Consider the following 41,139-nt stretch of genomic DNA (forward strand, 5'->3'; position numbering starts at 1 on the left):
GCCGAAAGCCAGGTAGGCCAGCAGGGGCAGCGCGGCGATGACCGTGGTCGCCAGCACGAACGGCCACGCGGCCAGCGCGGGCGACCCGGTGCGGGCGAGGTCGGTGCCGACGGTGAGCAGGACCACCGCGTCGGACGGGAAGAGGGTGATCAGCAGGGCCGCGGTGAGGAACGCCCTGGCCGCGCCCGCCGCCATCATCCCGGTCAGCCACCGCGGCGGCTCGACGCTGTCGCGCTGCACCAGGTTCCACAGCGCCATGCCCACCAGGACCGCCACCAGCGTGATCTCGATGCCCAGCCCCATCGGCTCGACGTCGACCAGGACGAGCCCCGCCAGCCACGACGTCACCACGACGCCCGCGCTCGCCCCCACCGCCACACCGCCGATGAACGCCAGCGACAGGGCGACCGGCCGCCGCGCGGTGACGAACACGAGCGCCGACAGGATCTGCGGCCCCGCCATCATGGTGATCGCCAGCGGCAGGACCGCCGTGCTACCGGACACGCCCACCTCCCGCCACCAGGGAGCGGGGACCGGTCGACAGGTCCCCGCCCCGGTGCCCGCGCGCGGCGCGGGCCGTCGTGGTCATCACGCGAACGCGGTCCGCAGCGCGGTCTCCTGGTCCTCGCTCAGGTTCGTGTGCACCAACTCGGCCTGGTCACCGGGGAACGCGGCGCGGACCCGGTCCACGACGACGTCCTCGGTGAGCAGGAACAGCGCGGACGTGCCCGGGGTGACGGTGGCCCGCACCTGCCCGATGAACGCGTCGTCGATGCCGATGTCGGTGAACTTGCCGCCCAGCGCGCCCGCCGCGGCGCCGACCGCGATGCCCAGGATCGGCATGAAGAACAGGATCCCGAACAGCAGCCCCCAGAACGAGCCGGTCAGCGCGCCCGACCCGGCGAGGCCGTGCAGCTGCTTGGTCTTCGGCTTGTTCGCGCCCTCCGGCCAGGTCACCACCGCCGCGTCGACGAGGGTCACCGTGCCCTCCCGTTGCAGTTCCGCCAAGGTCTCCTGCGCCCGCGCCGCTCCTTCGGCCGTGCCGAACTTCCATACCGTCAAGGTCGCTGACATGCGGTGTTCCCTCCTGGTCGGCCCTGCGTCGTCGACACCCAGCCTCGCCGCGCCACCGGGGCGGGCGCATCGCATCCGGCAGGTGAGGTCCGCGGCGCAACGCCGAAGATCACTTCGGCGTCGTACGGGTGCGCGGCGAGCAGCGCCGCCCGAGCTTGGGGGAGATCTCTTATGCCACAACGACCTCGACGGCACCGGACCGGGGTGGTCGCCGCCGCCCTGGTGGCGGCGGCCACGATCGCGGTGGGGCCGGTCGGCGACGCCAGGGCCCAACCCGCCCCGAAGGCGGGATCGTCCACCGGTCACCAGGGCCAGGTGACCCTGGTGACCGGCGACCGCGTCACGGTCGTCGGCGAGCGCGCCATCGTCCGCCCCGGTCCCGGGCGCGAGCACGTGCGGTTCGTGCAGCGCCTCGACGAGCGCGGCGACCTGCACGTGCTCCCGTCCGACGTGCTCGCCGACCTCGGCGCGGGCAGGCTCGACCAGCGGCTGTTCGACGTCACCGCGCTGATCCGGGACGGGTTCGACGACCGGTCGACCCCGACCACCCCGCTGATCGCCACCTACCCCGCGAACGCCCCGGCGCCGGGGATCGCCGCCGCCGAGCAGCGCGCGCTGCCCAGCATCGGTGGCGCGTCCTTCGCCCTGCCCAAGGGAACCCCGCTGGTGAGCACCCGGGCCGCCGGGTTCACGAAGGTGTGGCTCGACGGCCGGGTCACCGCGTCGCTGGACCGCAGCGTGCCGCAGATCGGCGCGCCGGAGGCGTGGAAGGCCGGGCTGACCGGCAAGGGCGTCACCGTCGCCGTGCTCGACACCGGCGTCGACGAGACCCACCCGGACCTGGCGGGCGCTGTCACGCGCTCGCGCAACTTCAGCGACTCGCCCGACACCGACGACCGGGTCGGCCACGGCACGCACGTCGCGGCCACCGTCACGGGATCCGGTCGCTACCAGGGCGTCGCGCCGGACAGCACCCTGCTCAACGGCAAGGTCCTGGGCGACGAGGGCGGCGGCTACGAGTCCGACGTCATCGCGGGCATGGAGTGGGCGGCGGCCGAGGGCGCCGACGTGGTCAACCTCAGCCTGGGCAGTTCCAGCCCGTCCGCCGGTGACGACCCGGCCTCGCTGGCGGTCAACCGGCTCACCGCCGAGACCGGCACGCTGTTCGTCGTCGCCGCGGGCAACTCTGCCGGCCAGGTCGGCTCACCCGCGGCCGCCGACGCCGCGCTGACCGTCGGCGCCGTCGCCCGCGACGAGTCGCTCGCGCCGTTCTCCTCCCGGGGCCCGCGGGCGGGCGACGGGGCGATCAAGCCCGACATCACCGCGCCCGGCGTCGGCATCGTCGCCGCCCGCGCCGCCCACGGCCAGATCGGCGACCCGGTGGGGGACAGGCACGTCGCGCTGTCCGGCACCTCCATGGCCACCCCGCACGTCGCGGGTGCCGCGGCCCTGCTGGCCGGGCAGCACCCGGACTGGAAGGCCGACCGGCTCAAGGCCACCCTCGTCGGCACCGCCAAGCCCAACCCGGCGCTGACCCCGTTCGAGCAGGGCGGCGGCCGTGTGGACGTGGTGCGCGCGACCACCCAGCAGCTCACCGCGGAGGCCGCGTCGCTGAGCCTCGGCATCGCCCGCTGGCCGCACAATGACGACCCGGTCGTCACCCGGACTCTTACCTACCGCAACGCGGGTACGAACCCGGCCACTCTCGCTGTCACCACGGACATCCGCGGTCCTGGAGCCGCTCCTGATTTGCTGACCGTGTCGCCGTCCCAGGTTGTCGTACCCGCTGGAGGTACGGCATCGGTGACGGTCACCGCCGACACCCGGGTCGCTGGTCCTGACGGCGTCTACTCGGGCGCTGTTGTCGCCACCAGCGGCTCTAGCGTCGTCCGCACGCCGTTCGCGGTGGACAAGGAGGTCGAGAGCTACGACGTCACCGTCGAGTTCAAGAACCGGTCCACCGACCCGGCGGGCTACTTCTACCGGTTCGTCAACCTCGACCAGCCGCGGGGGTACGGCAGCTTCGACAGCCCGGCCAAGTCCGTCGTCCGGCTGCCCAAGGGTGTCTACTTCTTCGACGGCGACTCGTTCGGGCCGAACGACGTGGTGGTCGCGTACGAGCCCAGGGTCGAGATCACCAAGGACACACACCTGGTGGTCGATGGCGAGAAGGGCACCGAACTCGCGGTCACCACCGACCGCCAGGACGCGCGGATCGGCAGCGCTCAGACGCTCTTCGAGGTGGACACCGCGTACTCGACAACCGGCAGCGGCATCATCACCTCGACCTTCGACTCGTTCTCCTTCATCCCCTCGACCACGGTGGCGAAGAAGGGGGCCGCGCGGTTCACCGTGCAGGCCAGGCTCGCGAAGCCGGACGCCGAGGGAGGGTTCGCCGGAAGCCCTTACCAGTACTCCGTCGGTACGACCTACCCCGACCGTGTCCCCAACAACCTCAAGCGGCACTACCGCGACCGCGACCTGGTCAGCGTGCGCGGCGAGGCGGCGGCCCAGGGCAAGGGCGGCTTCGGCACGTTCAACGGTGTTGCGCGGCTTCCGCTGCCCGCCAAGCTCGACCAGCTCTACAGCCCGGGTATCGAGTGGTACGAGTCGTTCTCCCAAGGGCCTTCCGATTGGGAGGCGCAGGCAGTCCAGGCAGTCGACCAGCCGGTGGTCTACCAGGCAGGCAGGCCCACCGTCCAGAAGTGGAACTCGGGCGTGTTCGGCGCGGCGCTACCCGACTCCGATTACACCGGTGTCTTCCGCGAGGGCGATGAGATCGGTGTCCGCATCCCGCTCTACTCCGACCAAGACCCCACCCACTCCGGCTACTCCACCACGGCGGCGTCGAAGACCGAGCTGTTCCGCGGCACCGAACTGGTGGCCAGGTCCGACTACGGCGGCGACCTCCGGGCCGTCCTGCCGCCGGAGCGGGCCGCGTACCGCCTGCGCGCCGAGGGCACCCGCGAAGCCCCGTTCGACCTGACCACCAAGCAGACCGCCGAGTGGACGTTCACCACCGAACACGCCCCCGGCGACTCGGCGGCCCGCGTCAAGCTCCCCGTGGTCCGCTTCGCCCCGTCGCTGGACGACCACAACCAGGCCAAGGCAGGCCGCGTCTTCGTCCTCCCCATCTACACCCAGCGCTCCGGTGACACCGGCGTCTCCACCCCGACCCTGAAGATCTCCTACGACGACGGCGCCACCTGGCACCCGGCCCCCGTCATCGCCAACGGGGCCAACCCGTTCGCGATCCTCTACCACCCGGCATCGGCCAAGTACGTCTCCCTCAAGACCACCGCCAAGGCGGCGGATGGCGCCACGGTCGACCAGACCATCATCCGCGCCTACGGGCTGAAGTAGCTCTCTAGCACAGCCCTTATTGCTGAGCGGCGGTGAGCACCGCGCGGTCGGTGGGCCTGCGGGTGGTACCGACGGCGGGCAGGGTGAAGGTGAAGCGGGAGCCGCCCGCCGGGTTGTCGGTGGCGGTGATGGTGCCACCGTGTCGTTCGACGATGCGCTTGCAGATGGCCAGGCCCAGGCCGGTACCCGTGTAGTCGGCGGTGTGGTGGGCGCGGTGGAAGTTGTCGAAGATGGCGTCGTGCTGGCCCGTGGGGATGCCGATTCCGTTGTCGGTCAAGGTCACCCGCACTGTGTCACCTCGGCGCGTTGCGGCTAGGTGCAGCCGAGGGGTGATCCCGGGAGCGGTGTACTTGATCGCGTTCCCGATGAGGTTGTCCAGGAGTTGGCGCACCAGTACCAAGTCGGCGTGCACCGGCTCCAGCGGCTCTACATAGAACTCCGGCACTGCGGCGCCAGTCGCTAGTGCGGTGTCGATACGTGTGGCGGTGATGTCGTCCACCAGGGCAGTCAGGTCTACCGCCACCGGTGCCACCACGGCGTCCCGCGCGGTCGTGTACGCCAAAAGGTCGCTGATCAATCCACGCATCAGGGTCGCCGCGCGCGTGACGCGGCCGAGTCCGGCCTGTGCGCGATCCAGCGCAGGGTGAGCAGGCACGGCATCCAGTGACTGACTGGCGGCGTCAGTCCAACACTGGACCACTGTCAGCGGGCTCAAGAGGTCGTGCGCCACCACTCCGGCGAAGGTGGCCAACTCATCGCGGTGACGACGTTCGGCGGTGACGTCGTGGAACAGCACGACGGCGCTACCGTGCCCGTGGCCGTCAGGGAGCGTGGTGGCGTTAACGCTGATGATCCGTCCACCTGGCACACCGTCGTTGCGCACCAAGATGTCCATCTCGTGCACGTCGTGGCCAGCCAGAACGCGCGCGTAAGGCATGTCCTCGGCGGCTATAGGCGTCCCGTCGAGGTGGAACAGTCCATAGTGCTCACTGTCCCGCACGGTGTCGTCTGGGCTGATGCGCCCGCCGATCAGGCGTGTCGCCGCCGGGTTGCGCAGGGTGACCCGCCCATCGGCGTCCACCACGGTGAGCCCGTCGCCCATGGAGTCGATGATCGCGGCCATCAGCTCGGCCCGGCTGGTCGCCTCCTGCTGGCTGGCCGCCAGCTCCCGCAGCAGCGCGACCCGCTCGTCGCGGCCGAGGGCCAGGGCGAGCCCGACCACGGCCACCAGGGTGATGAACAGCTGGACGATCAGCGCCTTGGCCGCGTGCGAGCCGACCGAGGCGAACGGCCCCTCGCCCTGGAGCGTGGAGACCACCGCGATCGTGCCGACCGCGAAGTTGTGCACGACCACGAACGTCGTCGGCAGCCGGTTGGCCGCCCACACCGTCAGCGTGATGAGCGAGAACGCCAGCGGCAGCGTGTGGTTGACCGCGAACACCACCAGGTAGGCGGCCAGCGACCCGGCCGCGACCGCGAGGTACTCGCCGACCCGCCACGGCGACGTCCGCGCGAACCGGGCCCTGGCCGCGGCCACCCAGCCCGGCGCGCTGACCGCCCGGCCGACGAACAGCCCCAGGGCGCCGACGAGCAGGATCCCCGCGGTGTTGCGGGCGAGCCACACCGCGGCGGCCATCCACGAGTAGTGCCCGGTGACGAACCACAGCGCGGTCGGGCCCACGGCCACGCCGCTGAGGGTGGCCAGCGCGGCGGCGCCGAGCAGCCCCCACAGGTCACGCGGGCCGACGGTCGAGCGCGGTGACCACAGGTCCGGGTTCCAGCGGGCGAGGACCGCGACGAACACCCCGGCCTGGATGAGGTTGGCGGCGACGGCCACCACGGCGAGCCCGAGACTGGCGCCGGTGGACATGTTGACCGCGATCGTGACGGCGGCGAGCACGGAGGCGTCCACCCACAGGGTCGTGACGTCGCGCTGCACGCAGAACCAGACCACCGCGACCCCGGCGGCGGGCCAGACCATGCTCAGGTTGGTGCTGTCCATCACCGTCAGCCGCCCCGCGACGGACGCCACGAGGTACAGCACGGCGAACAGCGCCGTGCGCGCCAGCGAGGTGCCCACCTTCATGCGCGGGTCATCGGCGACCACCGCCGCCGGTTGAGCGCTTTCCCCGCACGGGTGATGGCCGAAATACTCGATCACGCTCGGTTGACACGCTCGGTAAGGTCAGGAAAACCCTTTTCCGGCCGGGGTGGGAAAGGGGTCTCAGTACCCTATCCGGACGGCATCACCGCAGGTGAGGCGGGTGGAAATGGATCAACGCGGCTCTTTCGGCCGAACCGGGACGACGGTGGCGGAATTCAGCGCCCCCTTTCTGGAACACGCCTGGTGCGACTCCGCGCCGACCGCCATCACCACGCTGGGTGACACCGTTCTGACCCTGGAGCGCTGCGGCACCGTCCGCCGCGACGGCGTCCCGGTCTCGACGCTGGACCGCCCTTCGGGCTTCTTGCACCAGGTAGGGCCAACGGTCGTCGCAGGCGGACGCAGCGGGACCCTGTTCGACGCCCTCTCCGGCCGTCCGCTCTACCGACACCGGTCAGCCCTCACGAGCGCGGCCACGTTCGCGGACCACATCGCGATCGGCACCAGCACCGGCGAGGCAGTGGTACTCACCGCCAGTAGCTTCCAGCCCGTCACGACGGTCACCCCACCTGGAAGCCCGCTCATAGACCTGGCTGTGGCCAACGGTGTGGTTCTCACGCTAACGGCGGACGGCAGTGTCACCTGGTGGGACATGACCACCGGCGAACGGTTGGGCCATAAGCATGATGTGCACGCCAACGCCTGCATTGCCCTACCGGACAACCGTTTCGCGACCGTAGGCGCCGAACTACGGCTCTGGTCCGAGTCGGAGGCGACGACAGTCCAGAGCCCCCATGTCCTCGCCACGCTCGCGGTGACGACCGATGGCATGTTCATCGCCACCGGTTCCCCCACCGGTCCGCTGGCCCTGTACGACCTACCCACCCGCGATTGGCTCACCACACCCATCACAGGTGTCGCGGCCTTACACAGATCCGGCAACCACTTCATCGCCTGCACCACGGACGGCCGGTTACACGAGATCTCGCCCCACGCCCTGCTCGACGGGGTTGTGCCGCGCTCGGCACCGGGCTAGACACGTCCCATGACAGCAGGTGAACACCCCCTCCCGCAGGTCACGGACCGGCAGGCCTGGCAGGCGAGGATCGACGAACTGCGGGTCAGGGAGAAGGCCCACACCAGGGCCGGGGACGCGCTGGCCGCCGAACGCCGTCGACTGCCGATGGTCGAGGTCGACCCGACCACCCCGCTGACCGGTGCCCACGGCCCGGTGCCGCTGATCGATGTCTTCGACGGCCGGTCCAAGCTGGTCGCGTACTTCCACATGTGGCACACGGGCAAGCCCGCGGCGGACCAGTGCGAGGGGTGCACCTTCTCCACCACCCACATCACCGAGCTGTCGTACCTGCACTCGCGCGACGTCAGCTACGCGACCTTCTGCCAGGGGCCGTACGAGGAGAGTTCGCGCTACCGCGACTTCATGGGCTGGACCGTCCCCTGGTACTCCGTGCCGCCCGAGTCCGCGGACCGGCTGGTCGCGGACCGGCACTTCGGCATCCTGGTCAGCTACCTGCGCGACGACAACAAGGTCTACGAGACCTACTGGACCACCGGCCGCGGCAACGAACCGATGGCCCCGTCGTACGGCCTGCTGGACCTGACCGTCCACGGCAGGCAGGAGCTGTGGGAGGACTCGCCCGAGGGCTGGCCGCAGCTGTGGGGCTCGCGGGGCGGCCAGTTCCAGCAGGACGGGCGTCCGACTGCCCAGTGGTCCCGGATCAAGGCAGGCCGCGACGACGACCTGGGCACGTGAACGCCGAAGGGGGTGACCCGCTGCCGGATCACCCCCTGTCGACTAGTGCGCCAACGCCTCTTGCTCGTAAGGGGTCTTCTCGCCCGCCTCTACCGGGAACGGCAGCCGGTTGCCCTCTGGCGGCAACGGGCACGTGGCGTAGGCCGTGAACGCGCACGGCAGGTTCACCGCGCGGTTGAAGTCCAACACCACCGCGCCATCGGCGTCGGCGTCACCCACCTCCAGCGACCGGTTGGCCGCGTAGGTGGTCACGCCGCTGGTGGCGTCGGTGAACAGGACGCTGAAGCCGCCCTTCTTGCCGTTGAACGCCGTCAGCGTGTGCTCGACCCCGCCGACCGTGAACCGGATGACCCCCGGCGCGGTGTAGACGTGCGTCAGGCCCGCCACCACCGCGCCCACCGTCGTCGGCCGGGGCTCGTCGAAGGGCTCGAACACCCCGCGCACCACCCAGCGCTCGTCCGGCTCGTAGGCGGGCACGCCGCGGAAGCCCGCCAGCACCTCCGCCGCCGGGTCGTGCACCCGGATCAGGTACCCGCCGCGCCGGGCGACCTCCACCTCGACGTCCCCGGCCCGCACCCGGGTGCCCGGGCCGCTGAGCACCAGGTCGAACCGGGTGACCTCGGTGAGCGCCCTGCCGTCGTGGCTCAGGTCGCCGCCCGCCGGGTCGACGTAGGCCGCGTCGTCGTCCTGCCACCACAGGCCGGGCAGGCCCTGGTAGGCCGTCGGCTGCTCGGTGAGCCAGTCCAGCGACACCAGCGCCAGCCACCCGACCGGGTCGGCGAGGGTCCGCTCCCGCTCGGCCTTCCACGCCTGCCACTGCCCGGCGAACTCGTCGGTGCTCATCCCGCCCGTCCCTTCCCTGGCTGGTAGATCCACGTCACCAGCCAATAGCCCCGGCGGGCGACCCGCTATTCCGGCTCCCACATGGCGGGAGGTCAGAACCGGGGCACGGCCACGGCGGTGTAGGTGGTCGTGGGCGTCGGCGGCGTCGAGAAGCGCGCGTTGACCGCGTAGAGGCGATCTCCGTAGGCCGCGACGGTGGTGGCGACGTCGAACCGGTAGTCGGTCAGCCGCCGCTCGAGGACCCCCGCCGACCCGTCCGGCCGCAGCCCGACCTTGGCGATCCGGTTGCTGCCGTTCTCGACCACGTACAGGTCCCGCCCGACCCGCAGCAGCCCGTCGTTGCCGACCACGCTCTCCCCACCGAGGTCGACCGCCTTGGCCACCCCGGTCGCCGGGTCCACCCGGAACAGCTTCCCGGACGAGGTGTGCCCCACGATCAGCGCCCGCCCGTCCGGCGTGCTCGCGATCCCGTTGGCGTTGAACGAGTTCGGCGTGTTCACCCACTCACCACCCAACGGCACGGTCACCGCCGCGGCGGGCAGGCTCCCGTCGCGCCCCAGCGGGACCTTGTAGAGCTGCCCCAGGAACGAGTCCGTCACCCACACCGCGTCCTTCGTGACCACGACGTCGTTGAGGAACCCGCCGGCCACCTTGTACCTGGCCAGCGACGCCCCGTCCCGGGTGTCCACCACCCGGATCTCACCGCTACTCCCACCCGCCACGAACAACCGGTGCCGCCCCGACTCCACCTTCAACCCCACCGCCGACCCCCCGACCGGCGCGCTCAACTGCCGCCCCACCCCGGTCCGCAGATCGACCTGCTGCACCCGCCCATCCCCCAACGACCCGAAATACCCCACCGGCCACTCCCCGATGGCGACCCCCTCCGGCCGAAACCCGTCCGGCAACCGCAACACCTCCGGCCACCCCCGATCCCCACTCCCACTGGCCGGAACAACCCCACCCCCCACCCCGAAAGCCACCAGGACTCCCACCACAACCCACATCCGCCGCATCATCCCCAGGAGTCTGCCCCGCTCCCACCCCGACCCCAGACCACCACCCGGGTGACGCCATCCCCAGAACACAGCCGGATACCTCGGCCACCACGACACTCGACCCGAGTCACCACCGCCTGCTCACCTCGGCCGTCATCGTCCGACTGCTTCGCCCATGAAAGCTCCATTGTGGACTGACTGGTGCCGGTGCGGACGTGCTTCACCCGCTGGGAACCGTTGCGGCCGCGCGGTATTCGGGTTGACCAGCGTGCGGGGTCTGGGAGCATCCTGATCATGACTGACGCCTTCGCGGCCAAGGCCACCTACGGGCAGGTCCTCGCCGTCCCCCGGTTCCGGGTGCTGTTCCTCGGGCGGGTGCTCGGCATCTCGGCGGACACGCTGCGGTCGGTCGCGCTGGCGGTGGTGGTGTACCGGCGGACGGACTCGCCGTTGTTGGCGGCGGTGGCGTTCACGGTCGGGTTCTTGCCGCAGGTCGTCGGCGGGCTGTTCCTGGGGGCGATGGCGGACCGGTTCTCGCCGCGCACGCTCATCGCCGCGGGCTACGCGCTGCAGTGCGTGGTCGGGCTGGTGCTCGCGTTCGGCAGCCCCTCGGTCGCGGGGAGCCTGGTGCTGGTCGCCGCCGTGGCCTGCCTGGCGCCGGTCACGTCCGGGGCGTTCGGCCGGGTGCTGGCGGAGATCCTCACCGGTGACGCCTACGTGCTCGGCCGGTCCATGTCCTACCTGGTCGCGGTCGCGGCGCAGCTGATCGGGCTCGCCGCCGGTGGGGGACTGATCGCGTGGCTGGGGGTGGAGCGGACGATGCTCGTCACCGCGGGGATGCACCTGCTCGCGTCGGTGATCAGCCGCTTGCTCTTGCCGCGCACGGAGATGGCCCGGTCCAACGGGTCGATCGTGCGTAAGAGCTGGCAAGGCAACGCCGCGCTCGTAGCCGCTCCCGGAGTCGTCCCGCTGATCCTGGCGCAGTGCCTACCCGCTGCCTACATGGCCGGAGCGGAAAGCCTGCTCATCCCTTACTCCGTGCAGCGCGCGTTCAGCCCTGGGGAGACCGGAGTCCTCTTAGCCTGTCTACCGGTGGGCATGCTCATCGGCGACATAGTGATCGGTCGAGCGTTCGCACCAGCCACACGTGAACGCCTGGTCTTACCGCTACTGCTGGTCCTAGGCGCGCCACCAGTCGCGTTGGCTCTAGTGCTGCCGCACGCGGGTGTCGTTGCCGTGTTCGCGGTCGCGGGCTTCGGGTCGGCCTACCTGCTGGGCCTGCAACGACGCTTCCTGGCGGCGGTGCCATCCGACCTCCAGGGGCAGGGCTTCGCGTTGCTCTCCACCGCGACCATGACCGTCCAGGGCGTCGGCCCCCTGGTGTTCGGCGCGGCCGCCGAGTTCCTGCCGATCGGCGTGGCGATGGCGCTGACCGGGGTGAGCAGCCTCGTCACCACGGTCCTGCTGCGCCGCGTTCACCGGGGGTAGAGCCTGATCACCTTGCCCTCGATGGTGGCCAGCAGGTACCCGCCGCCGTACTCGTCGCTGACGTACAGCTTCAGCGCCGGGACGTGGTCGATGAGGCCGGTGTCGACGATGATGTAGCGCATCGAGGGCTTTTCGACGCCCAGTTCCTTGTTGGCCCGCTCCCACAGGGCGGGCAGCGCGTCCCAGTTGACCTTGTTCAGGTCGACCACGGCGCGGTCGGCGTCCACCCCGTCCGGTCCCTTGCGGACCGCGGTGCCGTTGCGGTACTCGAAGTCGTCGAACCCGTTCTTCACCGCCGCGGTCGGCGCGGTCGCCATCGCGTACTTGCCGTAGATGTAGAGGGAGGACACCTTGCTGCCGCCCATGACCCCGCTGAACGCGCTGACCACCTTGCGCGCGCCCGCCGTGGTGAGCAGCTCCTCGGGGCCCGCCGCGGCAGCGGTTGTGGTGGTCGTCGCCGTGGTGGTCTTCGCGGCCTGACTGGTGCGCTCGGTGACCTTCTGCCCAGCGGTGGTGGTGATGGCCTGCGAGGACGTCTCCTCCGGCGCCGCGCCGTTGTTCGCGGGAGTGTCGTCGCTGTTCAGGACCTTGATGAGCACCAGCGTGACGGTGAGCACGAGCGCGGCCGCCACCACACCGACGATGGCGCGGGTGCGCGCGGTCTTGCGGATCGGCTGCGACACCTTGTCGGGCAGCCGGTACGCGGGGTGCTGGTGCTGCCACGGACCTGTGGACGGTGCGGACAGGACCGGCCGGGCGGGCGTGGGCGGCCCGTGCGGCCCGGTGGGGATGGGTCGCGGGGGCGTGTGGGGTCCCGGGAGGACGGGTCGGGCCGGGGTGGGCGGCCCGAGCGGCGCCCCCTGCTCGGCCGCGGCGAGCATCCGGTCGAGGACCTCGGCGGCGGGTCGGGCGTTCGGGTCGGGGACGAGGACCGCGCTGAGCACCGGCCCGAGCGCACCCGCGCGCCGCGGCGGCGGGACCGGCTCGGTCATCACCGCGGCCAGGGTCGCCATCGTCGTCGCGCGCCGCATCGGGTGGTAGCCCTCGACGGCCACGTACAGCAGCATCGCCAACGACCACAGGTCCGACGCGGTCCTCGTCTCGTCGCCGAGCAGCCGCTCCGGGGCGATGTACTCCGGCGACCCGATCACCTCGCCGGTCGCGGTGAGCTGCCCGGAGTCGTTGAGCGCGGCGATCCCGAAGTCGGTGAGCACGGCACTGCCGTCCAGGCGCAACAGGACGTTGCCCGGCTTCACGTCCCGGTGCAGCACCCCCGCCGCGTGCGCCGCGCGCAACGCCCCGAGCACCCCGCGTCCGATGCGGGCGGCCTCGGCGGGCCCGAGCGTGCCCTCCAGCAGGCGCGCGTCCAGGGAGGTGCCCCGGACCAGCTCCATGACGATCCACGGGTACGGCGAGTCGTCCGACTCGATGATCTGGTAGATCGAGACCACGTTCGGGTGCTGCAACCGGGCCAGCGCCCGCGACTCCCGCAGCACCCGCTCCCGCTGCTGCGCCGCCAGGGCGGGGTTGTGGTCGAACAACGCGGCGTCGGCGGGTCGCATCTCCTTGATCGCGACCTCGCGCTCCAACCCCACGTCCCTGGCGCGCCAGACCGTGCCCATACCGCCACTGCCCAGCCGCCCCAACAACTCGAACCGGCCACCCACCACGCGCCCGGTCTGCCCTCGCTCCGACACCGCGCACACGCTAGCAACCCCACCCCGCCACCCCACCGACGCTGGCCACATTCACACAGGTGAACGCCCCGATCGCCCCGGAAAAGGTGTGCCCACCCAACCACCCAGCGTCACCCCTGTCCGCCCCCGCTGGGCAACCGGGCCGGGTGGCGACAGGTCGGTCTCCGCCGGTCCTGAGGTGGACTCGATGGTGGCCGCGTCCCCGTCAGACGGCTTGGGCGCGGAATGCCGGGGCGTGTTCGTGGAGGAAGGCGTCCAGGGTGCGTGGGGGGCGGCCCAGGAGGTGGGTGATCGTGTTGTTGGGGTGTTCCGGGTGGGTGGTGGCCAGGTGCTGGATCTCCAGGACGTGGTCGACGAGCCAGGGTGGGGCGCCGGTGAGGTCGGCGCGGAGTTCGGTCGGGGTGAGGGTGACGCAGCGGGTTGGGGTGCCCGCGGCGGTGAGGCGGGCGGCGATGTCGGGGTAAGAGACGGCTTCGGGGCCGGTGAGCACGTGGGTGCCGGTGGTCTTGGTCATCAGGGCGGCGACGGCGACGTCGGCCACGTCCCGGGCGTCGACCATGTTCAGCGGGGTGTCGCCGGTGGTGGTCGGGAACCAGCCGGTGGCGCGGATGCGGGCGGCGTGGAACAGCAGGTTCTGGAAGAACGCGTACGGCCGCAGGAACGTGTGCCCGACCCCGGACGCGCGGACCGCCGCCTCCACCCGGTGGTGCATGCGGGCGATGGCGACCGGCGAGTCGGCCGGGCCGGGTGCGGACAGCTTGACCAGGTGGTCGACGCCCGCGCGGGCGGCCTCGGCGACCACGCCGAGTTCGATCTCCTCCTGGCGCGGGCCGTTGCCCATGGCCAGGAACACGCCGGACGCGCCTGCCAACGCGGCCCGGAGCGCACCGGGGTCGGCCGCGTCCCCGACGACCTGCTCGACGCCCGGCGGGACGGTGCCCGCGGTGCGGACGAGTGCCCGGGTCGGCACCGCGCGGGTGTGGAGGGCGTGCAGGACGGCGCGTCCGGTGGTGCCGGTGCCGCCGATGACGAGGATCATGAGTCCTTCTTCCGGTAGGAGGTGCGTGCGGCCGTGATCGCCCCGCCGAGCGCGGCAGACGGCACGGCGTCGAGGAACAGCGTCGACTCGGCGAGTCCGAAGTGGACCAGTGCGAGACTCGCCACGAACGCCAAGGCCGCGCACAAGGCTGCGGCGACAGGCACTCGGACCCAACGGCGTCCACCGCGCGGTCCAAAAGTGACGGCCAGCGCGGCGAGCGCGGAGGGGATGGCGATCGTGGTGACCGAGGCGGCCGCCAGCCGGTGGTCCGCCAGGGCCAGGGCGCTCGCGTAGCTCATGGCGGCGGGCATGACGTACGCCGGGATGACGTTCGCCGCGACCGTCGCGAGGGTTGTACGGGGCACTGTCGCGCTCCTGGAGGTTGTTGCCACGCCGTCAACGCTAGGTTCGTTGTCCCAGGTGCACTAGTGGGTGAGATTCGAACGGACTGTTCCACCCATGAGACAATGGCCGCATGGAGGAACTGGGTGACGTCGCGATCTTCGTCCAGGTCGTGGCCGCGGGGAGCTTCTCCGCCGCCGCGCGGGCGCTGTGGATGCCGAAGTCGTCGGTGAGCCGCCGAGTGGCCCGGCTGGAGAACCGGCTCGGGGTGCGGCTCCTGCACCGCACCACCCGGTCACTCGCCCTCACCGACGCCGGACGCGCCTACCACGCACGGGTGTCGGTGGCACTGTCCGAACTGGACTCGGCAGCGGGCGCCGCCGCGGACTCCGGGGAGGCGCCGCGCGGCGTGGTGCGGTTGGCCGCCCGACCGGACGTCGGCGCGGAGGTGTTGCCGGAGTTGGTGGCCGCGTTCCTGGCCCGCTATCCGGAGGTGCAGGTGGACATCACCCTGTCGCCGTCCGTGGACTTGATCGAGGGCGGATTCGACCTGGCGCTGAGAGCGGGCCCGGAAAGCCGCGGATCGACCCGCCTCCAGGACACCCGTTTCCGGCTCTTCGCGTCACCGGTCTACTTGGCACGCAAGGGAATCCCGCAGCGCCCGGCCGACCTGGAAGGTCACCTCTGCCTCCGCTTCGGCGACGCGGACCAATGGCACCTGCGCGGCCCGCGCGGAGAGATCTCCGTGGCGGTAAAGGGCCCTCTGGCAGCCGACGACCTGTCGTTCGTCCGACGATCGGCAATAGCAGGCGTGGGCATCGCCCTCCTACCCGCCCCGGCGGTGGCCGCATCGGTCCGATCCGGGCTGCTCACACCGGTACTACCGGACCACTACGCCGAAGGTCAACCACTGCACCTGGTGGTCCCTTCAGACCGCCACCTACCGCTGCGAGTGGCTGTACTACGGGACTTCCTGCTGGCCAACTTCCCCCGGTAAGGGCCGCGGCAGGGGCGACCCCTTCCCGCAAGAGTGCGACCAACCGGCTCACCCCACACCCCCGCTCGGCGGGGGCACCTCAGCCCCACCGCGCCATCGTGTGGACGCAGCACCCTCTCCGTGCGATCAATCCTTTATGGACTCACGCCCGACCGCCGAGTCCGGCACAAGACTCTCGGATGTCGTCCGCGCCCCAGTGGAGCACTCCGCCGCCCGGCTCAGCAGCAGGGCGCGTTCGCGGGTGTTCTCGGTCAGGGTGGCGGCTCGTTCGAACTCGGCTCGGGCTTCGGTGCGGCGGGCGAGCTTGGTCAGGAGGTCGGCCCGGACGGCGGGGAGCAGGTGGTAGTGGGCGAGGGCTTTCGCGGCGACCAAGGCGTCCACCAGGGGGAGTGCGGCGGCCGGGCCCTCGGCCATGGAGACCGCGACGGCGTGGTTCAGGGCGATCACGGGGGAGGGGGCGACGCGGGACAGGGTGGTGTAGAGGGTGGCGATGCGTCCCCAGTCGGTGTCCTCGGGTGTTCGGGCGCGGGCGTGGAAGGCGGCGATCGCGGCCTGCACGGTGTACCGGCCGGTGCCCCCGCCCAGGGCGATCGCCCGGTCGAGGCAGGCAAGTCCGCGCTGGATCAGGAGTCGGTCCCAGCGGCCGCGGTCCTGATCCAGCAGGGTGACGATCTCGCCCGCGGCGTCGGTGCGGGCGCGCAGCCGGGACGCCTGCAGCTCCATCAGCGCCGCCAGCCCGTGCACCTCGGGCTCGTCCGGGGCGAGGGCGGCCAGGACCCGGCCCAGCCGCATCGCCTCCGCGCACAGGGCCGGGCGGACGAGGTCGGGTCCGGCGGTGGCCGAGTAACCCTCGTTGAACAGCAGGTAGACCACACCGAGGACGGACGCCAACCGGGGTGCGAGATCGGCGCCGGTCGGCACCTCGAACGGCACCCGCGCGTCGGCGAGCGTCTTCTTCGCCCGGACGATGCGCTGGGCCATCGTCGTGGTGGGGACGAGGAACGCGCGGGCGATCTCCTCGGTGCGCAGCCCGGCCAGCATCTTCAACGTCAGCGCCGCGCGGGACGGCGGGGTCAGGACCGGATGGCACGCGGTGAACATCAGCCGCAGCACGTCGTCCTCGACCTGGTCGTCGACCTCGACGTCGGCGGCGCGCTCCAGGGTGCGGCCGAGCTCGGCGACCTTCTCCGCCAGCCGGATCTCGCGCCGGACGCCGTCGACCGCCCGCCGCCGCGCGATCGTCATCAACCAGGCACCGGGTTTGTCCGGGATGCCCGTTGCCGGCCACTGCTCGAGCGCGGCGACCAGGGCGTCTTGGGCCAGGTCCTCGGCGACGCCGACATCGCGGACCACCCTGGCCAGCCCGCCGATGAGCCGGGCCGCCTCGATCCGCCAGACCGCCTCGACCGCCCGGTGGGTGGCGGGCATCGGCTCGTCGACTGGCACGCGTGGACTCAACCCGACCGGGCGAACCCGCGCAACCCGCCGCGTCCACGCCCGGGTGGGACGAGGGCGTGGCGGGTCGCGGGAGTCAGTCCGCGTTCTCGGCGCGCCACTTGGCCACGTTGGCCCGCCCCAGCTCACCCACGCCGTCGACGAACGCGGCCACCTCCTCGGTGGCGTTGTCACCGAAGTCCGCCGCCTCGAAGATCTGCCGGATCTCCACCTCGCCGACCCCGCCGGGGATCAGGTTCGGGCTGCGCTTGACCCACTCGACGGCCTCCTCCTTCGAGGCCACCTCCAGGATCGTGAACCCGGCGATCAACTCCTTGGTCTCGGCGAACGGCCCGTCGACCACCGTGCGGTCGTCGCCGTCGAAGAGCACCCGCGCCCCCTTCGAACTCGGGTGCAGGCCGTCGCCCGCGAGCAGCACACCGGCCTTGACCAACTCCTCGTTGTACTGGCCCATCGCCACGAGCATCTCGGTGCTCGGCAACACCCCAGCCTCGGACTCGGCCGTCGCCTTGCCCATCACCATGAACCGCATGACCACACCCTCCACGTCATCCACACCCCGGGCCGTCCGCCCGGTCCACCACACGTCGAACGGGCACACCCGGTTTCGACATCCGGGCCCAAGATTCTTTCCGAGGCCTGTTCGCAGGCGAAATGTCCGTTATGGACGAATGGTCTCGCGGGCTCGTCAGTCCCGCCACTGCTGCGCGGCGGGCTTGCCCGGCAGGGGCTTGCCGATGAGGGCGAACGGGATGAAGAAGCAGACCTGGCCGATGGCGGTGGCGAGCGTGGTGAGGGCCTTGTCGTCGTAGTGGGTGGCGGCCTCGGTGTAGAGGTCGTCGGTGACCCGTTCGGTGTGGGGGCTGGGGGCGAGGACGGCTTCGACGAGGGCCAGGGCGGCTCGTTCGGGGGCGGTGAAGTGGGATGAGTCCTGCCAGGACGCGACGGCGGTGATGCGGTCTTCCGGCTCGCCCGCCGCGCGCAGGCCCGTGGTGTGCCGGACGGTCAGGTAGGTGTTGCCGACGATCTGCCCGGCGCGCAGGTGCACCAGGCTGATGGTGGTCCGGGGGATCGAGCCGTTGGCGGTGGCGGTGAACAGGGCCCCGCCGATCTGGTCCAGTTCGGGGATGAGCTTGGAGGGGTCGGGCAGACGTGACGTGTGCATGGCTTCCTTCCCGGGTCTTGCGCTGGTCACTGCCCTGACGAGTCGTGGGTGGCGGATGTGACCGTGCCTGGGGTGTCACATCCCGGGCATCCGGTTCGTCATGCGCACGAACGAAAGGCGACCCGTGGACGAACACGACTTCCTGACCCGCCGCTTCGAGGAGCACCGCGCGCACCTCAAGGCGGTGGCCCACCGGATGCTCGGCTCGCCCGCCGACGCCGACGACGCCGTCCAAGAGGCCTGGCTGCGCCTCGCCCGCACCGGGACCGAGGGCATCGACAACCTCGGCGGCTGGCTGACCACCGTCGTCGGCCGGGTCTGCCTGGACGTGCTGCGCACCCGCAGGCAGCGCCGGGAGGACCCGCTCGACGCCCACCTGCCGGACCCGGTCGTCACCGGTCCCGAGGACGAGCTGCTGGTCGCGGACTCGGTCGGGGTGGCGCTGCTGGTGGTGCTGGAGTCGCTGGGCCCGGCCGAGCGGGTGGCTTTCGTCCTGCACGATCTGTTCGGCGTGCCGTTCGAGCGGATCGCTCCGATCATGGACCGCACCCCGGCCGCCGCCAGGAAACTCGCCAGCCGTGCCCGCCGCCGCGTCCGAGGCGCCACCGTCCCCGACCGGGCCGCACAACGGCGTGTCGTCGACGCCTTCCTGACCGCCGCGCGCGGCGGCGACCTCACCGCCCTGATGGCCGTCCTCGACCCCGACGTCACGCTACGAGCTGACGGCGGGAAAACGCGCCCCAGCCAGGTCTTGCGCGGCGCCGACACCGTGGCGGGCCAGTTCGCGACCTTCCACCGCATGGCGACCACCACGACCAGTCGCGCCGCGCTGGTCAACGGCAACGCCGGATTGGTCAACACCACCGGCGACGACCTCGTCTCCATCATGAGCTTCACCATCGCCAGCGGGAAGATCACCCGGATCGACATCTTCCGCTTCTCCGGACTCGGCCGCTGCTCGGTCTTTTAGCCTGCCCTGCCAGCATCGGGTGGTCGAGGCAGTTCGGAGGGATCATGGCGGTCGACGAGAACCCCAGCGCGGTCACCGTGTGCGTCGTCGGTGCCGGGCCGCGCGGGGTGGCGGTGGTGGAGCGGATCTGCGCGAACCTGCGCGCGCTGGGTGATGCCGCGCCACGGGTGGTGGTGCACTTGGTGGACGCAGTCGGTGACGGTGGTGGTCGGGTGTGGCGGACCACGCAGCCGCGGGAGCTGCTGATGAACACCGTGGCCTGCCAGGTCACCATGTTCACCGACGAGACCGTGCACTGCGCGGGACCGGTGGCGCCGGGGCCGAGCCTGTACGACTGGGCGCGGTTCGTCACCGAGGGGATCGACGACTACCCGGAGGCCGTGCGCGCCGAGGCCGCCGCGCTCGGGCCCGACTCGTACCCGTCGCGCTCCTTCTACGGCCACTACGTGGGTTGGGTGCTGCGCGGGCTCATCAGCACCGCGCCCGCGTCGCTGTCGGTGCGGACCGTGCGCGCCACCGCCGTCGCGCTCGACGACGACGCTGACGGGACCCAGGTGCTGACCCTGGACAACGGGGATCGGTTGCGCGGCTTGGACTCCGTGGTCCTCGCGCAGGGGCACGTCGACCGCGAGCCCATCGGCCCGGAGTCGGCGCTGATCGGGTTCGCCGCCCGCGCGGGTCTGCGCTACATCCCGCCTCACAACCCGGCCGACGTCGACTTGAGTGGGATCAAGCCCGGTGAGGCTGTTGCGCTGCGCGGGATGGGGCTGAACTTCTTCGACTACATGGCGTTGCTGACCACTGGTCGTGGTGGTCGCTACACTGAGACCGCGGAAGGCCTTGCGTACCAACCATCTGGGCGCGAACCGTTGCTGTACACCGGTTCGCGTCGTGGATTGCCGTACCACGCCCGCGGTGAGAACCAGAAGGGCGTGGCGGGCAGGCACGAGCCGATGTTCCTCACCGAGGAGCGCGTCGAACGCTTCCGCGCCGGTCCGCCGGTGCACTTCCGGCGTGATCTGTGGCCGCTGATCACCTCCGAGGTGCGGCTCGCTTACCACGCCGCCATCATCGCCGAACGCGACGGCCGGTGGATGGCCCGTGCGTTCACCCTGGAGTACGTCGATGTCGCCACCACGGACCGTGCCACCGCGGTGGAGTCGCGGCTGCTGGACCGCTACGGGGTCGCCAGGTCCGAGCGCTGGGACTGGGATCGGGTGGTGCGGCCGTGGGGTGAGCGGACCTTCTCCTCGCACGCGGACTACCAGGCGTGGCTGCTGACCTACCTGCGCGAGGACGTGGCGCAGGCCGAACTCGGGAACGTCCGCGGTCCGCTCAAGGCGGCGATGGACGTGCTGCGGGACCTGCGCAACGAGATCCGGCTGGTGGTCGACCACCGCGGTCTCGCCGGAACGTCCTACCGCGACGAACTGAACCGCTGGTACGGCCCGCTCAACGCCTTCCTGTCGATCGGCCCCCCGGTTCGGCGGATCCGGGAGATGATCGCCCTGGTCGAGGCGGGCGTGCTGACCGTGCTGGCCCCGGGCGTACAGGCGCGACCGGCCCCGGGCGGCACCGAGTTCCTGGTAGGCGCGAACACCGTGCCCGACACGGTCACGGTGACATCGCTGATCGAGGCCCGCCTGCCGGAGCCGCACCTGGAGCACACCACGGACCCGTTGCTGCGCTACCTGTGGATCACCGGCCAATGCGCCCCCTACCACATCCCCGACGACCCCGACACGCCCTCCGCAGGCTTCGACACCGGCGCCATCGCCGTCACCACGCGCCCGTACCACCTGGTGGACGCCACCGGAACCGCCCACCCCCACCGCTTCGCCTTCGGCGTCCCCACCGAGTCAGTCCACTGGCTCACCGCCGCAGGCATCCGCCCCGGCTCCAACTCCGTGATCCTCACTGACGCGGACGCCATTGCCCGAGCCGCCCTCGGGCTCACTGACGAGTCCGCTGTGGACTCAACTCCCGCCCCGGCCGCTCGCCTCACCCGCTAGGGCGCTGTCGCCCTGCGATGGGGAGTTGTGAGGTGGAGTTCGGGTCGTTAGGCGAAGGGAAGGTTCGCACCTGGCGTTGACGAGGGTGGCGCGGTGGGTGCACCCGCCGCCGGACCGCTTCCGCGCGGTGTTTCCACGACGCGGGTGCGGATCCGTTGGCGGGCCGCGACCGCGACAGGGCTCCTTCGGTGTCTGCCTCGGTTCCAACCCCGCGATCCTCGCTGGCGCGGACGCCGTCGCCTGAGCCACAGTCAACCTGATCGACTGGTCCGCTGTGAATCGACCGCTCGCCTCACGAGCTAGGCGCCGCCACTTGCAGGGGGTCTGCGGGCGAAGGGAGGTTCGCATCCGGCGTCGGTGAGGGTGGCACGCAGTTGTCGCACTGCTTCTGCGCGGCGTATCCGCGACAGCACTGTGCTTGCGGTTAGGAGCCCACGCTCTGGGAGAAGTGGAAGATGTTGTCCCGGTCGTAGGTGTGTTTGATTTGGGTTAGGCGGGTGTAGTTGGGGCCGTAGTAGGCGGTTTGCCAGTCTGGGAGGCCGTTGTGGCCGTAGTTCTGGTAGGTGTGGCCGGTGGAGTACGGGGTCATGGTGGTGAAGCCGGTGTCGGCCCAGTGGGTGGCTGTGGTGTGGTCGTCGGGCGTGGTGGCGGTGGTGAGGGTGGCTGAGAAGCCCAGGGCGAACTGGGCTGTGCGGTGGGGCCAGGCAGTGGCGGTGACGGGGAGTCGGTTGGCTTGTCCGCCCCAGGCGACGAAGTTGAGGGAGCGGTTCTGGCCCGGGCGGCGGTTCGCCTCGAAGGCGGTGAGGATCGCGTCGATGCCGGGGCTGGGGATCGCGTGGGCGAAGGTGCGGTAGCGGTGCGCCACGAAGGTGGTGCGCGGCAACAGGGCGTCCGGGGTCTGGCCGGTGATGTGGCACTGCGACGCCGTCTTGTCCGAGCAGCCGAACGCGCGCATCATCGCGGTGGCGTAGGGCAGTTCCTCGGCGGTGTTGCTGGTGGGCGCGGCGCCGACGGCGGAGACCAGGCGGGCGATCGCGGCGTCGGCCGCGGCCTTGGTGCCCAGGTGCGCGCCGACGACCTGCAGCAGCGGGACGGCGCCGGGTGCCGAGTCCGGCAGCACCGCGACCAGGACCGACGCGAGTTCGTCCTCGCCGGTGATCACCCACTGCTGCCACGCGGCGACGACCTCCGCCGCCCGGTCCCAGCTCCAGGTCAGCCGGTAGCTCACCACCCGGCTCAGCTGGGTCGGCAGGCTCTCGAACTCCGTGACGACGCCGAAGTTGCCGCCACCGCCGCCGCGCAGGGCCCAGAACAGGTCGCTGTGCTCCGTGGCGCTCGCCCGCACCGCGCGCCCATCGGCGAGCACGACGCGCGCCGAGACCAGCCGGTCGGACGCGGTGCCGTACTTGCGGGTCTGCCAGCCCAGGCCCCCGCCGAGGGTGAACCCGCCCGCGCTGACCGTGGGGCAGCCGCCCGCCGGGAGCGCGATCCCGTGCGGGGACAGCGCCGCCACCGAGTCGACCCCGCGCAGCCCCGGTCCGAATCGGACGGTCGGGCCGGGGACCACGTGCGCCAGCCGGGACGTGTCGACCACCAGGCCGGGCGTGGTGGACCAGCCGTTGAAGCTGTGGCCGCCGCTGCGCACCGCGAGCGGGATGCCGCGCTCGCGGGCGAAGCGGACCGAGGCGCTGACGTCCGCGGTGCTCGCGCAGTAGACGATCGCGCGCGGGTTCACCGCGTCGAACTCGGCGCTGACGAGCTGCTTGGCGCTCGGGTAGGCGGCGTCGGACGGCAGCACCACGGTGCCGGTGATCCGCTCGCGCAGCACCGAGAGGTCCTTTGTGGACCGAACGAGCGCCGCGCCCGCGGTGGGCGCGGCGAGCAGACCGCTCGACGCCAGCGCGGTCCCGGCGCCCAGCCGCAGGAATGACCGTCGAGTGCGCATGCGCGTGCCCCGCTTTCGTCGAACGACCGGCAATGGCCTTTTCGCGCGACCAAGCTAGCAGTGATCGACGCCTGAGGCACCGGTGCCTTGCTCGATATTCTAGGTCCTGGTGTATTCGCAGTAGCGGTAACGCAGACCGGTGGAGGAATTCAGCCAACCGGTACTTGGTTCCACATCGGTGAGTTGCCACCCGGTGTCCAATGACGGGGCGTGTGCGTCGCCGTGGAATGTGCCTGCCACATGGGTGACGTGCACCTGGGTGGCCCATTCGATGGCCACCCGGTAGATCTCCCCGCCGCCAATCACCCACCGCGGTCCGGATGGGACCACCGCCAATGCCGCCGCCAGCGAGTCCGCGACCTCCGCGCCCTCGGCCCGCCAGTCGTCCTGCCTGGTCAGGACGATGTTGCGGCGCCCGGGCAGCGGTCGGAACCGCGCGGGCAGCGAGTCCCAGGTGCGCCTGCCCATGATGACCGCGGCACCGGCAGTTTTCTGCCGGAATCGGGACAAATCCTCCGGCAGGTACCAGGGTATCGTTCCATTGCTGCCCAACACGCCATTGGTCGATTGAGCCCAGATCAATCCCACGCTCATACTGCTACCGGCGCCGGAATCGCGGGGTGGTGTCGGTAGGACACGATCCTCAGGTCGGCGTAGGTGTAGTCGAACAACGACGGCGCCGGGGTCAGCTGGAGTTCGGGGAAGGGGAACGCGGCGCGGCCGAGCTGTTCGCGCACCTGGGCCTCGTGGTTGTCGTACACGTGGCAATCACCGCCGCACCAGATCAGCTCGCCGGGAACCAGACCCACCTGCTGGGCGACCATCGAGGTCAGCAGCGCGTACCCGGCGATGTTGAACGGCAGCCCGAGGAACAGGTCGGCGCTGCGCTGGTAGAGCTGGCAGGACAGCCTGCCGTCGGAGACGTGGAACTGGAACAGCACGTGACAGGGGGGAAGGGCCATCTTGTCCAGATCGGCGACGTTCCAGGCGGACACGACCATCCGCCGCGAGTCCGGGTCGGTGCGCAACGTGCGCAGGACCTGCGCCAGCTGGTCGACGTGGCCGCCGTCCGGGGTGGGCCAGGACCGCCACTGCACGCCGTAGACCGGACCGAGGTCGCCGTCGGGCCCGGCCCACTCGTCCCAGATGGTCACCCCGTGCTCGGTCAGCCAGCGCACGTCGCTGTCCCCGCGCAGGAACCACAGCAACTCGTAGGCGATGGAGCGGAAATGGACGCGTTTGGTGGTCACCAGGGGGAACCCGGCCGCCAGGTCGTAGCGCAGCCGGTGGCCGAACAGCGACCGGGTGCCGACGCCGGTGCGGTCGTGCTTGCGGGTGCCCTCGGTCGCCACGAGGCGCAGCAGGTCCTCGTACTGGGTGTCGGGTGGGGGCGAGTCGGTCATCGGGGTGTCGTCGTCTCCTGGGTCGGGTCGGGGTCAGTGCTCGCGCAGCCAGTCTCGGACGCCGACCAGGGCGTCCCCGCCGCTGGCCGCGTCGATGTCGGTGGCCAGTTCGGCGATCGTGACGGTGCCCAGCGCGGCGCGCCAGGCCAGTTCCGCGGCGCCCATCGCCCTGGCCACCGGGCAGCGGTTGGCGCACCGGGCCGGGTCCGCCGCGAGCGGGCCGCGCCTGCGGATCTCGGTGCAGCGGAAGAAGGGTGCCGGTCCGTCGATGGCCGCCACCACGTCGAGCATGGTGATCTCGGCGGCAGGCCTGGTCAGCGTGTAGCCGCCGTCCTGGCCCTGGGTCGAGCGCACCACGCCCGCCCTGGCCAGGGCCTGCAGGTGCTTGGCGAGGTAGGCGGGCGGGACGTCGTGCAGTTCGGCGAGGCGCAGGGTGGGCACCGGGTGCTCGGTCTGGCTGAGGCTGACGCAGCAGTGCAGCGCCCACTCCACCCCGTTGGACAGCTTCATTCGCCCGATCCTAGATCTCGGATGGGATGTGTCCAAGTTGATCGCTGTGTGCTAGGTTCCGGACATTCCTTGTCCGAATTGAGAGGTAGCGTCGTGACCGACACCGAAAACCCGTCCAGGACAACGGGAACACCCGTTGACCGGGCCAGCGCGACCAGTGCCGACCGGGCCGCGCTCGGCCTGGCGGCGGTGGCCCTCTTCGTCGCGGCGGTCAACCTGCGCCCCGCCATCGCCGCGGTGTCCCCGCTGGTCGACACCATCCGCGCGGACCTCGGGCTGTCCGCGACCGGCGCCTCGCTGCTGACCACCATCCCGACCCTGGCGATGGGCCTGTGCGCGCCGCTGGCCGCCGTCGTCGCCCGCCGCCGCGGCCTGCACGGCGGCGTCACCATCGGCCTGCTGATCGTCGGCGTCGGCACCCTCGCCCGGGTCCTGGGCAACGCGACCTGGCTGCAGCTGCTGTGCGCCTTCGCGGTCGGCGCGGGCATCGCCATCACCCAGACCCTGCTGCCCGCCGTGGTGAAGTCCCGCTTCTCGGCCCGGCCCGGCCTGGTGACCGGTCTCTACACCGCGGGCCTCGGCCTCGGTGGCGCGGTCGCCGCCGGGGCCACCGCCCCGCTCGCCGACGCGTTCGGCTCCTGGCCGGTGGCGCTGGGGTCCTGGGCGGTGCTGGCGGTCGCGGGTATCGCGCTGTGGTCGGTGGCCAAGAACTCGCTCAACCTGGGTGATGCCTCCGGGGTGCGCCGGTTCACCACCGTGGGCCTGCCCTGGCGCAGCTCGACCGCGTGGCTGGTGACCGCGGTGTCGGCGGGCAACTCCGCGCTCTACTACTGCGAACTGGCCTGGATCGCACCGCTGCTGACCAACGACGGCGGCCGGACGGAGTCTTCCGCGGGCGTGCTGCTCACCGTCATGATCTCCATCCAGGTGGTCGCCATGATCGCGGTGCCCGCCCTGCTCGGCGAGCGCCGCGACCAGCGCGCGGGCCTGGCCGTGACGACGGTGCTGACCGCCGCCGGGTTCCTCGGCTTCGCCCTCGCGCCGGACTCAACCGCGGTCGTCTGGCTGTCCATCGTGCTCATCGGCATCGGCCACGGCGGGCTCTTCCCGCTGGTGCTGACGCTGCCGGTCACCGCCGCCCGCGACGCCGCGGAAGCGGGCCGGATCAGCGGTATGGCGTTCTTCGTCGGTTACGGCTGCGCCGCGGCCGGGCCGTTGCTCGTCGGCCTGCTGCGGGACGCGACCGGCAACTTCGAGTTGGCGTTCGTGCTGCTGGCCGTGGTCACCGCGGTGCTGGTGGTGCCGATCCTGGCGCTGTCGCCGCACAAGCTCGAGGAGTAGTCGCACCACCCGGCCGCCCCCCGGCGGCCGGGTCCCGATCGTGTCGCACACCCTGGGGGGATTGAGCATGGTGTTGACGCATGCCCGCGTCGCCGTCATCGGCGCGGGGATCGCCGGACTGGTCATCTCGACCGCGCTGCGGGAAGCGGGCGCCGAGGTCGCGGTGTTCGAGCAGGCGGCGGAGTTCAGCCCGATCGGCGCCGGCCTGCAGCTCTCGCCCAACGGGGTCCGGGTGCTGCACGCCCTCGGCCACACCGAGGGGCTGGCCGAGAAGGCCGTGCGGGCCGGGTCGATCGAGATCCGCCGCTGGGACGACGGTGCCGTGCTCTCCGCGGTCTCGCACGGCGACGACTGCGTCACCACCTTCGGCGCCCCCTACTACCTGATCCACCGCGCCGACCTGCACGAGCTGCTGGTCAGCAGGGCGGGCGAGCGCAACATCCACATGGGACACCGGCTCGAGCGCGTCGTGGAGTGCGGCGGCGGTGTCGAGCTGCGTTTCGCCAACGGGGCCAGGTTCGGCGCGGACCTGGTGATCGGCGCGGACGGCACCCACTCCGCGGTGCGGGCCGCGATCGTGTGCGACGAGCCCGTCTTCTCCGGCTACTCGGTGTACCGCGGGCTGATCCCGGCCGGTGTCGTGCCCTCGTTAGCCACCGACCCCCGGGTCTTATTCTGGTTCGGCCCGCAGCGGCACGTGACGTACTACCCGATCCGCTCCGGCCGAACGATCCACTTCAGCGCCGTGTGCGCCACCGCCGACGGCAGGCCGGGGTCGAGCACCACCGGCGCCGAGACCGCGGAACTGGCCGCCGCCTTCGCCGACTGGCACCCCGAGGTGCGCCGCGTGGTCACCGCCGCGCGCTCGGTCACCCGCTGGGGCCTGTTCGACCGGGACCTGGTGCAGCGCTACCACGCGCACCACGCCGTCCTGGTCGGCGACGCGGCCCACCCCATGCTGCCGTACCTGTCCCAGGGCGCCAACCAGGCCCTCGAGGACGCCGCCGCGCTGCTCGACCGGCTCGGGCCGTGGCTCGCGGGCCAGGTCAGCCTGGACGACTCGCTGGCCCGCTACGAGGCCGACCGCGGACCGCGCACCGCCGAGGTGCACCGCCAGTCCCGGCTGCGCGGCGAGGCCTTCCACCTCGCCGACGGCGAGCGGCAGCGCGAGCGCGACTTCGAACTGGCGCACGAGCAGGACCTGGACCACCTCGCCTGGATCTACGGCCACGACACCCGCGCGGCCGACCTCGAGCTCACCGAGTGAGGTCGCGGGACCCGCGACCCCCGACCAGTCACTGTCCCGTCGGCACTGGAGGACCCATGCACACCCTCGTTCGGCGATTACTGCGCGGCAACGGCTTCTACCTCGGTCTGATCTTCGAGACGGCGGCCAGGCGGCGACCGGACCTGGAGATCACGTTGGACCGGCCGCTGGCCTGGGCGCCGGACACGGGCACCCGGTTCACCGCGGCGGGCCTGGCCGACATGGTCGACGACATCGCGGCCCGGTTGTGGGCGGCCGGGGTGCGCCCGACCGAGCGCGTGGCCATCTACAAGACCAACAACTTCGACATCGCCCTGTTCGCCTGCGCCGCCGCGCGCATCGGGGCGGTGCCCGCGCTGCTCTCGCCCGCGCTGGACGGGGAGACCGCGTTCGTGCTGCTGCACCGGCTGGACCAGCCGTGGCTGATCACCGACGGGGACACCCTCGACGGCGCGCTCGACGACGTGCCGGTCGCGGGCGCCACCAGGGGCGTGCTGCTCACCGCGGGGGAGAGCCGGATCGGCACCGGCCACCTCGCCGACCTGGCGGGCGCGCCGCGCAGGCCCGCCGTGGTGCTGCACCCCGGCGAGCCGTCGCTGATCTCGCACAGCTCCGGCACCACCGGCATCCCCAAGCTCGCCGTGCACTGCCCGGAGGCGGGCTACCACCGGCTCATCCCGCAGCAGTTGGCGGCGTGGCCCATCCGCGGCCGGGAGAAAGCCGCGCTGTGCATGACTTTCGTGCACTCCCGGTTCTACCAGGGCCTGGCCATGTGGCTGAGCCTGGGCAACCCGCTGGTGATCGCGGTCGACCCCGACCCGCGTTCTGTCGGCCCGCTGCTGATCCAGACCAGGCCCGGCTACGTCGAGACGCACCCGAACAACTACGTCGACTGGGAGGTCCTCGCCGACGCCGAGGGCGCGCCGCTGTCGAGCGTGCGCTACTTCGGGGCGACCTTCGACGCGATGCACCCGCGCACCATCGAGCGGATGCTGGGGGCGTCGCGGCGGCCGAGACCGCTGTTCCTCCAGGCGTACGGCCAGTCCGAGATCGGCCCCGTCGCGGGCCGCTGGTACACCCGGCGCACCGCGGGCGACGCCGATGGCCGGTGCGTCGGCATGCCGTTGCCCGGGTTCATCTCGCTGCGGGTCGTCGACGACCAGGGCAGGCGGGTGCGCCGCGGCACCGTTGGGCACCTGCAAGTGCGCAGCCGCACCAGGATCCTGACCTACCTCGGCGAGCACGAGCGCTATACCAGCCAGCTCGACGACGGCTGGTGGCGGCTGGGCGACATGGGTTACCTGGACCGCAAGGGTTTGCTGCACCTGCTCGACCGCGAGGCCGACCGGATCGCCACCATGGAGTCCAACCTGGAGGTCGAGGACGTGCTGATGTCGCGGCTGGAGGAGCTGCGGGAGATCGTCATCGTCGCCGGGCCTACCGGGGAACCGGTGCCGATCGTGTCCACCCGCGACGACGCGCCGCTGGACCTCGAGCGCTGGGCCCGGGCCGTGCGCGATCTGCCGGAGATGGCGCAGCCGAGGCAGATCGACTTCGAGGAGCTGCCGCGCACCTCCACCTGGAAGATCCAGCGCCACCAGCTGGCCAAGCGGTTGCGCGCCGAACGGTCCGCGCCGCCGCAGCGGGTCACGCGCGAAGAGGGGGCCGGGGCATGAGCGACGCGACGACCGCGCAGCGGGAGCTCATCGAGCTGCTGACCGGCTTCTGGCGCAGCCAGTCGCTGTACGTGGCGACCGAACTGGGGATCATCGACCGGCTCGACCCGCTGCGGCCCACCGCCGCTGCCGAGGTCGCGCTGTCACTGGGGTTCGACACCGACGCCGTCACCCGGCTGCTCGGGTACCTCGGCAGCGTCGGGGTGCTCGCGGGCGACGAGGCCACCGGCTACACCCTCACCGAGGTCGGCGCGCTCGCCCGCACCGACGCGGTGGGCACCATGCGCGACCACATCACGTTGTACGGCAACCAGTTCTACCGGGCCTGGGGCGAGCTGGCGCACTCCATCCGGCACGGCGGCTCGTCCTTCGCCCAGGTGCACGGCGCCGACCTGTTCACCCACCTCAAGGCGAACCCGGACCTCTCGCACGCCTACGAGCGGATGATGGTCGCGGGCGCGCCGTTCTTCACCGCGGTCGCCGAGGCGTTCGACTTCTCGGCCGCCTCGCTCGTGGTGGACGTCGCCGGTGGCCACGGCGCGCTGCTGGAGCACGTGCTGCGGGCCACCCCGGGGTTGCGGGCCGTGCTGTTCGACACCCCGCACGTCATCGCGGAGGCGGCGCGGCACCCGATCGCCGAGCTGGGCGACCGGTGCGAGCGCGTCGGCGGCGACTTCTTCGCCTGCGTGCCCGAGGGCGGCGACGTCTACGTGCTGTCGCGGATCCTGCACTGCTTCGACGACGAGGCCTGCCACCGGATCCTGACGACCATCCGGTCCGCGATCGCGCCCGGCGGGTCGCTGCTGGTGCTGGAGCGGCTCACCGGCGCCGACGCCTCGCCGCTGTCGCACGGGTTCAACATGCACATGCTGGTGGTGCTCGGCGGTGGCCGCGAGCGCGACGAGCCGCACTACCGGGACATGCTGGACAAGGCCGGGTTCACCCTCGGGGCGGTGCACCCGCTGCCGCTGGACACCCGGCTGCTGGTCGCGTCCCCGCGGCAGCCATGATCTTCAAACTGCTCGGCGCGCTCTCGGTCGGCCACCGGGGCAGCCTCACCCCCACCGCGACCAAGCAGCGCCAAGTGCTGGCGCTGCTGCTGGTCAACGCCAACGCGACCGTCCACCAGGCGCACCTGATGGAGGAGCTGTGGGAGGGCTCGCCACCCGCCCACGCGATCGCCGCGCTGCAGACCTACGTGATGCACCTGCGCAAGGCGTTGCGCCCCTTGGCGGGCGGGGAGACCCGGCTGCGCACCCGCAGGGGCGGCTACGAGTTGGTGGTGAACGGGGGCGAGCTGGACGTCGACCTGTTCGAGGCCCTGGTCCGCTCGGCCGACACCGCGGACCCGGGCACGGCGGCCGAGCTGCTGCGCGAGGCTCTACGGCTGTGGACGGGTCCCGCGCTCGTCGACGTCACCGCGGGCCCGGTCCTGCGCGACGCCGCCTGCCTGCTCGCCCGCCGCCACCTCGACGTGGTGGGCGACCGGGTCGACCTGGACCTGGCGCTGGGCCGCCACCACGACCTGCTCGGCGAGCTGAGCGCGCTCGTGCACGGCCACCGCACCACCGAGCGGTTCACCGCGCAGCTCATGGTCGCCCTGCACCGCTGCGGTCGGCGGGTCGACGCCCTGTCCGCCTTCCACCGCCTCCGCCAGGCCATCACCGACGACGGCGGCGGCCCGCTGTCCCGCCCCCTGCACGAGCTCTACTCCGACATCCTCTCCGCCGACCCCAAACTCGACCCACCGCCCACCCTCCGCCCCACCCTGACCCTGGACGTGGTCCCCCGCCAACGAACCTCCCCCAAGGAATGGGCAGCCATCTAGCCCGGCTGGCTGCCCGCCCAGACCCGCAGGTCGACTCACCCCCCTGGTCGGCCTGCGGGTCCTCCCTGGTCGGCCGCCCGCCTTTCCGCCGCCGCCAACAACGCCCCGGCCCGCGCCGCGAGTTCCCCACGCGATCGGTCGTTCTCGCGCCTGGTGACCAGTGCGAACTCAGCCAAGGCGGCGCGGGACAGTCGAGCGGCCAGATCGGGGAATCCGGCGTCGGCGAGCGCGGTTCCCACGTCGACGAGCAGGGGGAGGTTGTCGGGTCGGCCATCGTCCTGGCCGCCACCGCGGCGGCCTCGGCGAGTTCACGGGCCCGATGCCGGTCGGGTTCGACCGCCGCACGGATCGCCAGGTGCCTGGGCCTGGAAAACCTATCGGGCTCCCGCAGCGCGAGCAGGCGGGTCGCGACCCCGGGTTCCCCATCGCGAGCGCCGCCGCAGCCGCGCCGTACCACAGGTCACCGGTGAGTCCCACCATCTTCTCGACGGCGTCGACCCGTCCCGCTCGGACGCAATGCCGCGCACAACTCGCTGAGCCCGATGGGCTGGGCCAACCACATCTCCCCGATGATGCGGTGGATGATCGAGTCCCGCCAGGTCGGATCGCCGATCGCGGCGGCGCACTCGATGATCATCGCCTCGGTGTCGAACGCCCAGGGTGACCGCTCGGCGATCTCGACCAGTCCGGTGGCGCGCCCGATCCGCCCGCACCGGGCCGCGGGCTGCGCGACTGCCGCCTGCCCGCGCAGGGCCAGGATCGGGTCCGGTTCGCTCTCCAGCAGCTGTTCCGCCCGGTCCAGCAGTCCGTCCACTTCGGATTCCCAGCCGAGTGGCGCGCGGTCGGCTGCCGCGTCGAGGACCGACAGCACGGCGGTGGCCGCCGCACGTCCTCGCTGGTCAGACCGCCGCCGGACGCGGTGATCAGGCCGAGCACGGGGCGGTTCGGGCCTGCCAGCAGTGCAGGCAGCTCCTCGGTGGCGCTTTCCCGGACATCGCCCGCCGCCGAGGACATCCCCAGCGGCGAGGGCGTCACCGCGCGCAGGGCGTGACCGAGGCGGACGTCGGTGGGAAGATCGGGGGACAGGCGGCCGGCGACCAGGACGTGCACCACGGGCCGCTCGGGCAGCAGACTGGCGATGCTGGGTTTGCGGCCGCCCCGCTGGTGTCCTCGTCCAGTCCGTCGACCACCAGCACCAGCCGACGACCGGCCGACCCGGCGCGCGCCGCCGCCGCGTCCAGTAACCGTCGCAACTGCCCGGCGCGGGCGTGCAGCACCGTCCCCACCGACTCACCCACGTACGCCGCCAACTGCTCCAACGCCGCGTCCAGGAACGCGTCGCTGTCGGACTGGCCCGCGTACCGGCTGGTGATGAAACGTCCACGCCCGCGGGCGGGTCGAACGCAAACCACGACAGCAGTGCCGACTTGCCCGCCCACGGCCCGGCCTGCCACCACAGATGCGCCTCCGGTCCCGAGCAGAACCGGGTCAACTCGTCCAGTTCGTCCTCGCGGTCGAACAACCGCACGGGGGCGATCGACCGCAGTTCATCCCGGTAGGCGGCTCGCACCACCTGAGCGGGCTCCGGCGGGACCACGTCCCGCGGCGAACCGCGCCACCCCACCGCCGCCTGGATGTCCGCGGGTGCCAGCCGCAGGTGCTCCACCCGGACCGCCGCCAACCGGCCGGGACCGTCGGAGGCGTAGTGCCGGGCCAGCACGCCCACGATCGCGCCGTCCACCCACACCGCCGCCCCGGACATCCCCTCCCACGGCGACCCCGAGGACATCCGCTCCGGCGGCACCGGCACGGTGAACTCCAGCGTCTCCCTGCGCCGGCCCGACAGGCCGGTCACGGTTCCGGACGCCTGGTGGGAGTCCCGGAAGTCCCCGCGCAGCTTCCACAGCGGGAACCCCACCGCGTGCGCGGGCAGGACCGCCGCGTGCCGCCCGTCGACCACGCCGAGCTCTACCATGCCCGTGATCGCCACCGACCCACCCGCGTGCGTGGGCGTCAGCCGCTGGGTGTGGTGACGCGCCACCTTGGCGTCGGTACCGACCTCCACCACCCAGAACCTCGCCTTGCCGCCCGCCTTGGCCTCGCGCTCGACGACGACCGACACCTCCACCTCGACCCGCGCCGACCTCGAACCGCGGGTCCGCGCCCGCCCCGGCCAGTTGCTCCCGCAGGTCCCCCACCAGCTCGACCAGGTCCATCCTCATCGGCCGGGGATCGGATGTGGTGTCGGCTGCCTCACGCCGACAGGGCGTCGCGTTCCGCCAGTCTGCCCAGGGCCAGCGCTCCGCTGTGGTCGATGTGCACCGCGTCGAGGGTGGACAGCCAGCCGCCGCGCCAGTTGGTGTGGGTGAAGGGGTACGGGGAGCGGGCCAGGTGCACCTCCAGCACCCCGTTGATCACCCGCGTCCGCACGCCGGGCAGCGGCACCCCCAGCGAGCCGGGGCCGAGCCGACCACGAGCGTCAGTGGCGACGAAACCGGTCTCCGCCGTGCCATACGCCTGGCCGACCAGAACCCCGTAGCGGGCGGCGAAGTCGTCGTACACCGACTGCGACAGCACCCCGCCCGCCGACACCGCCAACCGCACCCCCAGCCGGACCTCGGCGTCGACCAGTGCGGCGAAGGCGGCGGGTTCGCCGAGCACGACGTCGACCCCCGTGGCCGGGGTGAACACCAGCGAGCCGCCCGCGGCCATCGTGTGCAGCGTGAACGCCAGGCCCGCGAACCGGGTCAGCCTGGTGGCCACCAGCACCGCGTCCCCGGGCGCCACCAGCGCCAGTCGGTCCACTTCGGACAGGAGGGACTCCGGGGAGCGGCCGACAGCAGCCAGCCGACCCGGGGTGAACTGCACCAGGCAGTGCTCCGAGACCGCGGACCTACCGCCCGGCAGCCGCCCCACCAGCACCCCGCACTCGTCGACGAACCGGCCCGGCGCCCGCGGTCCGCTGCCGATCACCACCTGGAACTGCGGCCGGTGGCGGGCGAGCAACTCGGCCCGCTCCGGCACCCCCGGGTCGACGTGCAGCACCTGGGCGCCCAGCGACCACAGCGCGAACAGCGCCCACAGCTGGGTCAGGCTCGCCGTGCCGTGCAGCGCGACGGTGTTGTCCTGGCCGATGCCCTGCGCCCGCAGGACGCGGGCGAGCCCGGCCACCCGCGCGCGCGTCGTCGCGTAGGTGACCGGGCTCGCCGCGACGGCCCACACCGCGTCGTCGGCACCGCCGAGCAGTTCGGCGCCCCACCAGGACTCCGCCGACACCGCGTCCATGCTGCCCCTCCCTCGTGGACCCGGTCCGCCGGTGCGCGCGGGGGAGGGCGCGGTCACCGGCGGACCGGTGCGGTCACTTCTCCACGCAGAACTCGCCGACCGGCCAGCCGACGTGCCGCTTGTCGGTGGCCAGGTAGCCCAGCACCTGGTCACCCGGCTTGAGCTCGGTGACGTTGAGGACCTTGGCGCCCGGGCCGAGCACCCGCACGTGCCAGTCGTCCTGCACGATCAGGTTGATCCGGCTGCCGTTCGGGCCGACCGCGTTGATGCTCAGCAGCGGGCGGGACTCCAACTTGGTCCGCCCCACCACGATCCGCCTGGTGCGCCCGTCCGCGCCGACCCCGAGCACCTCGCTGCCGGACTTGAGCTCCGAGAGGTAGTTGGTGCGGTTGTCCTGCCCGAGCACGTAGGAGTGCAGCGCGCCCGCGTTGATCCGGAACGGCCTGGTCGGCATGTACGGCAGCGGGTGGGTCTCGCTGCAGCACAGGATGAACCCGTGCGCGTACGAGCCGATCAGCATGCCCTCGTCCTCCTCGAACTGCGAGCAGGTGTCGATGCACACCCGGTCGCCGAGGCCGCGGTGCTCGATGGACTCGATGGTGAGCGCGTCGAGCACCAGCGGGGCGCTCTCCTCGGCCAGCAACCGGACCAGGGCGAACACGTCGTTCGCGGTGCGCGGCGCGAGCAGCACGCCGTCGGAGCCCTTCTCCAGCACGTCCACGATGATCCGCGCGTCGTCGACATCCTCGGCGTGGCAGATCAGCATCCCCGGCGCCGGGTCGGCGGCGGCGATCACGATCTCCAGCGGGATCTTGGTCGGGTCCTTGAACTGCACCACGGTGTAGGGCAGCGCCACCGCGGCCGCGCAGGCCAGGGTGAGCGTCGGGTCGTCGACGACGTTGACGAACGCCCCGACCGAGCCGCGCACGCCGCGCACCGCGGTCAGGTCCTCGTCGGTGGCGACCTCGCGCAGCTCCACGAGGTCACCGGTGACCTCGGCCTGCTGCCCCGGCCGCGGCGCCAGCACCCGGCGCACGGTGTTGGGCAGCGTGGCCAGCAGCGCGGGGTCGTCGCCGACGATGGCGTCGACCCTGGCGTGGATCGCCGCGTCGAGCACCGCCTCACGCTGCTGCTCGGCGACGGAACGGATGTCGATCCAGGCGTGTTTCACCGCGCACCTACCATTCGGTCGTCATCGATTCGGGGGTTGTTCCCCTTGGGTACCGGCAGTTCGAGCGCCACACTGTCCACAGTGGAGCTGTCTGGGTCGCCGCCGTGGATGACCGCGGCGATCTCCCGCACGGTCTGGCGCGGCGACGCGCTGGTGAACACCCTGCGGCCGACCGCGAGGCCGTGGCAGCCCGCGGCCAGCGCCGTGGTCGCCAACTCCGCCCCGCTCAGCTCGGCCAGCACGCCACCGGCCACCACCACCGGCAGCGGGGAGGCGGCGACCACGTCGGCCATCGCCTCCACCGGCGCGGCCAGCGGGAGCTTCACCAGGTCCGCCCCCAGGTCGGCGGCCACGGTGGCCACGTGCGCCAGCAGGTCCGGGTCGAACTGGCTGCTGATGCGCGGCCCGCGCGGGTACATCATCGCCAGCAGCGGCACCCCCCAGCGCTCGCACTCGTCGGCCACCGCGCCCGCGTCCGCCAGCTGCCGGGACTCGGTCGCCGAGCCGATGTTGACGTGCACGCTCACCGCGTCCGCGCCCAGCCGCACCGCGTCGGCCACCGTGCCCACGACGACCTTGGCGTCGGAGTCCGGGCCGTGCGCGGTGCTCGCGCTCAGGTGGATGATCAGCCCGCAGTCCGCGAGCACGGCGGCGGGCAGCGTCCTGGCCCGGCCCTTGTGGACCACGATCGCGTCCGCGCCGCCCGCCGCGATGTCGCCGACCAGCCGACCGAACCCGGCCGCGGTCCCGATCGGCCCGTCGGTGATGGTGTGGTCGAGCGGCACGATCAGGAACCGGTCGTCGGCGCGGCGGGACAACCTGGCCAACCGCAACAGCTTCCCCGTGAGTTGCACCGGCACGGCGCACCTCCCCCTCGGCATCTGTCGGATGTCGTGCTTGCCTCGATTTCACCGTCGCATTCGCCGCTAAAGAACCGAGCGACAGCGGGTTTCGGCGGAATGCGGAGGTCGGCCCGGGCAGGCCACAGCGGACCACCGGTACTGGTCCACTCCGCTTTCGACGCCGGGAATCGACGACGGCCGGGGTGAATTGCCCGCCGGGAACCGGGGGAGCGACTCCTCGGTGGTCGAGAAAACGTCAGCCGGTGCTGAGCGCGGGCGGCGCGAGCACGGCGTCGGCGGTGCGGACGGCCTCGCGCAGCCGTTGCAGCCGCGGGCTGGGCAGCATGCCGAGCTGGTCGCCGAGCAGCGAGCTGAGCCGCTCGTAGACCCGCAGCGACTCCGCGGTCCGCCCGCACCGGTGCAGCGCCACCATGAGCTGGGCGTGGGTGTTCTCGTGCGTCGGGTGCGCCTCGGCGAGCGCGCACAGCTCGCCGACCAGCTCCGCGTGCCTGCCCAGCCGCAGGTCGGCCTCGATGCGCTGCTCCAGCACGCCGCGCCGGTGCTCGGTCAGCTTCACCTGGAACGCGGTGATCGACGGGCTCGGCGCGACATCGGCCAGCACCGGACCGCGCCACAGCCGCAGCGCCCGCTCGAACTCGGCGGAACCGCGCAGGTCGTCGCCTGCGCGCACCGCGGCGCGGGCAGCCAGCACCGCCGCGGCGAACAGGTGCGCGTCGAGGTCGTCCTCGGCCAGCAGCAGCTGGTAGCCCTGCTTGCGGGTCACCAGCAGCTCACCGCGGTCGGCGCCCGACAGCGCGCGCAGCAGCCTGCGGATCTGGAACACGTAGGTCTGCAGGGTCGACATCACGGTCTTGGGCGGGTCGGCCGACCACAGCTCGGCGATGCAGCGGTCCACCGGGACGAACTCCCCGGCGTCGATCATCAGCAGCGCCAGCAGCTGCCGCGACTTGGGCGCGCTCGGTACCGCGCACACGACGCCGTCGGTGGCCATCAGCGCACCAAGGACCCCGAATCGCATCCATTCCCCCAATGGCATCGACCCCGCCGCGATCCGGCACCCGGAAATGGTCCCCGCGTGCTCGGACAAAGCGGACCGGGAATCGGAGGGGCCATTGTTCCGCACTGCTGCGATCGCGTTGTGAAATCCCATCGTAGCAGTGCGCCGGTGCGCCATCAGGGTGATTCCGCCGGTCGTGGACCCCCGCCGATCAGCCCCGGCTACCCGCCGCGGCGACCTCGTCGACCCCGGTGTCCGGATCGGCGAAGCGCGCCACCCCGGGCACGACGAGGCACAGCGCGCTGGTGGCCGCGACGACGACGGCCGCGCCGACCAGCGTCGGGCCCGCGCCGACCGCGCCGACGACCGGACCGACGAGCAGGTACCCCACCGGCAGCAGGGCGAACGCGCCGAGCTGGTCGAGGGCGAGGACCTTGCCCAGCACCTCGCCGGGGATACCGCGCTGCAACGCCGAGAGCCAGTAGACGAAGAAGAACTCGACGGCGAAACCGCCGATCGCGAAGCACGCCATCACCACGGGCAGCGGCAGCGCGACCGCGAGGCTCAACGGCACCAGCGCGTAGCCGGACAGCACGCACATCGACGCCACGCCCTTGGCCTTGGGCCGCCACCGGCCCGCCAGCGCCAGCCCGGGCAGCGCGCCGATCGCCATCGCCGCCAGCACCGCGCCGTAGGCGAGATCGCCGCCGAGCCGGTCGTGCGCGATCAGGGGCAGCAGCGTCAGCGCCGCCGCCGTCCCGGTCATCAGGTGCACGCTGGCGGTGGACATGACGGCCAGCACCCACGGCCGTTCCCGCATGGCCCGCACCCCGGCCGCCGCGTCGGCGAGCACCGAGCGCCCCAGTGCCGCGGGAGCGGTGTCGTCGAGGCGGAGCACGGTCAGGCCGCTGATGGCGAACACGGCGCCCGCGGCGAACAACGCGGCGCGAGGGCCGACAAAGCTGACCACGGCCGCGCCCGCCAACGCGCCGAGCACCGCCGCACTGCGTTGCGCCGCCGACACCAGGGCGTTGCCGCGCTCGAGCATGTCGCCGGGCAGCAGGGTGGGCACCATCGAGCGGAAAGCCGGACGCGACAACGCCTCGCCCGCGGCCACCAGCGCCACCACCACGGGCATGACCAGCAACGGCAGCGCGGGCAGCGCCACCGCGGTCGCCAGCAGCAACGCGCCGCGGAACCAGTCCGCGCCGAGTAGGACCCGGCTGCGGCGCACCCGGTCGGCGAGCACACCGCCCACCAGCAGGCACAGCACCAGGGCGACGGCGCGGGCGCCGAGCACGAGGCTCACCTCGGCCACCCCGCCACCCCGGCTGATCACGTACAGGCTGACCGCGACCGGCAGCAGTTGGTCGCCCACCGCGCCGCACGCCTGACCCAGCCACACCCGCAGGAACCGAGGGTGCGCGCGCAGTCCGCTCACCGCGAGTACACCGAGACGTGCCCGGTGCTGCGCGAGTCGAACGGGCGGCCCTCCCAGCCCGACCAGCGCTCGCTGAGCCCCAGGCCGCCGAGGCGGGACATCAGGTCCAGTTCGGCGGGGGAGATGTAGCGCTCCACGACCGGCAGCACCGTGGGCGGTCCGCCGTCGAGCACCACCGTGGTGGTCACCTGCCGCTGGGTGGCGACGTCCGCGCGGACCTGGGTGATGGCCACCCGGTCGGCGCCGACCTGGCGCACGCCGTGCTTGCTGCCCGCGTGCAGCAGCGCGACATCGGGGACCGACGCCTCGACGACGAGGACGCCGTCGGGCCGCAGCGCCTCGGCCGCGCGCGCGATACAGTCCACTTGGGACTCCTGGGTGCACAGTTGGAACAGGGTGTTGCAGCTGAGGTAGACCAGCCCGAAACCGACCGCGGGGCCCAGTTCGGCGAGCTGGATGACCGCCGCGTCCCCGTCGACCACCCGGATCGGTTCGTCGACCACCTTATCGCGCAGCTTGCGGGCCATGCTCGGCGAGGCCTCCACGGCGGTCACCTCGATCCCGGTGCGCGCCAGCGGAAGGGTCAGCCTGCCGGTGCCGGGGCCGATCTCCAACGCCTCCCGGCCATCGGCGAGCTCGGCGAGCACCGCCACCGCGTACTCGGTGTCGTCGAGCTGGCCGAACCACTCGTCGTAAACCTCGGCCCAGTGCTCGCCGTAGGCGGCCGACCCGGTCACCGCGCCACCGGCCCGGTCGTGAGCAGGCCGATGTCGGTCAACACCCGCACCAGTTGCTCCGCGCCGGGCGGTGTCAGCTCCTCGTCCCAGCGGCCGCGGTCGAGCGTGCCGGTGCTGCGCAGCTCGTCCAGCGCGCCGCGCACCTCGACCGGCAGCCGCACGCGCTTGCCGGAACCGTGCAGCGCCAAGGAGTCCCCGTCGTCGACGACCCGGAACCGCACACCTTCCCGCACGCGCAGGGATCGCGGTGGCGTGGTGGGCGGCAGCACCGGGACCGGTTCGGCGGGCATCTCCGCGAAGGCCCGGGACCGGATGGCCCACAGCAGGTCCGCCGGGTTCGCCGACTCCGCCGCCGCGGCCAGCCGCTGCGCCAAGCCGCGCAACGTCGCCCGCGCCACCTGGTCGTCGTCCTCCAACTCCGCCAGCGACACGCTCTCGCGCAGCCACTCGTCGCCGGGACCCGCCACCGCGACCAGCTCGGTCAGCAGGTCGTGCCGGGTGATCTGCGGGATGGCGAAGGTCAGGTGGATGGACAGCTCGTCGGTGGTGCGCGGGGAGTGCATGGTGCCGCGCGGGAAGTACAGCGTGTCGCCGGGGCGCAGGGTCAGCTCGTCGAGCGGGGTCGACGCGGCCGCCAGCTCCGCGCGCCTGCTCGCCGACACGTCGAACCAGGCCTGGCTGGGCAGCGGGTGCGCCAGCGGTTGCGCGCGCAGCTCCCAGTGCTTCTCGCCCGCGATCTGCAGCACGAACACGTCCTGGACGTCGAAGTGCAGGTCGACGCCCTGCGAGTGCGGCGGGGTGACGAACGCGTTGACCCGCACCGGGTGGCCGACGTCCTCGGACAGCGCCTGGGTGAACCGGCGCAGCGGCGGGTGGTAGCGGTGCAGCGCGCGCAGCACCAGCGTGTGCCCGGACGCCAGACCCGCGCGGACCGCCTCGGTGCTCAGGAACGGCGCCGAACCGGGTCGGTCCCCGGGGTCGGCGTGCCCGGCGTCGATGAGCGCGGACTCCTTGCCCGCGCGGACCAACCGCGCCGAGGTGGTGCGCAGACCGCCATCGGCGAGCAGCCGCTCCAGCACCGCGGCGGAGAACAGGTCACCGAAGCCGCCGGGGAGTTCGGCCGCGGTGGTGTGCAGGTGCCGCCGGTGCTGGACACCGGCGCGGAAGGCCTTTGTGGACAGTGTGGTGCAGCGCGCCAGCGCCATGGGTGCTCCCGGGGTCGTGGATCGGGTCGGCCTCAGACCGCTGCCGGGCCGGGAAAGGCGAAGTCCACCGGCAGTGCCAGGTCGGCCCGCTCCGGGACACCCGCGCCCAGCAGGTACACCGCGAACTCCTGGTCGCCGTCGAGCCCCAG

Annotated in this window: 35 protein-coding genes (1 of these 35 cut by a window edge); 12 read left to right on the plus strand and 23 right to left on the minus strand. The window is 72.1% G+C overall.

Going from position 1 to position 41,139, the window contains the following annotated elements:
* Nucleotides 1–504, minus strand: partial view of a GAP family protein gene (locus BMY07_RS23900; RefSeq protein WP_245782609.1) — the 5' portion only. Its footprint begins 108 nt before the window's first position; only the first 504 of its 612 coding nucleotides appear in the window; the start codon lies at nucleotides 502–504; its stop codon lies off the left edge, out of view.
* An 84-nt stretch (nucleotides 505–588) separates the two neighbouring features.
* Entirely contained in the window at nucleotides 589–1,074 is a 486-nt protein-coding gene (locus BMY07_RS23905) for a DUF1269 domain-containing protein (protein WP_092782910.1), read from the minus strand.
* A gap of 171 nt (nucleotides 1,075–1,245) precedes the next feature.
* On the opposite strand from BMY07_RS23905, the gene BMY07_RS23910 reads away from it, so the two are divergent.
* Nucleotides 1,246–4,437, plus strand: coding sequence for a S8 family serine peptidase (locus tag BMY07_RS23910; protein WP_092782913.1), 3,192 nt, complete (start codon nucleotides 1,246–1,248; stop codon nucleotides 4,435–4,437).
* A 16-nt stretch (nucleotides 4,438–4,453) separates the two neighbouring features.
* Here BMY07_RS23910 and BMY07_RS23915 read toward each other — a convergent pair whose 3' ends face one another.
* A complete protein-coding gene (locus tag BMY07_RS23915; RefSeq protein WP_092783071.1) occupies nucleotides 4,454–6,523 on the minus strand; it encodes an ATP-binding protein in 2,070 nt (689 codons plus the stop codon).
* A gap of 178 nt (nucleotides 6,524–6,701) precedes the next feature.
* Here BMY07_RS23915 and BMY07_RS23920 point away from each other — a divergent pair, with 178 nt between their 5' ends.
* Both BMY07_RS23920 and BMY07_RS23925 read left to right on the plus strand, forming a co-directional pair.
* Nucleotides 6,702–7,577, plus strand: a complete 876-nt coding sequence (locus BMY07_RS23920) for a WD40 repeat domain-containing protein (RefSeq protein ID WP_143073614.1) — start codon at nucleotides 6,702–6,704, stop codon at nucleotides 7,575–7,577.
* Between the two features lie 9 nt (nucleotides 7,578–7,586).
* Nucleotides 7,587–8,315 carry a DUF899 family protein gene (locus BMY07_RS23925; protein WP_092782919.1) on the plus strand — a complete coding sequence of 243 codons (729 nt, stop codon included), beginning with the start codon at nucleotides 7,587–7,589 and terminating at the stop codon, nucleotides 8,313–8,315.
* A 42-nt stretch (nucleotides 8,316–8,357) separates the two neighbouring features.
* Here the strand turns inward: BMY07_RS23925 and BMY07_RS23930 are convergent, their stop codons facing one another.
* Together BMY07_RS23930 and BMY07_RS23935 are read right to left on the minus strand one after the other, a co-directional pair.
* Nucleotides 8,358–9,158 carry a DUF1684 domain-containing protein gene (locus tag BMY07_RS23930; RefSeq protein WP_092782922.1) on the minus strand — a complete coding sequence of 267 codons (801 nt, stop codon included), beginning with the start codon at nucleotides 9,156–9,158 and terminating at the stop codon, nucleotides 8,358–8,360.
* Between the two features lie 92 nt (nucleotides 9,159–9,250).
* On the minus strand, nucleotides 9,251–9,985 hold the full coding sequence (locus BMY07_RS23935; RefSeq protein ID WP_245782610.1) for an NHL repeat-containing protein: 735 nt from the start codon (nucleotides 9,983–9,985) through the stop codon (nucleotides 9,251–9,253).
* A 465-nt stretch (nucleotides 9,986–10,450) separates the two neighbouring features.
* Here BMY07_RS23935 and BMY07_RS23940 point away from each other — a divergent pair, with 465 nt between their 5' ends.
* Complete coding sequence (locus BMY07_RS23940) at nucleotides 10,451–11,644, plus strand: MFS transporter (protein ID WP_092782928.1); 1,194 nt, start codon at nucleotides 10,451–10,453, stop codon at nucleotides 11,642–11,644.
* Here the strand turns inward: BMY07_RS23940 and BMY07_RS23945 are convergent.
* The 3 genes from BMY07_RS23945 to BMY07_RS23955 all read right to left on the minus strand — a co-directional run bounded on the left by BMY07_RS23945 (nucleotide 11,632) and on the right by BMY07_RS23955 (nucleotide 14,745).
* Nucleotides 11,632–13,341, minus strand: a complete 1,710-nt coding sequence (locus BMY07_RS23945; protein ID WP_218150743.1) for a serine/threonine-protein kinase — start codon at nucleotides 13,339–13,341, stop codon at nucleotides 11,632–11,634. The two genes, BMY07_RS23940 and BMY07_RS23945, sit on opposite strands and share 13 nt — an antisense overlap.
* Nucleotides 13,342–13,546: 205 nt before the next feature.
* On the minus strand, nucleotides 13,547–14,380 hold the full coding sequence (locus tag BMY07_RS35935; protein WP_092782934.1) for an NAD(P)H-binding protein: 834 nt from the start codon (nucleotides 14,378–14,380) through the stop codon (nucleotides 13,547–13,549).
* Nucleotides 14,377–14,745 (minus strand): hypothetical protein, encoded by a 369-nt coding sequence (locus tag BMY07_RS23955; RefSeq protein ID WP_092782937.1) that lies wholly within the window; start codon nucleotides 14,743–14,745, stop codon nucleotides 14,377–14,379. The genes BMY07_RS35935 and BMY07_RS23955 overlap by 4 nt, the downstream gene beginning before the upstream one ends.
* A gap of 110 nt (nucleotides 14,746–14,855) precedes the next feature.
* Here BMY07_RS23955 and BMY07_RS23960 point away from each other — a divergent pair, with 110 nt between their 5' ends.
* Nucleotides 14,856–15,719 (plus strand): LysR family transcriptional regulator, encoded by an 864-nt coding sequence (locus tag BMY07_RS23960; protein WP_092782940.1) that lies wholly within the window; start codon nucleotides 14,856–14,858, stop codon nucleotides 15,717–15,719.
* A gap of 126 nt (nucleotides 15,720–15,845) precedes the next feature.
* Here BMY07_RS23960 and BMY07_RS23965 read toward each other — a convergent pair whose 3' ends face one another.
* The 3 genes from BMY07_RS23965 to BMY07_RS23975 form a co-directional block, all read right to left on the minus strand.
* The gene (locus BMY07_RS23965) at nucleotides 15,846–17,147 is read right to left on the minus strand and encodes an RNA polymerase sigma factor (RefSeq protein ID WP_092783074.1); all 1,302 of its coding nucleotides are present in this window, start codon (nucleotides 17,145–17,147) and stop codon (nucleotides 15,846–15,848) included.
* Nucleotides 17,148–17,250: 103 nt separating this feature from the next.
* Nucleotides 17,251–17,706 carry a YciI family protein gene (locus BMY07_RS23970; protein ID WP_092783077.1) on the minus strand — a complete coding sequence of 152 codons (456 nt, stop codon included), beginning with the start codon at nucleotides 17,704–17,706 and terminating at the stop codon, nucleotides 17,251–17,253.
* A gap of 156 nt (nucleotides 17,707–17,862) precedes the next feature.
* Nucleotides 17,863–18,339 carry a carboxymuconolactone decarboxylase family protein gene (locus BMY07_RS23975; RefSeq protein WP_177215737.1) on the minus strand — a complete coding sequence of 159 codons (477 nt, stop codon included), beginning with the start codon at nucleotides 18,337–18,339 and terminating at the stop codon, nucleotides 17,863–17,865.
* A 124-nt stretch (nucleotides 18,340–18,463) separates the two neighbouring features.
* Here BMY07_RS23975 and BMY07_RS23980 point away from each other — a divergent pair, with 124 nt between their 5' ends.
* Together BMY07_RS23980 and BMY07_RS23985 are read left to right on the plus strand one after the other, a co-directional pair.
* On the plus strand, nucleotides 18,464–19,309 hold the full coding sequence (locus BMY07_RS23980) for a sigma-70 family RNA polymerase sigma factor (protein WP_092782943.1): 846 nt from the start codon (nucleotides 18,464–18,466) through the stop codon (nucleotides 19,307–19,309).
* 44 nt (nucleotides 19,310–19,353) lie between these two features.
* Nucleotides 19,354–21,321: an FAD/NAD(P)-binding protein gene (locus tag BMY07_RS23985; protein ID WP_092782946.1), complete on the plus strand. Its 1,968-nt coding sequence runs from the start codon at nucleotides 19,354–19,356 to the stop codon at nucleotides 21,319–21,321.
* Nucleotides 21,322–21,745: 424 nt separating this feature from the next.
* Here BMY07_RS23985 and BMY07_RS23990 read toward each other — a convergent pair whose 3' ends face one another.
* The 4 genes from BMY07_RS23990 to BMY07_RS24005 form a co-directional block, all read right to left on the minus strand.
* Nucleotides 21,746–23,266 carry an FAD-binding oxidoreductase gene (locus BMY07_RS23990; RefSeq protein ID WP_092782949.1) on the minus strand — a complete coding sequence of 507 codons (1,521 nt, stop codon included), beginning with the start codon at nucleotides 23,264–23,266 and terminating at the stop codon, nucleotides 21,746–21,748.
* A gap of 99 nt (nucleotides 23,267–23,365) precedes the next feature.
* Nucleotides 23,366–23,860: a dihydrofolate reductase gene (locus BMY07_RS23995; protein WP_092782953.1), complete on the minus strand. Its 495-nt coding sequence runs from the start codon at nucleotides 23,858–23,860 to the stop codon at nucleotides 23,366–23,368.
* Nucleotides 23,857–24,669 carry a thymidylate synthase gene (locus BMY07_RS24000; protein ID WP_092782956.1) on the minus strand — a complete coding sequence of 271 codons (813 nt, stop codon included), beginning with the start codon at nucleotides 24,667–24,669 and terminating at the stop codon, nucleotides 23,857–23,859. The genes BMY07_RS23995 and BMY07_RS24000 overlap by 4 nt, the downstream gene beginning before the upstream one ends.
* Nucleotides 24,670–24,702: 33 nt before the next feature.
* Nucleotides 24,703–25,179 carry an RrF2 family transcriptional regulator gene (locus tag BMY07_RS24005; RefSeq protein ID WP_092782959.1) on the minus strand — a complete coding sequence of 159 codons (477 nt, stop codon included), beginning with the start codon at nucleotides 25,177–25,179 and terminating at the stop codon, nucleotides 24,703–24,705.
* Nucleotides 25,180–25,272: 93 nt separating this feature from the next.
* Between BMY07_RS24005 and BMY07_RS24010 the strand changes: the two genes are divergently transcribed.
* From BMY07_RS24010 to BMY07_RS24030, 5 genes are all read left to right on the plus strand, one after another.
* Nucleotides 25,273–26,520: an MFS transporter gene (locus tag BMY07_RS24010; protein ID WP_218150744.1), complete on the plus strand. Its 1,248-nt coding sequence runs from the start codon at nucleotides 25,273–25,275 to the stop codon at nucleotides 26,518–26,520.
* A gap of 67 nt (nucleotides 26,521–26,587) precedes the next feature.
* Nucleotides 26,588–27,787 (plus strand): FAD-dependent monooxygenase, encoded by a 1,200-nt coding sequence (locus BMY07_RS24015; protein ID WP_092782965.1) that lies wholly within the window; start codon nucleotides 26,588–26,590, stop codon nucleotides 27,785–27,787.
* A gap of 56 nt (nucleotides 27,788–27,843) precedes the next feature.
* Complete coding sequence (locus BMY07_RS24020; RefSeq protein WP_092782968.1) at nucleotides 27,844–29,463, plus strand: class I adenylate-forming enzyme family protein; 1,620 nt, start codon at nucleotides 27,844–27,846, stop codon at nucleotides 29,461–29,463.
* Nucleotides 29,460–30,473: a methyltransferase gene (locus BMY07_RS24025; protein WP_092782971.1), complete on the plus strand. Its 1,014-nt coding sequence runs from the start codon at nucleotides 29,460–29,462 to the stop codon at nucleotides 30,471–30,473. Before BMY07_RS24020 ends, BMY07_RS24025 begins: the two co-directional genes overlap by 4 nt.
* Complete coding sequence (locus BMY07_RS24030) at nucleotides 30,470–31,291, plus strand: AfsR/SARP family transcriptional regulator (RefSeq protein WP_092782975.1); 822 nt, start codon at nucleotides 30,470–30,472, stop codon at nucleotides 31,289–31,291. Before BMY07_RS24025 ends, BMY07_RS24030 begins: the two co-directional genes overlap by 4 nt.
* A gap of 460 nt (nucleotides 31,292–31,751) precedes the next feature.
* Here the strand turns inward: BMY07_RS24030 and BMY07_RS33850 are convergent, their stop codons facing one another.
* The 8 genes from BMY07_RS33850 to BMY07_RS24080 form a co-directional block, all read right to left on the minus strand.
* The gene (locus BMY07_RS33850) at nucleotides 31,752–33,419 is read right to left on the minus strand and encodes a trypco2 family protein (protein WP_281245085.1); all 1,668 of its coding nucleotides are present in this window, start codon (nucleotides 33,417–33,419) and stop codon (nucleotides 31,752–31,754) included.
* Nucleotides 33,420–33,544: 125 nt separating this feature from the next.
* Nucleotides 33,545–34,576, minus strand: coding sequence for an AMP-binding protein (locus BMY07_RS24050; RefSeq protein WP_092782987.1), 1,032 nt, complete (start codon nucleotides 34,574–34,576; stop codon nucleotides 33,545–33,547).
* 73 nt (nucleotides 34,577–34,649) lie between these two features.
* The gene (locus BMY07_RS24055) at nucleotides 34,650–35,747 is read right to left on the minus strand and encodes a 3-dehydroquinate synthase II family protein (RefSeq protein ID WP_092782990.1); all 1,098 of its coding nucleotides are present in this window, start codon (nucleotides 35,745–35,747) and stop codon (nucleotides 34,650–34,652) included.
* Entirely contained in the window at nucleotides 35,744–36,607 is an 864-nt protein-coding gene (locus BMY07_RS24060) for a 2-amino-3,7-dideoxy-D-threo-hept-6-ulosonate synthase (protein ID WP_245782611.1), read from the minus strand. The genes BMY07_RS24055 and BMY07_RS24060 overlap by 4 nt, the downstream gene beginning before the upstream one ends.
* 238 nt (nucleotides 36,608–36,845) lie before the next feature.
* Nucleotides 36,846–37,601: an AfsR/SARP family transcriptional regulator gene (locus BMY07_RS24065; protein WP_092782996.1), complete on the minus strand. Its 756-nt coding sequence runs from the start codon at nucleotides 37,599–37,601 to the stop codon at nucleotides 36,846–36,848.
* A 217-nt stretch (nucleotides 37,602–37,818) separates the two neighbouring features.
* Entirely contained in the window at nucleotides 37,819–39,048 is a 1,230-nt protein-coding gene (locus BMY07_RS24070; protein ID WP_177215738.1) for an MFS transporter, read from the minus strand.
* Nucleotides 39,045–39,785, minus strand: coding sequence for a class I SAM-dependent methyltransferase (locus BMY07_RS24075; RefSeq protein ID WP_177215739.1), 741 nt, complete (start codon nucleotides 39,783–39,785; stop codon nucleotides 39,045–39,047). Before BMY07_RS24075 ends, BMY07_RS24070 begins: the two co-directional genes overlap by 4 nt.
* Nucleotides 39,782–40,990 carry a JmjC domain-containing protein gene (locus BMY07_RS24080; protein WP_092783002.1) on the minus strand — a complete coding sequence of 403 codons (1,209 nt, stop codon included), beginning with the start codon at nucleotides 40,988–40,990 and terminating at the stop codon, nucleotides 39,782–39,784. Before BMY07_RS24080 ends, BMY07_RS24075 begins: the two co-directional genes overlap by 4 nt.
* Nucleotides 40,991–41,139 lie beyond the last annotated feature (149 nt).

Source organism: Actinokineospora terrae, from assembly GCF_900111175.1.
Classification (GTDB): Bacteria; Actinomycetota; Actinomycetes; order Mycobacteriales; family Pseudonocardiaceae; genus Actinokineospora; species Actinokineospora terrae.

Coding starts and splice junctions, on each gene's coding strand:
- BMY07_RS24080 (WP_092783002.1), bottom strand. CDS start 40,990: ATGGCGCTGGCGCGCTGCACCACACTGTCCACAAAGGCCTTCCGCGCC.
- BMY07_RS24000 (WP_092782956.1), bottom strand. CDS start 24,669: ATGACCGACTCGCCCCCACCCGACACCCAGTACGAGGACCTGCTGCGC.
- BMY07_RS23990 (WP_092782949.1), bottom strand. CDS start 23,266: ATGCGCACTCGACGGTCATTCCTGCGGCTGGGCGCCGGGACCGCGCTG.
- BMY07_RS23985 (WP_092782946.1), top strand. CDS start 19,354: ATGGCGGTCGACGAGAACCCCAGCGCGGTCACCGTGTGCGTCGTCGGT.
- BMY07_RS23930 (WP_092782922.1), bottom strand. CDS start 9,158: ATGAGCACCGACGAGTTCGCCGGGCAGTGGCAGGCGTGGAAGGCCGAG.
- BMY07_RS24015 (WP_092782965.1), top strand. CDS start 26,588: ATGGTGTTGACGCATGCCCGCGTCGCCGTCATCGGCGCGGGGATCGCC.
- BMY07_RS23995 (WP_092782953.1), bottom strand. CDS start 23,860: ATGAGCGTGGGATTGATCTGGGCTCAATCGACCAATGGCGTGTTGGGC.
- BMY07_RS24005 (WP_092782959.1), bottom strand. CDS start 25,179: ATGAAGCTGTCCAACGGGGTGGAGTGGGCGCTGCACTGCTGCGTCAGC.
- BMY07_RS23965 (WP_092783074.1), bottom strand. CDS start 17,147: ATGCCCGCCACCCACCGGGCGGTCGAGGCGGTCTGGCGGATCGAGGCG.
- BMY07_RS24025 (WP_092782971.1), top strand. CDS start 29,460: ATGAGCGACGCGACGACCGCGCAGCGGGAGCTCATCGAGCTGCTGACC.
- BMY07_RS23960 (WP_092782940.1), top strand. CDS start 14,856: ATGGAGGAACTGGGTGACGTCGCGATCTTCGTCCAGGTCGTGGCCGCG.
- BMY07_RS23915 (WP_092783071.1), bottom strand. CDS start 6,523: ATGAAGGTGGGCACCTCGCTGGCGCGCACGGCGCTGTTCGCCGTGCTG.
- BMY07_RS23925 (WP_092782919.1), top strand. CDS start 7,587: ATGACAGCAGGTGAACACCCCCTCCCGCAGGTCACGGACCGGCAGGCC.
- BMY07_RS35935 (WP_092782934.1), bottom strand. CDS start 14,380: ATGATCCTCGTCATCGGCGGCACCGGCACCACCGGACGCGCCGTCCTG.
- BMY07_RS24050 (WP_092782987.1), bottom strand. CDS start 34,576: ATGGACGCGGTGTCGGCGGAGTCCTGGTGGGGCGCCGAACTGCTCGGC.
- BMY07_RS23970 (WP_092783077.1), bottom strand. CDS start 17,706: ATGCGGTTCATGGTGATGGGCAAGGCGACGGCCGAGTCCGAGGCTGGG.
- BMY07_RS23910 (WP_092782913.1), top strand. CDS start 1,246: ATGCCACAACGACCTCGACGGCACCGGACCGGGGTGGTCGCCGCCGCC.
- BMY07_RS23975 (WP_177215737.1), bottom strand. CDS start 18,339: ATGCACACGTCACGTCTGCCCGACCCCTCCAAGCTCATCCCCGAACTG.
- BMY07_RS24020 (WP_092782968.1), top strand. CDS start 27,844: ATGCACACCCTCGTTCGGCGATTACTGCGCGGCAACGGCTTCTACCTC.
- BMY07_RS24065 (WP_092782996.1), bottom strand. CDS start 37,601: ATGGCCACCGACGGCGTCGTGTGCGCGGTACCGAGCGCGCCCAAGTCG.
- BMY07_RS24030 (WP_092782975.1), top strand. CDS start 30,470: ATGATCTTCAAACTGCTCGGCGCGCTCTCGGTCGGCCACCGGGGCAGC.
- BMY07_RS23940 (WP_092782928.1), top strand. CDS start 10,451: ATGACTGACGCCTTCGCGGCCAAGGCCACCTACGGGCAGGTCCTCGCC.
- BMY07_RS23905 (WP_092782910.1), bottom strand. CDS start 1,074: ATGTCAGCGACCTTGACGGTATGGAAGTTCGGCACGGCCGAAGGAGCG.